44 protein-coding genes, 2 tRNA genes and 1 rRNA gene are annotated in these 48460 nt (G+C 53.9%); 6 read left to right on the top strand and 41 right to left on the bottom strand.

The genetic code is table 11. The features are described from left to right. Positions 1-172 precede the first annotated feature (172 nt). The 10 genes from DQG13_RS27580 to DQG13_RS27535 form a co-directional block, all read right to left on the bottom strand. The gene (locus tag DQG13_RS27580) at positions 173-331 is read right to left on the bottom strand and encodes a PTS ascorbate transporter subunit IIC (RefSeq protein ID WP_113023412.1); all 159 of its coding nucleotides are present in this window, start codon (positions 329-331) and stop codon (positions 173-175) included. A gap of 258 nt (positions 332-589) precedes the next feature. After that, entirely contained in the window at positions 590-742 is a 153-nt protein-coding gene (locus DQG13_RS31035) for a hypothetical protein (RefSeq protein ID WP_181593032.1), read from the bottom strand. Between the two features lie 319 nt (positions 743-1061). Further along, positions 1062-2408 (bottom strand): hypothetical protein, encoded by a 1347-nt coding sequence (locus DQG13_RS27575; protein WP_113023411.1) that lies wholly within the window; start codon positions 2406-2408, stop codon positions 1062-1064. Positions 2409-2412: 4 nt separating this feature from the next. Then, positions 2413-2865, bottom strand: coding sequence for a DUF5348 domain-containing protein (locus tag DQG13_RS27570; protein WP_113023410.1), 453 nt, complete (start codon positions 2863-2865; stop codon positions 2413-2415). A gap of 137 nt (positions 2866-3002) precedes the next feature. Then, positions 3003-3239, bottom strand: coding sequence for a hypothetical protein (locus tag DQG13_RS27565; protein WP_113023409.1), 237 nt, complete (start codon positions 3237-3239; stop codon positions 3003-3005). A 768-nt stretch (positions 3240-4007) separates the two neighbouring features. Continuing rightward, positions 4008-6677 carry a DUF927 domain-containing protein gene (locus DQG13_RS27555; protein ID WP_181593031.1) on the bottom strand — a complete coding sequence of 890 codons (2670 nt, stop codon included), beginning with the start codon at positions 6675-6677 and terminating at the stop codon, positions 4008-4010. A 15-nt stretch (positions 6678-6692) separates the two neighbouring features. Then, positions 6693-6896, bottom strand: a complete 204-nt coding sequence (locus DQG13_RS27550) for a hypothetical protein (RefSeq protein WP_113023406.1) — start codon at positions 6894-6896, stop codon at positions 6693-6695. 16 nt (positions 6897-6912) lie between these two features. Beyond that, on the bottom strand, positions 6913-7110 hold the full coding sequence (locus DQG13_RS27545; protein ID WP_113023405.1) for a hypothetical protein: 198 nt from the start codon (positions 7108-7110) through the stop codon (positions 6913-6915). A gap of 14 nt (positions 7111-7124) precedes the next feature. Next, positions 7125-7415 (bottom strand): helix-turn-helix domain-containing protein, encoded by a 291-nt coding sequence (locus DQG13_RS27540; RefSeq protein WP_113023404.1) that lies wholly within the window; start codon positions 7413-7415, stop codon positions 7125-7127. Between the two features lie 25 nt (positions 7416-7440). Further along, a complete protein-coding gene (locus DQG13_RS27535; RefSeq protein ID WP_181593033.1) occupies positions 7441-7635 on the bottom strand; it encodes a helix-turn-helix transcriptional regulator in 195 nt (64 codons plus the stop codon). Positions 7636-7808: 173 nt separating this feature from the next. On the opposite strand from DQG13_RS27535, the gene DQG13_RS27530 reads away from it, so the two are divergent. From DQG13_RS27530 to DQG13_RS27510, 5 genes are all read left to right on the top strand, one after another. Continuing rightward, positions 7809-8144 carry a helix-turn-helix domain-containing protein gene (locus DQG13_RS27530; RefSeq protein ID WP_113023402.1) on the top strand — a complete coding sequence of 112 codons (336 nt, stop codon included), beginning with the start codon at positions 7809-7811 and terminating at the stop codon, positions 8142-8144. Between the two features lie 16 nt (positions 8145-8160). Next, entirely contained in the window at positions 8161-8982 is an 822-nt protein-coding gene (locus tag DQG13_RS27525; RefSeq protein WP_113023401.1) for a restriction endonuclease, read from the top strand. Positions 8983-9065: 83 nt separating this feature from the next. Continuing rightward, on the top strand, positions 9066-9701 hold the full coding sequence (locus tag DQG13_RS27520; protein ID WP_113023400.1) for an ImmA/IrrE family metallo-endopeptidase: 636 nt from the start codon (positions 9066-9068) through the stop codon (positions 9699-9701). Between the two features lie 3 nt (positions 9702-9704). Continuing rightward, positions 9705-11003 (top strand): tyrosine-type recombinase/integrase, encoded by a 1299-nt coding sequence (locus tag DQG13_RS27515; RefSeq protein ID WP_113023399.1) that lies wholly within the window; start codon positions 9705-9707, stop codon positions 11001-11003. 198 nt (positions 11004-11201) lie between these two features. Continuing rightward, positions 11202-11275, top strand: a tRNA-Pro gene (locus DQG13_RS27510). A 167-nt stretch (positions 11276-11442) separates the two neighbouring features. Here DQG13_RS27510 and DQG13_RS27505 read toward each other — a convergent pair. After that, a complete protein-coding gene (locus DQG13_RS27505) occupies positions 11443-12318 on the bottom strand; it encodes an Rpn family recombination-promoting nuclease/putative transposase (RefSeq protein WP_113023398.1) in 876 nt (291 codons plus the stop codon). A gap of 206 nt (positions 12319-12524) precedes the next feature. Between DQG13_RS27505 and DQG13_RS27500 the strand changes: the two genes are divergently transcribed. Beyond that, on the top strand, positions 12525-13259 hold the full coding sequence (locus DQG13_RS27500) for an MBL fold metallo-hydrolase (RefSeq protein WP_113023397.1): 735 nt from the start codon (positions 12525-12527) through the stop codon (positions 13257-13259). Positions 13260-13316: 57 nt separating this feature from the next. Here DQG13_RS27500 and DQG13_RS27495 read toward each other — a convergent pair whose 3' ends face one another. From DQG13_RS27495 to rrf, 30 genes are all read right to left on the bottom strand, one after another. Continuing rightward, a complete protein-coding gene (locus DQG13_RS27495) occupies positions 13317-14417 on the bottom strand; it encodes an acyltransferase family protein (RefSeq protein WP_113023396.1) in 1101 nt (366 codons plus the stop codon). A gap of 347 nt (positions 14418-14764) precedes the next feature. Next, a complete protein-coding gene (locus DQG13_RS27490; protein ID WP_181593030.1) occupies positions 14765-15820 on the bottom strand; it encodes a LacI family DNA-binding transcriptional regulator in 1056 nt (351 codons plus the stop codon). 177 nt (positions 15821-15997) lie between these two features. Further along, complete coding sequence (locus DQG13_RS31650; RefSeq protein ID WP_258525896.1) at positions 15998-16285, bottom strand: hypothetical protein; 288 nt, start codon at positions 16283-16285, stop codon at positions 15998-16000. Continuing rightward, on the bottom strand, positions 16221-18068 hold the full coding sequence (locus DQG13_RS27485) for an FAD-dependent oxidoreductase (RefSeq protein ID WP_258525894.1): 1848 nt from the start codon (positions 18066-18068) through the stop codon (positions 16221-16223). The genes DQG13_RS31650 and DQG13_RS27485 overlap by 65 nt, the downstream gene beginning before the upstream one ends. Before the next feature lie 216 nt (positions 18069-18284). After that, positions 18285-19376, bottom strand: coding sequence for an efflux RND transporter periplasmic adaptor subunit (locus DQG13_RS27480; protein ID WP_258525893.1), 1092 nt, complete (start codon positions 19374-19376; stop codon positions 18285-18287). A 54-nt stretch (positions 19377-19430) separates the two neighbouring features. Beyond that, on the bottom strand, positions 19431-20789 hold the full coding sequence (locus DQG13_RS27475) for an ABC transporter permease (protein ID WP_113023394.1): 1359 nt from the start codon (positions 20787-20789) through the stop codon (positions 19431-19433). Beyond that, on the bottom strand, positions 20786-21490 hold the full coding sequence (locus tag DQG13_RS27470; RefSeq protein WP_113023393.1) for an ABC transporter ATP-binding protein: 705 nt from the start codon (positions 21488-21490) through the stop codon (positions 20786-20788). The genes DQG13_RS27475 and DQG13_RS27470 overlap by 4 nt, the downstream gene beginning before the upstream one ends. 276 nt (positions 21491-21766) lie before the next feature. Next, on the bottom strand, positions 21767-22798 hold the full coding sequence (locus DQG13_RS27465) for a FecCD family ABC transporter permease (protein ID WP_113023392.1): 1032 nt from the start codon (positions 22796-22798) through the stop codon (positions 21767-21769). Next, entirely contained in the window at positions 22795-23766 is a 972-nt protein-coding gene (locus DQG13_RS27460) for a FecCD family ABC transporter permease (protein WP_220094454.1), read from the bottom strand. The genes DQG13_RS27465 and DQG13_RS27460 overlap by 4 nt, the downstream gene beginning before the upstream one ends. An 89-nt stretch (positions 23767-23855) precedes the next feature. Then, complete coding sequence (locus DQG13_RS27455; protein ID WP_113023390.1) at positions 23856-25817, bottom strand: AraC family transcriptional regulator; 1962 nt, start codon at positions 25815-25817, stop codon at positions 23856-23858. Between the two features lie 265 nt (positions 25818-26082). Continuing rightward, the gene (locus DQG13_RS27450; RefSeq protein WP_113023389.1) at positions 26083-26868 is read right to left on the bottom strand and encodes an ABC transporter permease; all 786 of its coding nucleotides are present in this window, start codon (positions 26866-26868) and stop codon (positions 26083-26085) included. A gap of 5 nt (positions 26869-26873) precedes the next feature. Then, positions 26874-27704, bottom strand: coding sequence for an ABC transporter permease (locus tag DQG13_RS27445; protein ID WP_113023388.1), 831 nt, complete (start codon positions 27702-27704; stop codon positions 26874-26876). A 13-nt stretch (positions 27705-27717) separates the two neighbouring features. Further along, the gene (locus DQG13_RS27440) at positions 27718-28533 is read right to left on the bottom strand and encodes an ABC transporter ATP-binding protein (RefSeq protein ID WP_113023387.1); all 816 of its coding nucleotides are present in this window, start codon (positions 28531-28533) and stop codon (positions 27718-27720) included. A 380-nt stretch (positions 28534-28913) separates the two neighbouring features. Next, entirely contained in the window at positions 28914-29111 is a 198-nt protein-coding gene (locus DQG13_RS27435) for a hypothetical protein (RefSeq protein WP_146767219.1), read from the bottom strand. Positions 29112-29320: 209 nt separating this feature from the next. Beyond that, on the bottom strand, positions 29321-31009 hold the full coding sequence (locus DQG13_RS27430) for a glycoside hydrolase family 13 protein (protein ID WP_113023385.1): 1689 nt from the start codon (positions 31007-31009) through the stop codon (positions 29321-29323). 39 nt (positions 31010-31048) lie between these two features. Further along, entirely contained in the window at positions 31049-31885 is an 837-nt protein-coding gene (locus DQG13_RS27425; RefSeq protein ID WP_113023383.1) for a carbohydrate ABC transporter permease, read from the bottom strand. Beyond that, a complete protein-coding gene (locus DQG13_RS27420; protein ID WP_113023381.1) occupies positions 31886-32770 on the bottom strand; it encodes a carbohydrate ABC transporter permease in 885 nt (294 codons plus the stop codon). It abuts the gene before it with no gap. 85 nt (positions 32771-32855) lie between these two features. Then, positions 32856-34190, bottom strand: coding sequence for an ABC transporter substrate-binding protein (locus DQG13_RS27415; protein ID WP_113023379.1), 1335 nt, complete (start codon positions 34188-34190; stop codon positions 32856-32858). 417 nt (positions 34191-34607) lie between these two features. Continuing rightward, positions 34608-34757, bottom strand: coding sequence for a small acid-soluble spore protein P (locus DQG13_RS27410; protein ID WP_113023377.1), 150 nt, complete (start codon positions 34755-34757; stop codon positions 34608-34610). 54 nt (positions 34758-34811) lie between these two features. After that, a complete protein-coding gene (locus DQG13_RS31030) occupies positions 34812-34970 on the bottom strand; it encodes a hypothetical protein (protein ID WP_181593029.1) in 159 nt (52 codons plus the stop codon). 39 nt (positions 34971-35009) lie between these two features. Next, positions 35010-35366 (bottom strand): hypothetical protein, encoded by a 357-nt coding sequence (locus tag DQG13_RS27405; RefSeq protein WP_113023375.1) that lies wholly within the window; start codon positions 35364-35366, stop codon positions 35010-35012. Positions 35367-35418: 52 nt separating this feature from the next. Further along, the gene (locus DQG13_RS27400; protein ID WP_113023373.1) at positions 35419-40605 is read right to left on the bottom strand and encodes a YDG domain-containing protein; all 5187 of its coding nucleotides are present in this window, start codon (positions 40603-40605) and stop codon (positions 35419-35421) included. A 36-nt stretch (positions 40606-40641) separates the two neighbouring features. Then, the gene (locus DQG13_RS27395) at positions 40642-41277 is read right to left on the bottom strand and encodes a phage tail protein (protein ID WP_220094453.1); all 636 of its coding nucleotides are present in this window, start codon (positions 41275-41277) and stop codon (positions 40642-40644) included. Positions 41278-41473: 196 nt separating this feature from the next. Next, positions 41474-41563: transfer RNA gene (locus DQG13_RS27390), tRNA-Ser, on the bottom strand. Between the two features lie 82 nt (positions 41564-41645). Continuing rightward, complete coding sequence (gene serS / locus DQG13_RS27385; protein WP_113023371.1) at positions 41646-42926, bottom strand: serine--tRNA ligase; 1281 nt, start codon at positions 42924-42926, stop codon at positions 41646-41648. Between the two features lie 50 nt (positions 42927-42976). Then, positions 42977-43564 carry a pyridoxal 5'-phosphate synthase glutaminase subunit PdxT gene (gene pdxT / locus DQG13_RS27380; RefSeq protein ID WP_113023414.1) on the bottom strand — a complete coding sequence of 196 codons (588 nt, stop codon included), beginning with the start codon at positions 43562-43564 and terminating at the stop codon, positions 42977-42979. A gap of 150 nt (positions 43565-43714) precedes the next feature. Continuing rightward, positions 43715-44599 carry a pyridoxal 5'-phosphate synthase lyase subunit PdxS gene (gene pdxS, locus DQG13_RS27375; protein ID WP_220094452.1) on the bottom strand — a complete coding sequence of 295 codons (885 nt, stop codon included), beginning with the start codon at positions 44597-44599 and terminating at the stop codon, positions 43715-43717. A 147-nt stretch (positions 44600-44746) separates the two neighbouring features. Next, positions 44747-46027: a D-alanyl-D-alanine carboxypeptidase family protein gene (locus DQG13_RS27370; protein ID WP_258525892.1), complete on the bottom strand. Its 1281-nt coding sequence runs from the start codon at positions 46025-46027 to the stop codon at positions 44747-44749. Positions 46028-46228: 201 nt separating this feature from the next. After that, on the bottom strand, positions 46229-47686 hold the full coding sequence (guaB, locus tag DQG13_RS27365; protein WP_113023368.1) for an IMP dehydrogenase: 1458 nt from the start codon (positions 47684-47686) through the stop codon (positions 46229-46231). Between the two features lie 494 nt (positions 47687-48180). Beyond that, a 5S ribosomal RNA gene (rrf, locus tag DQG13_RS27360) occupies positions 48181-48297 on the bottom strand. Between the last annotated feature and the right edge of the window lie 163 nt (positions 48298-48460).

Genomic DNA, 48460 nt, shown 5'->3' with positions numbered 1-48460 from the left:
GCTCGACGAGTTTTAGGACCTTTTGGTCCTTTTCCATAGGGAACGAATTTGCAACATGTTGTACTAGTGGATGTAATAGTAACCGGAAATGTGGCCGCATGGGCCTGAAAAGGGATAGCCAAGGCGATCAGGACGGCTCCCAGGAGGAGCATGACCTTTTTCTTCACGGCAATCATCCTTTACCCTTGGAAACTGCCGACACAATCGCGTTCATGAGCATTCCGACAACCAGCACAGCAGCCGGGATCATGAGGAAGGGAGCCGCAGAAGCGACAAAGTTACGAAACATGGACCAAAAAAACGGCCAGTCCCATACATCGGATACATTCATCTTTGCTCTGCCCTCCAATCCTCAACATGCCTCACAAAATAGAAAATCCCGAAAAAGATCGCTATGCAAGAGGTATAGGCCGCAATCACCTTTACGACATCGGGAATGCCGATGATAACCCGCAGAGCTTCACCAACTATTGTCTCCAAGTCGTCACCGCCTTTGCTACGAATCGGAGAATCATGACCGTGGCCAGAGTCGAACCGACAACGGTTGCAAGTGCAGTAATGGATACAGACGGATCAACGATAATCAGCCCTATCGCCTCCCCCACAGCACTTGATAAACCCAATATAGCAGGAAGGTGGCAAGCAACAGCAGAGTGACAACAATAGAGGCAATGTCGCCTAACGTCATGGTGTACAACACCTGAATGGTGCCGCTGGCCGTTTCAATTTCGTACACAGCCATCCTCCTCCCAAAAGAAAAAATACGAACATATGTTCGTATTAAGAATATAATTGTTCCTATGATTTGTCAATAGTGTGACAGTAATTTTTAATTCAGCGTGTTTCTTAACTTCTCGGGATCATCAAAAATGTACCACGGTCCCTCCCAATAATATCCGCACCGCTCACATTCCCGACATACATACCAGCAACCCAAATCTTCATGTCATTCCCAATCTTCTTTTGATGTTAGTCCGGCAATTCCGTAATGCTGCTTGTCCGCCTCCAGATGAATAAAAAATTAGTAAACTATGTTTACATTAAGACGCTGCACGGTTCAGCTAGAACAAATCACTTTCTTCATCTTCTTCCAAATCTTCGTTTTCTTCTTCCATGCCACCGATTTGAGCAATCAGATCAGCCGTAACCTTTTGGATTAGTTCCCTTCCTTCCGATTGTTTTGACCGGACCTCAGCCTTTACTTCCATATCGGTGTAGTCATTAATCGCTCTATCAACCAATCGTTGCAACTCCTTTGGCTCTACTGCGTCAAGTTCCCAGCTTTCTCCTCCATGCTCTCTCACATAGGATTCGGCGCGTGGGTCGGTGAGTTTTGCGGGGTTGGGAGGCAGATGGAACGAACGAATATGTTTCATGAGCAAGCCGCAGCGTTTCACATGAACATAATGCATCTGGTAATCTTCATGGAAAATCCTCTCAATAGCTTCCGGTATTTGCAATCCACTTGGATCATGATCGCCATAATAAAGAATGGTTACATTCTTTATGGTTTTTTCTTTCTTCATTTTTCTGGAAATAGCCTTTGCTTGCTGGAATAAGGATGATGTAGAAGGATAGCCCCGGCATATAAAGAGCGGAACGTCTTGCTCGTCGGTAATTGGTTTGAAGACGGAACGTAACGCCTCCTTTTCAATCCATACTTCCAAATAATTCGGTTGACCGCTACGAGTATCCATTACATAGCCGTATGCATTCAGCTTCTCTTTAAGAAAGTCTGTTACCTTTTCCGCATAACGATACCGGACGGCAAACCTTGTATTATCCGCAAATTCATCCAGTTCCAAGACACAGGAACTCCGCATATTTCCCGTTAGTTCGATGATTCCCTTGTACTCCTTCTCGCTGTTTGCAATATGGTTCTTGGAAACCATCTGGTAATATAGCTGGCGGAGAGTAAGCTGCATTCGCTCCTCTTTATACTGATTCACAATCAGGATAATAAAAAGCTCTTTACGCAGCTTCTCCTGCAAATTTCTGCCGGAAGCGAATTGCTCTATTGCCTTATCGGTGAAGCTTATGAACGCCTCATAAAAACTGCTGTATCCAAAATGATACGGCAACGGTTCATACTTGATGTGCAAATCATTATAACGGCTATAGTCCCAAACACGTTCATGCATGATGGCCATATAAAGCGAATGATAGTCGTTCGTATCTGCTGGAATTGCGTTGAATACGTCCCACAATGGGGATTCCTCATTTTCCTGCCAATAGGCTTCACTTTTGTGCTGTTTGTACAATTCCCGCATGGCAGCAAAGAACGGGGCAAATTCATGTTCGCATGAATCCCATACCTTAACAATCATCCTCTTGAACTCTTCAGCAATTTCATTCTGCAAATCAACCAATACATTAGCCAGTCCGGCCTCCAACCTTATAGCACTCATTTGTTCACCCCCGCAATCTCATACGAACAAACAATCCGTTCATGGACAAGTTAGGATAGCCCACAATGTAGTAGTCTGAGCCGTTGTGCTCTACACGAGAATGAATCCATGACGGGTCGCGGCCTTCTTCCTCATGCAGAAATTCGATGGGACAGCCGCTGGTGAAATAACTCCCCCGCTCATACTCGTAACGGCCGGCACTGTTCTTGTACAGCTTGCCGCTGGCAACGACAGGAGCTTTCATGATTTCAATGGTACGCTGGGCTTTTTGCATACTTTCGGCAATGAAATAGAACATATAACGTTGAAACTGGTCATCCGGGTCCAGCCGTTCGTAGTGATCCAGCCAATTGTCCTCGGTATCCTCAATCAGGTTAACCACCCGCTTCATTTGGGGCAGGAGCTTCTCCAGTTCACTTTTGATCTGCTCCCTTATGCTTTTCGTTTGAGTTTTCATAGATACCCTCCCATGGGCTTATATTCACTTTGAATCTAAAACTATCCAAATAGAACCGAATACAATGAATGTTGCCAAAATAAAACATAAGGCTTTTCTCAAAAAATCCTGTTTCATCCAGCCTACGCTCCTATTTCCTAGCTCGAAAAGGTCTTGTCTGCGAGCATTAGCCCAAAGTAACCAAAGTGCCAAACTCCCATAGCCCCAAGAATCGCAAATAAAGCATCAAGAAGATTCGCTTCAAGAAAGAGCTTCACAGCCAGAATCATGAATACAAGGCAAAAAATCAAGCAAATAATGGAAAAGATAAAGCTGGCGACACCAAATACCAATTTACCGTTTGAACTTGTGTGTGTCTCCTTCCGGGGATTCATAGTCTCACCTCCTGGATACATAAGTTAGGTAGCGGCTTGCTTTTTTTAATGCCGCTTCAAAGCTAATCTCACGCTCTGTAATGACCTTCTGGGACACGGACTTCCCCTTGTGAGGGGATTCATCAGTATCCCTCCACGTCTCTCTCCACGCGGCCCACCGCCCGTCTATTAACATCAGGAACACGTGACTATTGGGCCTGTATTGGGCTTCGTAGTCTTCCCCGGAGATAAGCGGCATTAGCCCTTCTGATAAAGCAAGTTTGTCGCGCCGTTCTTCTGGTGTAATGCGATTTTGCGGCGCCGCATACCGGGGATTCCAGTCCACATCAGGGGAAAAATCCAGTTCCCGGCATGGCTCTGAAATTCTCGCCAAGTTGGGAGACGTCGAAGCTGACGTTTTAACATTTTTTGTAATTATGCCGATGGCGTAAAACCTCCTTTGGGTGTTGATTTTGGTTCTACGTCACTCATGGTGACGTAATTTTTTTTTGATAAAAACCAGTAACGGCGGGGATTTTTCGACCATTTTTCTGTTACGTCACTTTTTTGAAACACATACCTTATTTTTTCTCTTACTTAAAATCGTGGTTGCATTTTTCCTTTTATTGTTAAAATTTTTATTGTAGATTCTTTTTTTCTCTATAGAGAGAAATTACACATTTAGTGACGTAAGTGACGTAATATGCCTATAAATCCTTGCCACTACTGGATTTCCGTTACGTCACCATTACGTCACTCGACCAAAAATTACGTCACTAGCGGCAGTTTTTACGTCACTTCATTCTGTTCTTGCAACGAGTAGATCAGGCGGACAGATATGACCGTGTAACGTTCTCTGTTCAACATTACCCCAATCTTCAACCGTCTTTTTCCATCACTGGGTTTGACTTCGTAATCAATCCAATTTCGGTCTGCCCAATCGGCCAGAATCCGGCGAGAATTGAAGCCTCCATCTTTCATAGCACGCTCAAAAATGGTGGGAAATACACATATCCTTCCATTTCGGAACAAGCCATACCACTCGGTAGAGGGTGTTTCGTTGAACTTGGTAACATTCACATGGCACCAACTTCGGAAATACTCCATTGCCCGGAACCCTTCATCTGCCTCCGCCGCCGTCTCCTGCTGGGCTAGGATCAGTTCCGCCATGGCAATTGCTTCGTCATAGGCTTGCTCCTCTGGCACATCGAAAATCCACCGGCTGGCGTAGTAATCCGCAAGCATAACCGTGGTAACGGCGGACAGGTGGCTACCCATATGCCCCGCGTTGCGCTTTTCCCATTCAGCCAGCATCGTGGCGTAATCCTCCTTGAAGGCATTAGGGTCCTTGGCAAGCTCCTGCATGATCCGCCGAACAAAGGCCGGTCCTGCGCTACCATAGTTGGCGGCTAACCCCTGGTGTAACCTGCGGGCCAGAACTTCGTCTTCAATGGGAATGCCATAGATTTCAAGCGTCCGCGTCTTGATCCCCTGTGTGCTGGTATCCGTAGACAGCGGCTCCTCTCCGGTTGTCAGAGCGATTGTACGCCAATTCTGGAAGGCTTGCAGCCCCCCGCCCTTGCTGCCCCGTGCTTTGCCTTTGCCCAGCCCCAGCATATAAACCAACGACTCCACAAAGCCTTGCTTGTCCCCGACAACCTGCCTTTCATCAATCCCAAGCGGCAGATCGCAATAGAACGCCGCCAACCGCTCTAAGCCCACCTTGGTTGCATTGAATGAAGCCATGATGGTATCCGGCTCTCCCCATACGCTGAGGGCTGTTTTCAGGCAGGCTGTTTTCCCGCCGCGGCTGGGTCCCCAATTATGAACAACGAATACCCGTTGATTGACCAGCACCAGCAACGGCGCGGCGAAGGATGCGGCCAGCGTGAACCGGGCAATGGTATACTTGCGGACCGGCTCCACAAATGAACGCCATTCGGCAAGGGTCCCTTCCGTATGATAGCCGCCAGCTACCGCAGACGTGCCGCCAAGCTCTACGTCCAAGTGAATGCCTTCGCTGGCTCCCGGCAGGAACCGGTCTTGCCCTACCCATCCAAGATGGGAGACAGATTGCACGACCGGCAGCGTGTCCATGTTGGCCCCCTCGAAGTCCGCAAGATAACGGACAAGGTGCTTGGCGTTCTCGGAAGTCACCGGCAAGCTTTGATTCGCCAGAGCCACAATAGCAGACCGGTTGAACACCGTAGCCCTGGGAGCGCAGATGCTTTGCCACCGGCCGTCACGCCGGAAGCCGACTTCAATCTTCTCTTCATCCGAATCGATGTTCTTAAGGCGTTTGGTCAACAGTACCGGCACAGGGCATACCCGGACTGGCGGCTGGTCGTCACTCATCGGCTGCTGCCATATCCCGCTTTCCGTTATGCTCCAGCTATTGGGCTGCATCAAGCCTTTGACCGGGAGGTTAGGCAGCCGGATCGTGCCCTGCTTGTCATTTGTGTTCTCCTCCCTTCCAGCTTGGCGTGAATTTGATGCCTTGGCCGGGCCTTTCCCTGATGGATACAGCAACCCGATGGGCGTCTTCACGCCGCAGCCACCCGCTGGACAATCTTGGAAGCCAATACTATGCTGTATATAGTGGCAGGTGATGGGCTTGCCATGATGGAGCGCATGATCAATCTTGGCCGCAGTCTTGTCCGGGTCGTAGCCGGGATGTGGCTTGGACAACTCATGGATAAGGTCGGAGCCTCCGGGAGCGCGGGACAAGTTGGATATCATGGCATACCATTCCGGTTCCCTCAAACTGGCCGCTTCACGCTGGCAATGCTGGCAGAAGGCGCAACGGTTTAATATATCTGCGGCGCTACTGGCAGCTTTACCGGACTGCCTTTGACTGTCCTTTGATTGTGAGCGCGTATGGAACATATCCGGGAAAAGCTCCTTCAACCATTCCGGCTTTTTGTCAGCCGCAAGCTCCAACAACCAATTAGGCATATCCGCTATTTGGGAGCCGCCGTACCACTCGTAACGGTTGCCGTTAGGATGGACAGATGGAGGAGCCACGATATACCCGCCGTCACCCCGCAAGTCAATGCCTATCGTCTTTTTCATGCTGAAATTAGGTACTGTATAACCGGGATGTTTAAACAGGTAATGCGTACCACCGCTGCCGGTTTTCGTGTGCATCGTATCCGGCAATGGCCCGAAGCGCTCCATAATCACGCGGAGGGAAACATACCCGTCCGGCTCCCCCGGATTGTCTGGAGTATCTATGTCCAGTACAATGATGCCGGAGACGGAACCTGTCGCAATGCCGATATTGTTATAAGGCTTGTCCGTCCACCAACGTTTAATTTGCTCCTGTGTGGCCGCTTGCTTGCTGTAAGGCTCCCACCCCCCTTGTGCTTTGGACAGGGCAGGCACTTTGCTTTTGGCGCGCAGCGGGAAGACGGAAAATCCTCTCAGGCTGTATTCAATGGCTTGCTGCTGGAAGTCCAACCCTTGTTCCTCCAATCAAAATAATTTCGGGGGGATTTCATGAGCTTGGCAGAATGCGATATCCAGCAGAATTTTTTCCTCCGGACTAATGCGGTTAAACAGCGCCTTGATGCGCCGTTCTCCTTCCGGAGTGATTTGAACATCAGCATTTTCATCAAGGACAATATGCCTTTTCTGCATAAGATTATAAGAGCTAATTACATACTTGCTTTCATTCATTGACGCTGCCTCCCTTTTAATTTTGGTAAAATTCCGGCGTGCATTCGGGATCAGTCAGGATTCCGAAGCTTTCTTCCAGATTGGCAATGACCAGAGCAATGGGCATATGCTCAGAGCTACGACTCGCCAGCAACAAGCTTTTGGCGCATTTCAATCTTGAAATAGCCACTTCGATTTCAAATGCCGCTTGATTCAGTTTTTTAGTTTTGCTCATAAGGCGATTCTCCTTTAGCCTGAAACTTTCGAGTTCTCAACCACCTGCGCCTCAATCCAGCAATCAATGTCAGCCTGGCGGAAAAACAGTTGTCCGCGAATGCGGAAAAAGGGAATTTCCTTCTCAGCAATCATCCGCCGCAAAGTGCTTTCAGATACCTTCAGGTATTGGGCAGCTTCCTTGAGGTCGAAGACATTGGCATACAGCTTCTGCTTAATAATGGGGGTAAGCTTCTCAATCAGGGACTTTTCCAGCCCTGAACTAATATCACTTTTTAAAGCTTCAATGAGGTTGACCGTATTCATATGCACCCCTCCCTTATATACAAGATTAGTGTACTAAAAGACCTGAGAAAAGATAGTCAATATCTTTTTCAAGAATTCTTGAAATTTTTAATGCATCTTGCAAAGAGGGATTAGAATATCCGTTTTCCCAATTGCTCACTGTGGATTTAGAGTAACCAAGGATTTTTGCGAGTTCTTCCTGTGTAAGCTTCTTTTTCTTTCTTGATTCTATGAGTTGCATTTTCTTCAAATCTTTTCACCCCCAATTGTACATTAATCTTGTACTTCATGGCTCTATTATATGTACAAGATTAGTGTATGTCAATGATTAAATACAGGTTTCATGTACAATAAATCAAATTATCATGAACTGATGTAAAATTACAGTGTACCTTCATAAAAGGGGGAGTCTTTTTGTTTCAGCCTGATCGCCTTGTCAAGTGGAGAAAAAAGAGAAAATTAACTCAAGATGACTTAGCAGAGAAAATTTCTCTAACAAAAGCTGCTATTAGTAATTATGAAAATGGGCATAGCGCACCATCCCATGATACATTGACATTAATTGCAGATGTATTAGACATATCTACAGATTATTTGTTAGGCAGAACTGATGATCCCACTTCACCGAATCATCGTTTAGATAGCGGTCGTGCCTATTATGGTGGTGCAAGCAAATATTCGGAAGAAGAACAGTTTGTCGCTGACGCGGCTGTGGAGGCATATAGGAAGATGAAGGGACTAAACAAATGAGACGGAGGCAGCATGAATGGCAAGACGAAACAAGAGTAATAAAGAGGAAGTTGAAATTTCCGCCGGGGTTGGCTTAGGCTTATTTATTGGCTTTGGGGTTTATTATTTCACTCACTCTGCTCTGTTTGCTGTATTGTCAGGAAGCCTTGTTATTGGTTTAGTTCTGGCAACAATAATATTCTCAAATACGAGAAAACAAGAACGAATAAAACGATCCGGAATCTTGGAAATAGACAGAATGAATGGATACGATTTTGAAGAGCGCTTAAAAGATTTATTTGAGTCACAGGGATATCAAGTCTATTTAACTCCGAAGTCTGGCGATTATGGAGCCGATCTTACAATTACCAAAAATGGGGTTAAAACAGTTATTCAGGCAAAATGTTATAGTAATCCCGTTGGTTTGGAAGCAGTTCAGCAAGCATTTACAGCTATCAACTTCTACGATGCTGTTAATGCGTGGGTTGTGACAAATAATACTTATACCGCACAAGCCAGAAGGCTTGCAGAAGCAAACAATGTTCGTTTGATTGAACGGTATGAATTGATCCAAATGCTTGAGCGAAGAATAGAAAAATTGGACCCTCTACCTGAACCGGTTTCTAAATCATTTAAGGGCAAATCGGCTAGGGAACTGGTAGCAGCATCATCCGCCGCACCTTCAAAAAACATGCCTGCTTCTAACACGACTGGAGCATTGAATCCAAATAAAACATATGAATCGGGACCAGTCTGCCCTAAATGTGGAAAGGATACATATATTAGGAATACCACTGTAGGAAAGGCTTACGTTTGTTTAGATTATCCTTCCTGCACATTTTTAAAGCGATTAGATTAATCTCTAAAAGTCCTTCTTGAAGGGCTTTTCTTTTTATGCAAAAATAGAACATGTGTTCCTAATTGTTTTATGAGGTAACCACCATGCCCCTAGACTTGTACCATCCCACCCAGCTTGAAAGCTGGATCAGCGAAAAGTACCAGCAAGACGGCATTTTTAGTCCGCATGAAATGAATCTTGACCGGATAGCTGCTTTGTTCGGCATTGATGTCATGTATTATATGGGACCGTCGTTTGCAGACTGGAAGGACGGCCAGTATTCCGTTATCTTCCTGAACAAGCTGCTCACTGTAGACAAACAAAGGGAAGCCTTCTTCCACGAGCTATGCCACCCCTTGCGTCATGTCGGCCATCAGAAGCTCCTTCCTCCCGGCTTGGCGCAATTGCAGGAGGTACAGGCCGAAACATTCCAGCTTTACGCCTCTATGCCCTTTTACATGCTGGTTGAGTATGAAGAATGCCTGCGATCCGGCAACGGGCTTTATACATTGGCTACAGAATTTGCGCTCCCTGAATCATTAGTGAAACGCCGCCTTAAACAAATCATGAGCCGTATCCGAAGGGGCGAAGAGAATCAGCGCATTAATGATACTCTCCCGGCCATTCCTGAACCCCGTATCATCTCTCATTCCCCGGATACGCTCAAAATGCTGAATAAACTGCTATGGCTGTCAGCCCAAAGAGGCCGCAAGGTCAATTTGAACGGAAGGAGAGTTTAAAAGATGGCATATATTGAGGATCGGGGAAATGGAAAATACCGTTTGACCGTCTACAACGGATTCGATGCTGAAGGAAAGCGAAATCGGGAGAGAAAACCGATTACAGTTGATCCTGAATTGCTGAAGTCGCCGCGCAAACTTGCCAATTATCTGAACACGGAGCTTGCCAAATTTCAGATGGAAGTTGAAAACGGTGAATATGTGAAGCCGAACAGAATGACTTTCAAAGAATTTGTTGAGGTTTGGAAAGAGAACTATGCAGCAGGAAACTTAGGCGGTCGAACGCGAAAAAATTATTACGCTCAGATTGATGCCCAGCTTATACCTGAATTTGGACATAAGATTCTGAACGAGATTAAGACAATCCATATCGTCAAGTATATGACCAAGCTTAAGACGCCAGAAGGCCGCAAGGACAAGCGCAAGAAGCCACTGGCGACAAATACCCTTCTGAACATTTACAACCTCTTAAAATCGATTTTTGACCATGCTGTACAGTGGAAGTTCATCGCAGAGAAAAACAATCCCATGACAGGCGTGAAACGTCCTAAAGCCGACAGACAAGAAAAACGGGAAATGAAGCAACGGAAGATGGCCTACAGCACTGAGGAAGCCAAGAAGGTTATATTAGCGCTTTGTGAGGAACCGCGGCATTGGAGCCTTTATTTTATCGGCGTGATTCTTGGAGGCTTTCGCCGCGGCGAGATGCTGGCCGTTCAATGGACTAACGTTGATTTTATCAATGGAGGGCTGTGGATTGAAAAGCAAATTACCTTTGATGAAGAAGGGGAAGTTGTTGAAGATGAAGTAAAGACAGAGGAATCGGTTGGATTCGTTCCCATGCCGGGATTTTATATGAACGAACTTAAAACTTACCAAGCCGAATGGAATGAGGATAAAGCAAAGGCTGAAGAAAAAGGCTCTTGGGAGGAAGCGGAGAAGCAATATCTGTTTCATCCCGGCAATGGCAAAGCACTATATCCTGATGCCCCAACGCTTAAATGGAGCAGGCTGCGGTCAAAATTAAATTTACCGGCAATCCGGCTTCATGATCTGCGTCACACAACAGCCATGTTACTCCGTGAGGAGAACGTGGACATGAAAACCATTCAAGAACGGTTAAGACATGCCCGTCTCGAAACAACATCGAAATTTTACACCCACAAATCAGAAAAGATTAGCCGCGTGGCTGCTGATAAGTTGGAGAAGTTCAACCCCGCTTTGTTGGGGTCAGAACGGGGCGAAAATACTGAAAAGACGTTACAAAACATGGTTGAAGATGAACAACCAAACCGGGTATAATACAGATACTTGAAGGTAAAGAATAAAGATGACTTTATCTGACAAGGAAGGTTAATTATTTCCTAAACTGCAGGTCGGAGGTTCGAATCCTCTCGGGGACGCCAGATATAAATTTTGAAATTTTCATTTGACTTCCGCGGTTGGTTTGATATAATAGTGTTTGTCGCTGTCACGGGGATTGTCCCGGACGCAAGATGACGAGACGTGGCTCAGCTTGGTAGAGCGCTTGCTTCGGGAGCAAGAGGTCGCAGGTTCAAATCCTGTCGTCTCGATACTTTTTACAAAGTGAAGGTTTTCTTCCCCTCATGTGAGGCAGACACCGTTTCAAACCAAGAGACAACAATCTAACGGGTTGTAAATCCGGAAGAGAGTTGTCTCTTTTTATGATGCTTAGCTACAGAAACAGCAAGGGAGCTCCGCATCTGGAAGCTCCCTTCGCTTATTTCTTCAACGCACGTATTTCCTGCTCCGACAATCCGGTTGCTTTAGCTATGGTGGCGATATCCAAATTTAGTGCTAGCATATTCTTGGCCACTCCCCTGATTCCTGCTTTCATTCCTGCTTTCATTCCTTCTTGCATGCCCGCCTTCATCCCAGCCTGCTTCGCCCCTTCGAGCATCGATGCTTCGTCATGCAGATACTTCTGCCGGGCCTCGTACAAGCGGCGGGCCTCCGAATCCTGGCTCAAGTATTGCAGGGTATCCATGGCCTTCTCCAATCCCGGTTCATTCATCTTCAGCACCTCCCAATGAGTCGTATCCACGCCTTTGAGAAACAACAGCCAGTTCTCCAAACCGCCTTGCGTTGGAATTGCATCATCCAGCTTGGTCAGCTCAAGAAAATGCACTTCAATATCATCTATAAGTGGTATCAACGTCCGGTCTTCACGGAGATGGAATACATTATGGTATTCTTCATTCGGCAGGAAGGCATAGTTCAGAATATTGATGGTGACGCACTTCTTCAATTCCTGGTATTTCTCGCCCTCCTGAAGCTGACTGGCGTATCGCTTGCTCCAATAGAACAGCGTCCGGTTCTCAATATCGTACTTGTTGAAGAGCTGCATCTCAATGTCAATCAGCTTGCCCTCCGCAGTTTTTGCGTAAACGTCGAAGATAGACTGCTTGTCGAGTGGATCATCCTTGTCGGTATAGGGATTCATCAGAATAATCTCTGTTAGCGGCGACTCCCCGGCTTTGGTGAATATCCGGTTCAGGAACGCCAACAGCACATCCTTGTTGTTTTCGTTGCCAAAGATGCGTTTGAATACAAAGTCCACTCTCGGATCAAGCAATTCCACATCGATCAACTCCATTCCTTAGGCTCATTATACCAAAGTTTCCGACAATTCAGCTATTTCCGTGTGGCAAAATCTCCCCCATGCGGAGCTGACTGCTGAAAAGGAAAGCCGCAAGGACATTGGCCCTCGCGGCTTATTGCTTTTCCGCTTTCGCAGTGCTATTGTCAGCCTAACCCTTCTTTAGGCAGAAAGGGTATCGCAAAGTCAGAGGAGGCAAATCCATGAATGTGCGGATTATCGGACGATGGGGCGCGTATCCCGCGGCAGGGGAAGCCAGCGCCTGTTACCTGCTGGAGGCGGGGGGCCAACGTTTTCTGCTGGATTGCGGCAGCGGAGCCTTAAGCGCCCTGCAGCGCTATATCCCTCTAAGCAGTCTTTCCACGGTGGTCATTTCCCACCACCATCATGACCACATCGCCGATCTGGGATGCCTGCAATACGCCTGCCTGATTGACTCGGATCTGATGCGGCGGGATAAGCCCCTGCGCATCCTGCTGCCGCGGGAGAAGAACGGGGATTGGCCGTTGAAGGACATGAAGGGCACTTATTCGGAAGGCATTTCCCATACCACTATTCTGGCGGAGGAGAGCGGAATGCGGCTGAGCTTTTTCCGGACCGACCATGACGGCTACTGCCTGGGAACCCGGCTAGAAGCAGAGGGCAAGGTTCTGGTATATACTGCCGACACCCGCTATAATGAAGCGCTGATGCCCTGGCTTGAGGGCGCGGATCTGCTGATCGCCGAAAGCTCCTTCTATAACGGGCAGGAAGCGGCGCGTTACGGGCATATGACGGCAGCGGAAGCGGGCAGGCTTGCAGCGAAGGCCGGGGCCAAACGTCTGGTGCTGTCCCATCTTCCCCATTTTGGGGAGATCAGTGTCCTCCAGGAAGAGGCGGCAGCCGAATTTGGCGGGGAAATCATCCTGCCTGACTCCGGCATACAGCTCACTGTATAATTGCCCGGATTGTTCCAGCCCGGCTCTGCAGTTTTTACGCTGGCCGGAGATATCCCTTTATTTGGCCACAGTCAAATTTTGGCCCTGGGCCGGATTGCCCCCGCGCTTTCCGGAGACCCTTACGCCCAGCTTGCCTACAATAAACTCCCCGGCCGGATGGCGCGTCAGCAGATAGGTGGCGGCCATGGACAGCAAAAGAGCCGTTATGAACAAGTACAGGATATAAAGCGATAGATTGGAATGCTCCCGAAGGCCTTGCGGCAGAAATTTAAAGGCCTTATGAAGGACAGCAATAAAGAATACATGCAGCCAATAGATGCCGAAAGAATAAGAACTGACCGTTTCCAACCAACGGGGAACCCGCTTCGCCCTGGAGGCCAGCCCAAAAATGAAAAAGCAGAGCAGCACCGTGTACACCAGCACATCCACGCGTTTAGAGCCAAACGGGAAAATACCGGTCCGAGCCGACAAAAGCACCGCCACAGCCGCAACCACACTTCCAATACCAAGTTGAAGCCCATACGGGCTCAGCTTCCGCCTGTACCAATCCAGATTTTGCCCAACGTGATAGGCCAGGACATAATAGAAAATCCAGGCGGAGAAAGGCAGCCACCAGACGCTGACCGGGAATGCGGCCTTTTTCCAGAGGACAGCAACCGCCAATAAATAGCCTGCATTCACCAACAATGAATAAAGCAGCAGTTTCTTCAAGGGAACAGTCCTGATCACTTTATGAAATACAGTATGAAGCAGATAGAATTGGAAAATAATCACGATGAAATATCCATGAAATTGCCCCAGCACGATATGGTCCCAAATTTTTCCTGGCAATGTGGCAAAGGCGCCTTCGATGGCGCAGGCAAGCGCTGCGTAGAATACCCCCATGATGAAGTATGGAACGAGGATGTACTTGGTCCTTTTCAGCAGAAACCCTTGGGGGGTTCCCTTTGGATAAGCATGGGACAGCACCAAGGCAGAAATAAACACGAACATCGGGGTGCCAAACAGCAAAAGCTCCGTCACCGTTCTCCAGACATCTACTGCAAGTTTGCTTTCCGCTCCCAGAAAGGGATACCAGTTCAAGGATGAGGAGATGGAATGGCCCAACACAATACTTAAACAAGCAATGGCCCTGAGAAAAAAGACTTCTCTGATCATACAAACTTGCCTCCTCTAAACTGGATTCATAAACCTGCATTTTGTTGAGCTATATGTCTAATAATCGCTTTTTTGATACTTATTGTATCCACAAAGACGCCATTTTCAATACAATTTGATACAATATGTATCTAGAAAATGATTTTGTCAAGCTCCTTATGGCTTACTTTTCAAAATTTCCTTTTTCCATTCGACCGATTTTTTGGCTGTTCGCAAAGAGAATCGCAGTTTGTCGGTCTTCCTCTCTGCTTCTGCTGGCCTTAGAAGCTGACGTCCGCCACGTACAACAAAAGAAAGCCCTGCCGGCCTACCGTACAATACGGCAAACCAACGGGGCTTTTTAGCTGCTAGGGAACCTGTGGCGCCTGTGCCAGGCTGGACCGGGGAATAAAGGTGGCCGGCAGCCGGATTTCCTCCGCAACCGCTCCGGCTTCCGCTTCGCCGGAGCCAGAAGCTTCCTTATGTCCGGGCTCCTCGATCAGCCGGATCAGAAGCTCCATGGCTTGATGCGCCGCTTTTTGCCGGGGATAATCCAGAGTGGCAATGGGCGGATGGGTTTCGCTGACCATCAGGATATTCTCCGAGCTGACGATGGAGAGCCTGCCGGGCACCGTCCAGCCCCGCTCCCGGCAAGCGGAGCAGGCTCCGATGGCAGTTAAATCATTGGCGCAGACCAGGGCAGTGAACCCCGGCTCCGCAGCAAGCTTCAGCAGATGCTCCCGGGCCGATTCATAACGGCCTTCCACAGCTAGAGCCAGCCAGTCGCACCGGAGCGTCACAGCGGCGGCAGCCTCCGCCTCCCGCACGGCCGCCGCAAACGCCCCCATACGCGGATACAGCGGGCCCGACGGGCATCCATGTCCCATGTAGGCGATATGGCGGTGCCCCAGGCGGACAAGCTCAGCTGCCACCTGGCGGTAAGCGGCTGTCCAATCCAGGTCCACCGTGTGGATATGAGAGCAAGGCTGCCCGGGAGACATGACGGAGACCAGCGGGATTTCCTTCTTCCTGAAGGAAGCCAGGGTGGCCTCCGCCAGGCTCTGCCCCAGCAGAATAATCCCGTCCACCCGGCCGGCCAATTGGGCCAGCAGCTCCGGCTCCCGGTCCGGGTCGTAGCTCCGGTAGGCAATCATATAGCCCTTCCAGCGGGCAGCCTCCTCCAGATGCAGAAGAATCCCCGCCTCAAAGGGATTGCCGATAAAATTAGTCAGCACCGCCAACTGGCCGCTCCGGCGGGTCTTCAGGCTGCGGGCTGTCAGATTGGGCGTATAGCCCAGCTCCTCCATAGCGGCCAGAACCTTGCGGCGGGTTTCTTCCTTGACGAAGCTTTTATTGTTCAGCACATACGAGACGACGGCCACAGACACCCCTGCCAGCCGCGCCACATCATTGCGAGTTGCCATATCCCCTCTCCTTGCCGCTTCGTGCATTCTTCTCCTGCTTCCCGTTAAAGCATGATACAGGCCAGGATTGCTTTATCCTAAGTCTAGCTGTTTCCGGTGAAAATGCAACTCTGTGATGCCGGCAACAAGCCAATGCCCGGCGCTTCCATACGCCGGGCCAGGCTATGCTGCGACTGCTTACGAGTAGCAGCGGACTTCGTATATGGCGGCGGACGGATCGCCGTTGGTGGCGTGGACCACGATCCGGAGCTTGGAAACCCGGACCGGCGCGTCCAGGGTATGCTTCCGGTGGCGCTGATAGTTGCCGGTTACCCGGACAACCTCCCGGAAGCCGTCCCCTTCATCCGCCAGAATGCTGTAATCCTTGGCGCACTGGGGATCGCGGTAGAAGGGCGGATAATTATGATACTCCGTCAGCAGATGCCCCGGGAAGGTCAGCTCCACCTCCCGGATCCAGGCGGACATAACCCGGCGCAAGCCCGTCGATGCCCGCTTCCCATTCAATCCAGTGGGGACCGCCGGCAGGCACTGACAGCTGGGTGGAGGCAAGCACTGACAGCTGGGTGGAGGCAAGCACATCTCCCGTATTGCAGCGGTAATCCCACAGATTGTCCACCGGAACAACCTTGGCGCCCACCTTTTGCTCCGTATCCGAGGTGTTCAGAATACATACCGCCAGCTTGCGGACAGCTCCGCCTCCTGTGGCAATCCATTGGCCGCGGCGGACATCCAGACGGTCACGCAAAGCAGACGCCTGGTTCAAACTCAGCTTCTTGGGCTTCGTATCCGACCAGCTCTTCAGAAGACGGGTTCCGGCATCGCGGAAATCCGGTCCCATGCCGTACAGCTTCGCTTCGCTGCTGGCGCTGACGCGGGCCCGGCGGGCCAGATCGTCCGGGTCCTGGTTGCTGTTGTTGGGCAGATAGCAGCCGTCCCGCAGGAGAACCTGCTTCAGCTTGGCGCTGTGGGAAGCGGCGTACTTCTTCACAGGGAGCTTCTCCTGAAGCGCCAGCGCAGCCGCCGTGCCTACCGCTTGGCCCATCAGGGCGGTGGTGCCCATAACCCGCACTGTTCCAAGGGCGGCATGGGTGACGCTGACATTGCGTCCGGCCATCATCAGATTGTCCACGTCCTTGGACAAACAGATGCTAAGGGGAATGCCGTAGGGGCCGCAATAGCTCTTCACATTGTAATCGCCCTGATAGCCTGCGGCGGAATTGGGCTCGCTGGTGGGCGCAAGCAGTCCGCCCGGCGTATGCAAATCCAGGAACCAACCGCCGAAGGCTGCCTCATCATCAAACACCTTGCGGTTCATCACATCATGCTCGGTCATAAAATATTCGCCGATAATCCGGCGGGATTCCCGTTTGCCGGGCACCTGACCGATCCAGTCCAGGGCATAATTGGCCGCCAGCTCCCGGGTTTCCGGGTCCTTGTTCTTGATCCAGTCCCACACGCCCAAGGTATGGCGGGTAAGTTCATGCCGGATATTCTCGGCGTCATGAATGGTGTCCCAGGGTACGCCGATCTCCAGCCACCAGTAACCGCCGCGGATATCGTAAGGGGGACGGCCCTGCTTATAGAAAAAGTCCGGGCTGTCGTACTTCACCGCCCAGGCGGGAGCCTCGAAGGGCACCGGATATCCCATATCCTTGGCTTTAAAATGAATGGAGTTGCCCATGGTATCCTTGCTGGCCGAGACCGGGGCATGGGGCTCGTTGAACTCATCCCGGCCCTCGCTGCCCATCCGCCATTGGCAGCCGGCCAGATCAGCTACAACACCGTCGCCGGTGCAGTCGATAAAGGTGCCGGCGCTGACCACAATTTCCGTTTCCGCGTTGTTCACAATACCGGCTGCCGCCCGAAGCCGCCGCTTGCCGTCCATCTCTACCCGGGAAACGGGAGTATTCACGTGGAAGGTAAGATTTGGGGTGTTTACCGCCATATCATACATGACCATATCCCAAACGCTGTTGGTCCAGCCGTTTTCCAGGATCATCTCATGGTTGCGCGCCCGCTCTTCAATCAACAGCTCGGAAATAATCCCCGTCTCCCGGGCATAAGCATGGAAGCAGGCCGCGCCGTGGGGCGTCACCCGGATTTCCGACGAGCTGTTGCCTCCGAATACGGGACGGTCTTGAATCAGGCAGGTTTGGGCCCCATGCCGGGCTGCCGCCACTGCCGCACAAAAACCGGCCAGACCGCCTCCGATGACGGCAACATCATAATGCTGCTCAAGCGTTCTCATTTACAGTAGCCTCCCTTATTTACTCGAGTAAAATTTTCTTCAATGAGAGGGCCACACGATTGAGTAAACCGGTGGCCTCTTCATTTACACGAGTAAATAGTATCATGCTTTGGCTTTTTCCGCAATGCTAATCCCCCGCCGGACATTTCTTCTCCGAAGGGGGATTAGCATTACGGATTCCGCTGTGCAGCCACTACTTCACTTTTGGGGGATGAATTATGGCAGCGCTACAACATCTCCCGCTTGCAGCCCTTCCAGAATTTCGATTTTTTCCGGCGTCTCCATGCCGGTTTTGACCTGCTTCTTCTCCGTCTGCCCGCCGCCTTTGTCCAGAAGGACATAGGTATTGCCTTCCTCGCGGACAATCGCCATGGCCGGGATGACCAGCGCGTCCTCCTTGCGCTCCGTTTCAATCTCGCCGCTTAAGGACAAGCCCGCGATCAGGTACTCGCTTTTTTCCAGGGAAATGATGACTTCGAACTGGGCCAGCTGGTTCAAGGTACTTTCATCCGTGCCCGTCTTGGCGAATTTGGAGACCTTCTCCACCTTGCCCTTCAGGGTCATATCCTTCACCGCAGTCAGCTTAACCTCCACAGGCATGCCGGGTTTGATCCGGAACACATCCTGCTCCCCTACCAGCGCCAGCATCTGCAGCTGATCCAGCTGCACAATCTTGCCCACATACTGGTTCTCGGTCACCGCATGGGGCTTCTTGGCGGTGCTTTCATACAGGAAAATCCCCGACGCAGGAGATTGATAATCGGCATCCGCCAGCCGCTCCCGCTTCTCCTCCAGCGCCTTGCGCTGCATGTCCAGGTTGACCTCGGTCAGCTCCCGGTTCAGCCGGGCCGTCTCTCTCGACGTCAGCGCATCCACCCGCTCTGTCTCGCTGGTGCCGGTGCCGAGATTTGCCTCCTTCACCTCTCCGGCATAGCGGGCCAGCTCCGATTCCAGCTCTGTTTTGCGGATGGAGGCCTCTTCCTTGAGAATTTCCGTTTGCAGATCGGAGCCGTCCAGCTTAAACAGCACATCTCCTGCCTGCACCTGCTGCCCGTCTGCCGCCACCCACTCCGACACCCGCGAGCCGAATGGCGCGTATACCATGGTTTCCTGCTGGTACAGGGATTTTCCCTTTACCTCTACCTTGTTGATCAGCGTTTCCTTGGCCGCCGTAAAGACAATGGCCTGCTGCGAACCTGCCGGGTTGGCCTGGGGCGCAGGATGGGACTGTATGTATAAAACCGCGCTTATGCCAATCAGCACAAGCCCCAGAATCACCCACTTGATCTTCTTGCGTATGCTCTTCATCTGACGCTTTCTCCCTTCAATCTGGAAATAACTTGGTTCCCGCCCTCTATAGCGCTAGTCGCGCTTGATAGCCGTCAGCGCATCGGTTCTGGAGGCGCTCACCGCCGGGTACAGCCCGGACAGCACCCCGGTCATGATGGCGAAGGTCATGCCAATCAGGATCGTCGCCAGCGGAATGAAGATTACCGGCGTTTTGTCCTCGGATACCGACATAATCAGCATGTTGAGTCCCCAGACCACCCAATAGGAAAACAGGATGCCGAGCATTCCCCCCAACAGCCCTGTCAGCGCCGCCTCCACAATAAACATGTTGCGGATTTGCGCCAGATTGGCCCCCAGCACCTTCATGATGCCGATCTGCCGGCGGCGCTGGTAGGTGGACATGGTCATCGCCACAATAATCGAGATGGAGGCAATAATCAGGATAAAAACACCGATGCCCATAGCCACCATCTTGATAATGGCGAACTGCTCCGCCACCATCTCCCGCTGGTTCAGATTGGTCTGGGTATTGACCCGCAGCCGCTGAATCTGCTTCTCCACCGCTTCCACCACATCCTGGCTGTCCACCTTGACCGTTGCCGTCTCATAGCTGTCCGATGAATTGGCGGAACCTGAGGTATCGTACAGCTCCTCCCGCAGCATCTGCAGCGTCTCCATGGATACATAAATCTTCTTGTCATATTGGGCGGAATCCGCGCTGCTTCCCTGGGGCAGCTTCAGAATGCCGGCCACCCGGAGGGGCGAGCTTGTCCGCACCTTGCCCGCCTCCCCTGTGGAAACCTTGAGCTGCACCTGCCTCTGATACAGCTCCGAGGGGGTCTTTTGCAGCTTGCGGTACTGGTCCATCAGGTTGTCATCATAGGGGTTGCGGGAAATCTGCTTGATCAGATTGTCCAGAGTCTCCGGATCATTCAGCCCCAGAGTAGCTCCATAATTGAGCACAATGGCGCCGGAGGTATCCGTTGGCCCGCCCTGGGCAAAATTATGGCCGAACTTGCTTAAGGATTCCAGCTGGGTGCCGATCACCTGCACATAGGAGGTCCGGTTATCGTTGGTGACCATCTGCAAATGGCCCAGCTCCACAAACGGCGCCGCCGCGGAAACATGGGGGAACTGGCGGATCAGATCCAGCTTCTGCCGGGTCAGCTTGCCCTGCTCCAGCATTTCGGCGCTGATCTGGGAACCGCCCCCCGGTGCGGATACACCGGAATTGGCCCTGACTGTAATTTCATCCATTTTGAAAAACTGGTTCATTTCCTGTTCCGTATACTTCTGGGCGGAATCCCCCACGCTCATGGCGACCACAATGGCTGCGCAGCCGATGGAAATACCTGCCGCACACAGGCCGGTAACCACCTTCCGGCGCTTCACCTGATCCCAGGACAGCCGCAGAATATCCCTGATTCTCATGCTTCCTCACCTCCGGCCGCCGCCTTGGCCCCCTCCGTATCCTGAAGGCAGCCGTCCCGCAGAGTGAGAATGCGCTTGGTATGCCGCGCCACCTCATGCTCGTGGGTGACAATAATGAAGGTGGTGGAGAGAGTGTTGTTGAGCCTTTTCAGAATCGTGATGATTTCCTCCTCTGTCCGGGTATCCAAATTGCCTGTGGGCTCGTCCGCAAAAATAACCGACGGCTCCGTCACCAGCGAACGGGCGATACTCACCCGCTGCTGCTGGCCCCCCGACAGCTGCGAGGGAAACAGCTCCGCTTTCTCCGGAATGCCCACCTGCTCCAGGAGCGAGAGGGCTTTTTGCTTGCGGACGGAAGGGCGGATGGACTGAAAGATCAGCGGCAGCTCCACATTCTCCCGTACCGTCAAATTGGCAATAAGCTCGTATGCCTGAAAAATAAAGCCGATATGATATCTGCGGAATTCCGCCAGCTGGCTTTCGTTCATCTTCACGATGTTCTCGCCGGCTATGTAGATGTTCCCCTCTGTTGGCTTCATCAGTCCCGCCATCAGGTTCAAAAGGGTGGATTTGCCGGACCCGGAGCTGCCCAGCAGAGCCAGCATCTCCCCCTTTTGCACCCGAAAATGGATGTTCTGAAGCACCTGCGTCGTTTCACTCCCGCTTAAGAAGGAGTGAGACAAATGTTCCACTCGAAGCATAACCGCCATCCTTTCTTTCCAAAACCCGGTCTGCCGGGGACAAACCTCTGCGGCATGTATGTCGCATCCTGGGCTAAACCGGGCGTATTCCGAACAATCCCGAACAATCCGGACCACCGCCCTAAAAAACGGACATAAAAAGGGCATACATATTCATGTACGGTTGGGTGAATGAAAAGGTTTCTTAATATTTCCTGAACTCGCTTAGGGATACGGATACGAAAAAAAAGCTGACGCTTAAGCATCAGCTAACTGTGAAGATATTTGCACAACAACCTAATCCGATTTGGCCAACAGATACAAAAAGTAAGGTGTGCTGAGCAGGGTAATCACAATTCCCGTGGGCACATCCGTCCCCATGCTTACCGTGCGGGTAATGGTATCCGCCAGCAGCACCACCAAGGCTCCCGTCAGGGAGGACGCCGGCAGCAGTATCTTATGGTTGGGCCCTACCAGTCTCCGGGCCAGGTGGGGGCTAATCATGCCTACGAAGAAGAAATTTCCGCCCACCGCTACGCTTCCCGAGGACAAGGCCACCGCCGCCAGAGACAGGCCGATGAACTCCCGCTTCACTGCCACCCCCAGTCCGGCAGCCGTCTGGTTGCCCAGGCGGATGGCATTCAGCATCCTGGACTTAAACAGCGCATAGCCTGTAAGCGCCAGCACCCACGGGGCCAGAACGGCCAGATACCGCCAATCATCTCCCCACAGGCTTCCCGCCATCCAGCGTTGGACGAACTCCATCTGGTTTTCGTCCAGCTTCAATGTAATCAGGAGGGTATATGCGCTGTAGCCGCTGCCGATGGCCACCCCGGTAAGGATCAGCCGCGTCGGCGAAATATCCCGTCCCCGGCTGTTGGACAGCAGAAAAATCAGCGCCGCCGCCGTCAAACCGCCTGCGAAGGAAAGCAGCGGCAGCAGGAGCGCCGACGACACCCCATCCAGGGAAAACCCGGCGATGACCAGGATTACAAACAAGCCCGAGCCGGAGCTGATCCCCAGGGTTCCGGGGCTTGCCATGTCGTTTCTCAGAAGACTCTGCATAATGCAGCCGGAGGCCCCCATGCCGATGCCCACCAGAATGGACAGCACAATCCGGGGCAAGCGGAAGTCGAAGACAATCACCTGCTGCCGGGCGGTTCCGTTGCCCAGCAGCACCTGAAGCACCTCGCCCGGGGCCAATCCCATCTTGCCCGAATTGATGCTGATGACCGCCACCGCCCCCACCAGGATCACCAGCAGCACAATGATTCCGATGCCACGCACCGGGGCAAAGCCTCCGCTTTTTTTAGCTGTCAGGCTCCTCATACTGCTTCCCTCCGTTCTTTCCGGGCCAGGTAGAGGAAATACGGGACGCCTACCGCCGCAAAAATAATCCCCAGCGGTGTTTCATAGGGGCGGTTCACCATCCGTCCCAGAAGATCGGCAGCCACGACGAACAATGCCCCATACAAGGCGCAGGCGGGAATGATCCGGCGGTAATCCACACCCACCAGGTACCGTACAATATGGGGGATAATCAACCCGACAAATCCTACGGGCCCCACCACCACAACGGACAGACCGGTCAGCACCAGCACAACTGCCGTGGCCGCCCCTTTGACCAGCGTGGTGCGCTGGCCCAGACCGGCAGCCACCTCCTCCCCCAGGCTGAGCAGGGTGACGGAAGGGGCCAGCGCCAGGGCCGCAGCCGTTCCCGCCGCGAAGAAGGGGGCCACCAGAGCCAGCTCCGCCCACTTGGCCCCGGCCGTGCCGCCGGCAGACCAATAGGCCATGGCATGGCCCAGCCGGTAGCGGATAGTCAGATAGGAGCTGAAGGCGCCGAACATCATGGAGATGGAGACCCCCGCCAGAACCAGACGCTGGGGAGTCATGCCCCGTTTGCCCAGAGAGGCGACAAAATAGGTAATGCCTGTAGCCAAGGCAGCGCCCGCAAAGGCGAACAGCATCATCTGCAGATAGGTCTTGTCCGGCAGAAATACCAGGCATAAGGCAATGGCAAAGCCGGAGCCGGAGCTGATGCCCATCAGGCCGGAATCGGCCAGAGGATTGCGGGTGGTGCCCTGCATGACGGCGCCGCAGACGGCCAGGCTGGTGCCCACCATGGCGTTGGCTACGGTCCGCGGAAAGCGCAGGGTGTGAATGATTTGATGCTCGGTAATGCCGGAGTCAAACGCAAAGACCGCGCGCCAGGCCGTCGCAAGGCTCATTTCCGCTGCGCCGAAGGAGATGGAGGCTGCGGCAGACAGGAGCAAAAGAGCCGCTCCCGCCGCCATAAACAAGCTATACCCGACCGCACTGGCGCTCCGGCGGAGCGGCTCCTGCTGTTGCTGCTGATTCATGTTTTTCACCCATCCGGTAAAGACTACTGCACCAAGGCGGCCAGCTTGTCCTGAATATATGCCAGCTGCCCTGTCAGGCTGCCCACATCATCATAATAAAACAGCCCTTGATAGTTCCCTGGAATCTCCAGAACACGCCCTTGGGCAACGGCAGGAATGCTCTTCCAAATATCCGTTTTGGCATACTCGGATTCCTTTCCTTCCTGGCGGAACCAGAGGATATAATCCCCGAAATATTCATGGGCTACCTCATAGCTCAGCGTCGCCCGCCCTTTTTTGTTGCTGGCAATAAGCTCCTCCAGCTTTGCGGGCTTTTTCAGCCCCAAATACTTATAGACCAGCGTGCCGCCCCGTGACCCGGTTTCATAGGCTACACCGCTCCATTCTCCCGATGGTCCCCAGTCCTCCATGATGCTGAAGGTTTTGTCGGCAAACTGGTTGGAGGTCAGCTTGATTTTTGCCTCCTCCAGCTTTTTGTGGAAGTTCTCCACCACCGCCTTGGCCTCCGCCTCCCGGCCCAGCGCTTGTCCCAGAAACAGGAGCCGGTCCTCGGGGGAAAGGCTTTCTTCTATCACAATAACAGGAGCCACCTTGGAGAGCTTATCGAATTCCTCCGCTTTATAGGTGACGATGACCTCCGGCTCGAAGGTCATGATGTTCTCCGCTTCCCACGGCTTCAGTGCTTCGATTCCGTCCAGCTCCTGGTAGAAAGGCATGGTCTCCTGCTTCCAGCCGGAAAAGGCTACAGGCTTGATGCCCAATGCGCAGACGTCCCCCAGATACCAGTTAACAGCTACTTTTTGCGGATGGGCAGGCACTTCAATTTCCCCCTTCACCGTTTTTACGATCCGGGTGCCCGACTCAGGCGCTTTTGCAGCCTGCTCCGATGAAACAGGCGACGGCAAGGAGGAACCTGCCGCTCCCGTATCCGCCCCTGCTCCACCGCAGGCGGAGAGGATCAGCGTAAGCCCCAGCGCTGCCGTCAGGACCAGATTCGCTTTCGATTTGGTTCGCATGGTATGGTCTCCTTTATGCTGAAGTTTGAATTGTCCCTCAATTCTCCCATCAGTATAAAGACCTGTCCCGGCAAGGCCAATGCCGCCATCTCTCCATTTCATGGACATTTTCTCTCGGTATTCCCCCGGCGTCATGCCCGTCCTGCTCTTGAAGGTGCGGATCAGATTATGCTCGTCGTTGAAGCCGCAGGCCAAAGCAATGTCCCTCATGGAGCCGGGGCTGCCGGCAAGATGTCGCTTGGCCGCCTCCAGCCGTTTGCGGATCAGATAGTCCTGGGGGCTTTCCCCTGTTTGTTGCTTGAACATCCGGTGCAAATGACTGTAGCTGATATGCAGCATGTTGGCCAGCTCCTGGATGGAGAGGGGCTCATGGTAATGCTGCGATATGGAACGTCTCGCCATGGCCACAAGATCCGGCTGCAGCATGGCGCCTTGATTGGAGGCTAATTCCTCGTAGGCCTCGCAGACCAATTGAAGAAGGGATGCTTTGGCATACAGCCGCCGCCAGGGGGAGGCGGACCGCCAGCGCTCATGCATCCGCATCAATTGTCCGGCAAACAGCAGGGGATTCTCCGGACAGAGGCCATACTGGCGGCCAAAGGGATTGACCCCCTCCGGCATACGCTTCCATCCGCGCTTGCCGGTCAGGGGCAGTCTGGCCTTGTACAGCACGATGTAGCATTCCAGCGGATAGGCGGCGGGAACAACGGACAGCCTGGTGCCTTTCCCGCCGTGGAACAGCCCAAACCGGTTCATGTGGTAGGGCACCTCGTCCAGCCACACCTGCCCGCTTCCACCGGAGACATACAGAAGCATCCCTGCGGGCGTTTGGTAATCCCGGAACCCGCTGCCCGGATCGAACCGGTAGTGGCGGATGTCCGCTACGGACACAACAGCATGCTCCCACAGGAACAGTTCCTGCTCCAAGCCCGCATCTGAAGCGGATGCAGGATGTTCAGACAGCTCCATAGCCTTGTCCCCCTCTCTTTCAAACCCGATATGATATTGATTATCATTATCATTATAAAGAGAAGTTGGGGCGAGGACTATACCAAATTGAAGAATTCACCGTTTAAATGGAATACGGGCGCCATAGGGGGCTGAGGGAAGCCGGTGCAGCGGCCACCGTCAGCGACCCGCAATGCGCCGGGGCTGCAGGGAGCAGTCTGTGCCCTGCACTGCAACCCTTGGGCAGCATTTCGCGGGCTTCCCGGCGTATGCCTGTACTGTTCTTCTAGCTCCCCGTGCTCTGATAATGGCGGACGCCTACCTGCCAGACAGCCAGCGACACCGCCATAAAGGCCAGGCCGGCCGGCAAAGGAAGCCACCCCGTCCACGGCGGATACCCCCAGCCGCAGATAGCCGCAGCAGGATAGAAGCTCACGGGCAGCACCGGCGGCAGGAACAGGAACATGCCCTTCAGCATCCGCGGCATATAGGGCTCGGGGCAGCGGGTAACCTGGTAGCTGGCATTGGTGAGAATGTAAATCCAGTCCAGACCCTTAATGGTGAAAAAGGCCACACCGGAGGTCAGGACAAACACTCCGCAGTACATGATGGTCCCTCCGGCCAACGCCGAAAGCAGCAGCGCCGCGTTCCGCAGGGAAAGCGGCACGTCCATCCGCGCAAGCGCCCAAAGAATAGCGCAGATCCCGGTAACCGGGCGCATCAGGCGGTGCAGGTGGAACCGGGAGGCCGCCACCTGCATAAACAGCGACCGCGGCCGCAGAAGCACCCGGTCAAAATCCCCCGAGCGCAGCAGCGACCAGGGGAAGGAGTCAAACCCCCGGCATAAGCTCTCCGCCAGCCCGAAGGAGGATACCGCCAGGGCGTAGATCAGAATAATCCGCTCCACCGACCACTCCCCGATGCTGCCGAAGCGGGAAAACAGCAGCACCGTGGACAGGGGATCGGTCACCACCACAAAGCCCACCTGAATCAGCATCAGCCACCAGCCCTTGTATTCCATCCCGCTCAGGAGATGCAGGCGCAGCAGCTTGAAATAAACCTTGGCCTCCATCAGCCTCACCCTCCCTGGATAATCAGATGCTTAAGCCGGCTGTTCATGATCATCCGGCCAACAATCACAAAAACAGCGATCCAAAACAGCTGCAGCGTTATCCCCAGCCACGCCGCCTCCGGCGCCAGACTGCCCGTATACAGCTGCAAGGGAAGATCGGTAAAGCCGCCGAAGGGCTGCAGGCGGAGGAAGGTTTGCATGCTGTCCGGCCACAGCCGGAGCGGCAGATAGGTCCCCGACAATATGCCGCTCAACAGCATCAGCATATAGAAGGGACCATCCCCCCATGTCATATTCAGCCGGACGGCGGTAACCAGCATGGCATAGGCGGAGCACAGGAGAAAAGCCAGCACCACCGTCAGCAGGAAGAGGAGGAACCCCCCTGCGGAAGCAGGCCGGGACAGGGCATAGCCTGCCGGCATCAGAAGCCCAGCCACGATGGTCAGCAGCCCCCGCAGCCAATTGATCCCCAGCCTGCCGGCTGCGCTTTTCACCAGCCAATGAAGATAGAGATCCATGGGGCGGCACAGCTCCAGAGCCACATCCCCCTTGTTGATCTTGACTAGAATTTCACTGTCGATGCTCATGGCCTGGAAGAAAAAAATCCCCTGCGCCAGCCAGACATAAGAGATTGTCTGCTCCAACCCAAAGCCGTTATGGTTCCATGCTCCATCCCGGCTATAGGTGTAAAAAACCGTATATACCACACACTCGATAATAGCCCAAAACACACTGATCATGACCCCGGAGAGGGCAGCCACCCGGTACTGCAGCCCCTCCGCCATCCGGACGCGAAAAAGAGAGCGGCACGCTCTCCAGGTTTGCATCGCAAGCATCGAACATTCCCTCCTACACCAATGCCAAGTCATTGTACATGGCGGCAATCATCTCATCCGTGTTTACCTTCATAACCACCTCCGGCGCATACCTCTCCTGAAGGCCGGATAATCTCCCGTCATACAAGAGCCGTCCACGGCCAATCACCATTACCCGCTGGCATAATGCCTCCATATCGTCCATGTCATGGGTGGTGAGCACCATGGTGACGCCGTTGCGCTGGTTCTCCTCCTTCAGGAATCCCCGGATCGCCAGCTTGGATACGGCATCCAATCCGATGGTTGGCTCATCCAGGAACAGAATCCGCGGGCGGTGAAGCAGGGCCGCCGCCAGCTCGCAGCGCATCCGCTGCCCCAACGACAGCTGCCGTACCGGCGTCTGCAGCAGACTGTCCACCCCCAGCACGCCGGTCAGCTGGTTCAGCCGTGCCCGGTAATCCGCCGCGGCAATGCCGTACATATCCTTCAGCACATCGAAGGAATCCGCCACCGGCACATCCCAGAACAACTGGGAGCGCTGCCCGAACACCACGCCGATCTGCGACACATGGGCCACCCGCTCCTTCCAAGGAGTCCTGCCGATAATGCGGCAGCTCCCGCTGTCCGGCGTCAGAATCCCGCTCATAATCTTCACCGTGGTGGATTTTCCGGCGCCGTTGGGGCCGATGTACCCCACCAGCTCCCCCTCCCGAATCGAAAAGCTGATTCCCGCCAGCGCCTCCACCTTCTCCACATTCCGCATAAACGCTCCCCGAAGCAGCCCCCACTTGCCCTCCGGCCGCCGATACACCTTGAAGCCCTTGCGAATGTCCTCCATAATGATCTGCATGATCCGCCCTCCTTTGCTGCAATACCGTATCATGCTATGGGGCTTTTGGAAAAGGCCGGGAGAAGCCCTCACCATCCGCCCATCCGCCAACTCACCGGGGGAAACAGCGGAAACGCTCTTTTTTTCGCAGCTATCCTTGATTTTTCACCCCTTGTATGCCATACTATATTTATAATGAAAGTTGAGAGAACGCGAGTTCTCTTTCCTACTGTATTTTTCCGGTAATCGATGACGCGTTCATCGGTTTTTTTGTTTTTTCACCGCAAGAAAACCGCCTGTCTGTTCCCTTCCCGGGGATTCATCCCTCAACGGGCATCTCCCGAACTCCCTGCTTCTGCGCCACACGTCTCATTAATACGGACCCTGGTTCCGTTATTTCCCTAAAATCCCCCTTTTTTCTCCGGAGCGGACACAGAATCCGTTAAACCTGAAAAATCAGAGGTTGTCCATGCTTCCGGAGCAAAATAACGGATCGCCTGGCCGCGAAAATCCAAAAAGGGTCCCAATGCGCAAAATAACGGCCCCTCTGTCCGCAACCATTGGATTTTCGCCTGCACGAGCAGAAATTCCGCCTGCAACCACCGCTCCATGGGACATCGGTACCGACCTGCCGCGCATCCGCCCACAGCCCAACAAAAAAAGAGACGGCCTCAGCCGTCCCTTCACTTGTTTTTCGCCCTTAAGCTCCTCTAATTTCCCTCCAGCCTCATCCGCCGCCCCTTCCGGCTGCGCCACCCCCAGATCCCCGCCGAACGCCGAGTGAGGATGCCCCGGGGTTCCTCCAGGTTCACTCCTGGGTCTGCAGCAGATAGACCCGGCATTCATAAGGCCGGAGAGCCAGCTCCCGGGTATTGGAGGCCGCCGCGGAAACCGGCAGATTGGCCAGCAGAAGCCGGGCGTCCAGGCCCATCATGCTGATGCTGTCCGGCAGGGTACAGACCGCATCCGTCGGAAACAGATTGGCCGCCACCAGGAGCCGATTCCTCTGCAGAGTGCGGGTATAGGCATAAATTTGCCGATGCTCCGGAAGAATCAGGTCGTAAGCGCCATACACCGCCACCGGGTGCTCCTTGCGCAGACGGATCAGCTTCTTGTAGAAGTGGTAGATGGAATCCGGGTCGGCCATAGCCTCCCGCACATTGATCTCCCGGTAGTTGGGGTTGACCTTGAGCCATGGCGTTCCGGCGGTAAAACCCCCATGGGGACTGTCATCCCACTGCATGGGCGTGCGGGAATTGTCCCGGCCATTCTTCCAAATGCCCGCCATAATCTCCTCATGGCTGACCCCGTTTTCCCGCTGGATGCGGTAGAGGTTTTTGGCGGAGACATCGTTGTACTCCTCGATGGATTCAAAACGCACATTGGTCATCCCGATTTCCTGCCCTTGATACAGAAAGGGCGTGCCCTGCATCAGAAAAAACATCGCCGCCAGCGCCTTGGCCGATTCCTTCCGGTACCTCCCGTCATCCCCCCAGGTGGAGACAGAGCGGGGCAAATCATGGTTTTCCAAGAAGAGAGCGTTCCAGCCATGCCCCTCCAAAGCCTTTTGCCAGCCGGTCATCACTTCCTTGTACCGGATCAGGTCGAAGGAGCCGCGGGGTCCCTTTTCCCACAAATTGTTGGTCTCGAACTGGAAGATCATATTGAATTTCCCCGGCTCCTCGCCTACCCACTGCCGGGCGTCCCTGATCCGCACCCCTCCCGCCTCGCCTACCGTCATAATATCGTACCGGTCGAAGGTCTCCCGGGTCAGCTCCCGCAGGAACTCGTGAATCCCCTCCCGGTTCCGGTGGCCCTCAAAGGAGCTGACATACGGCAGCTTATCCGGGTTGGGCAGATCGGGAAGCCCGGGCACCTTCTTGATATGGGTGATGGCGTCGATCCGGAAGCCGTCGATTCCCTTGTCCAGCCACCAATTGATCATGGCATAAATCTCGCGGCGCATGGCGGGATTCTCCCAGTTCAAATCCGGTTGTTTTCGGGAGAAAATATGCATGTAATACTGGCCGGTCCCCTGGTCATATTCCCAGGCCGGACCGCTGAAGATGCTTTCCCAGTTATTCGGCTCGGCCCCGTTTTTGCCGTCCCGCCAGATATAATAATCCCTCCGGGGATTGCCGCGGCTGGAGCGTGACTCCACAAACCAGGGATGCTCGTCGGAGGTATGGTTGACCACCAGGTCCAGAATCAGGCGCATGCCCCGGCTGTGGGCTTCCGCCAGCAGCCGGTCAAAATCGGCCATGGTTCCGAATTCCTCCATAATCGCCTGGTAGTCGGAAATATCATAGCCGTTGTCGTCATTGGGGGAGCGGTACATGGGGCAGAGCCAAATCACATCCACCCCCAGCTCCTTCAGATAATCCAGCCGGGAGGTGACACCGGGCAGATCGCCGATGCCGTCGCCGTCGGAATCCATAAAGCTGCGGGGGTAAATCTCATAGGCTACCGCTTCTTTCCACCATTTCTGCTCTGTCATCGGATCGATGCTCCTCCGAAAGGTTAGTCGGCATAGCCGCTATTTGATGGCGCCTTGCATAACGCCTCTGATAATATACCGCTGCCCGAACAGATACGCGATCAAAATGGGCAGAATGGTCAGCAGAATGGCCGGAATCAGCAGCTCCCAGTTATTCATGTAGGTGCCGCTGAACACCTTCATTTTTACCGGCATGGTATAATACTGCGGCTTGGTCAGCACCAGGGAGGGCAGAAGATAGTCATTCCAGATCCACAGCACATTGAGAATGGCGATAGTCATGGAAGTGGGAGCCAGCATGGGCAGCACAATTTTGAAGAAGGTCTGCCGGGCGGTGCAGCCGTCTATGTAGGAGGCCTCCTCCAGCTCCAAGGGAATGGACTTGATGAACCCGTGGTACATGAACACCGACAGGGCGCTGCCAAAGCCGATATACAGCACAATGAGCAGCAGCGTCGGGAAGTTGTCGATAAGATGCAGCTTGGCCCCGTAAATATAAATCAGGGGGATCATGATGGACTGGAACGGGATAATCATGGAGGCGACCATGACGGAGAAGAACAGCTGGTTGAACCGGGTTTTGTTCCGTACCAGATAGTAGGCGGTCATGGCGGAAAAAACCAGGATCAGCACTGTGCTGACGCCAGTAATGACCAAGGTGTTCTTGAAGGATACGAGAAAATCCATCTTCTCCATCGCCTGCCGGAATTGCCGGAAGCTATAGGAGGTGGGCAGGGCGAAGGGATTCTCCAGGATCTGGCCGTTGTTCTTGAAGGAGTTGATGATCACCAGGAAAAACGGAAAGGTGAATAGCACAAAAACGACGGCCAATAGCAAATAAAGGAGCACGGAGGACGCCAGTTTGCGCATTTCCATTTAGGCCTCCACCTCCTGTTTTTTGCTGAAATAGACCTGCAGCCCCGTCACCAGCGAGACAATGATAAACAGCACGATGGCCTCCGCCTGGCCCAGGCCGTAATTGGATTCCTGGAAGGCTTTTTGCACCACGTGCATGGACACCATGCGGGTACTGTTGAAGGGGCCGCCCTCTGTCAGCGAGAAGTTCAGGTCGTATACCATAAATCCGTTTTTGAGAGTGAGAAAGAGGGTGACCACAAAGGACGGCACCATCAGCGGCAGGGTCATCCGGAACAGGCGCTGCCAGAAATTGGCCCCGTCGATGGTGGCGGCCTCCAGCACATCCTTGGGGATGTTGATCAGACCGGCAACGAAGATGATCATCATATAGCCCGCCGACTGCCAGATAGTAACCACCACAATGGCCCAAAAAGCCATTTTTTCATCCCCCAGCCATCCCAGCCGCAAAAACTCAATGCCCAGCTTGCCGCCCACAGTAGGAAGCGTCTGAATGAACACGAACTTCCAGATATAGCCGAGAATCAGACCGCCGATGAGGTTGGGGGTAAAGATGGCGGTCCGGAAGAAATTCTGCCCGCGGATTCCGGAGGTCACCAGATAAGCCAGGGCAAAGCCCAGGGCATTGACCATCACCACGGTAGCCGCCACATATTGAAGGGTCAGCACAAGGGATTGCCAGAACTTCCGGTCGTGCAAGGCGGCTTTATAGTTATCCAGCCCGGCGAAGGTCATGGGATTCACCGGGGAGGTCATATTCATCAGGGTGAGATAAAATCCGTAGGCAAACGGAATCAGGAGCGCGATGCAGAAGGCAATCATCGTCGGTCCAGTGAAAAACAGCTGGCTGCCCAAGCGCTTTCCGGCACTTTTTTCCTGGATCATCTTAGGTTCACATCCTTGTTGAAGGTAAAGGCCGGAAGACCGTCCGGAGCAAAAGCCGCAGGCTTCCGGCCTCTCTTAGGAAGCATTATTTTTTGGAGGCGTAATAGGCTTTGATCGCATTGGCCAGCTCTGCCTTGGTCTCCTTCTTGACAATGTACTTCTGGACATCCGGGCCGATAATATTCATCCAGTCCTCGGCGGTGACATAGTTGGTGCTGAAGGGCATGGTTTTGCCCTGCACCACGGCATCGGCGATGGCTTTGCCCAGCGGGTTGGTCACCTTGTTGGGATTATTCTTGAAGGCGGAGATAACCTGGGATTTGTTGACCAGAAAATCCTGCCCGGCTTGATCATAGACGATCCAGCTCAAGAACTTCTTGGCGGCATCCTGCTGGGCCGGAGTCGCCTTTTGGTTGATAATCAGCACGTTGGTGGGACCCGCGGCAATTTTATTGTTCAGCGGATTTTCGGGATTGTTGTCCACGGGAACAGGGATGAACCCAAAGTTCTCTCCGGCCACTGCCTTCAGAGAATCATAGGCCCAGTTGCCGTTGAACAGCATAGCCGCTTCCCCCTTGCCCACGGACAGATGGGAATCATCATACACCTTATCCAGCGGACGGTCCGCGTATTTGTTGTAATCCTTGGAAACCAGCAGATCCAGGGTATCGTAATAGCCGTTCCAGGCGGCGTTATTCACCAGATCGAAGGTGCCTGCCTTCAGCTGGCTGACAATATCGGCGGGATTCTGGGCCTGATTGAGGAACTGGGTGCTGTAGTGATTGCTGACGGACCATGCTTCCGTTTGGTAGGCCACCGGAGTTTTTACCCCGGACGCCTTGATTTTGTCCAGCAGCTCCTTCAGCTTATCGCGGGTATTGATGGTGAAGGGGTCGAAGGTGCCACCAACAGCCTTCTCTACCACCTTAGTGTTGTATACCAGTCCGAAGCCTTCGATGGAGAAGGGGAAGCCTACAATCTGGCCCTGCTCGTTTTTGAAGCCGTCCTTGGTTTCTTCATTCCACTTTTCAGAGGTCAGGTCAATGCCGAAATCCTTGTATTTGTTTTGGACGGCGCTGGGCTCCACCATGGCCAATGTTACCGTCTTGCCGGAGGCGGTAAGCTTGTCCAGCACACCCAGGGTTTCTCCAACCGCCTGGCTGTAAGCCTCCACCGTAATGTTGGGATTAGCTGCAGAGAAATCCTTGGCCGCCTGCTCCCACTGGGAGGCGATTTCCCCTTTGCCGTTGGTGATAATAATGGTGACCTTCTCTCCGCCAGCGGCGCCTTGGCCGGTAGTGGCGCCAGGCGATGCGGCATTGGACTCCTCCTTCTTTCCGCCGCAAGCCGCCATACTTCCGGCCACTACGAAGGCCAAAGCCGGGATAGCCGCTTTTCTCCACAAGTTTCTTCCCTTCATGTCAACCCCTCCATTCATGTGAATAACAGGCAATGGCTGTTATGTTCGGCAATAGTATGCGAATGGCGGAGGGTTTCAATTCGTGGACGGCAGGGTTTTCGCATGTGAAAAGGACCCCTTTCGGGGTCCCTTCAGACGGTGATTTATGGTATTTCGTTTCCTCTGCCAGATGCCTTTGTTACGTTACCAAATATCTCTTTAAGGTTTTGCCCTTACGAGTCTTTGGCACATCCCTCCGGTTTCTAATGAGGCTGACATACCTCCGATTGGTTCAAGATCCGTTGGAGCACTGAAGTGTTCAACGCAACCATCGCCTCTCTCTTCACCGTCGATATTAAGATGTCCCGGAACGGGGACTGCTATTCCTGCCCGGGCAAACTTTTTTTCAAATCCGCAGATCCGCCGCCGCCTCTAAACTTAGCTGCCCTCATGGGGAGCCTTGTGGGTATGGTTGCGGTTCTTCACCTTCTTGGAGCCCGACAGGGGCTCCTGGGGGCCGCCTGCCCCGTTGCCATGCCGCTGCTCTCCCGAGGATGGATTCACCGGGTTCGTCTTTTGCTTAACCATCTGCTTCACCCCCTCGTTGCCTGTATTGCAGGGTTCGGACCAAGATAGCCCGTTCTACTGGCGGGTTGTGGTGTCCCGGTTTAACGCATCCATATGCTTCCGGTCATTGATATCCTGCTTCAATTGCTGGGCATGGTGAGCATTGACACCTTCAATTTCCAGATGCTTCGCTACATTTTGCAGGTTTTTATCCGGAGACTTTTGCTTGGTCACCTTATTCCTCTCCTCTCGCCTTGTATCGTTCACGATTGATCAGGCATGGGTCTCCTGCTGCAGGGCCTGGGCGCACTCATGAAGATTGCGGACATGATCCTGGATTAAATCCTGGACCAGATTGCCCCGTTCATCGATGGTTCCGCCTTCGCCCTTCTCGGCATCCACCAGCTCCACCTTCACTTCGCGGGAATCCACATAGGTCACCAGAAAATCAAAGGTGTACCGGCTGTGCCCCGCATTGCCCACGGCCACCCGCAGAGCCTTGGGGTTGGCCTCATCGGCTTTTACCGTTACCGTGTCCGTGGTTTTCATCGTTGTCGGCAGCACCCGCCGCCATGCGTCAACCAAACGCGACTGCTCCAACTGAAGCTGATCCTTCTGCTTGTCACTCATCGGCTTTTGACACCTCCCCTTCATGCTTTAAGGTGCCGAGAGCAACCCGGGTTTATTCTTGCCCCTTCCAACGGATCAGAAGATTGTACAGAATCTGCGCCATTTCCGCCCGTGTGGCGGTTTCCGCTGGCCGCAATCTGCCTCCGCTGCCGCTGATCAGTCCGCTTTCCGCCATCAGCGCTATTGCTTCCTTCGCCCAAGGATCAATCTCGCCGTGATCAGCAAAACCGGACAGGGCTATCCCGGATTCACTTTTGCCATCGGGCAGCTGGTGGACGGCATTCAGCACATTCTTAAGCAGCGTGAACATTTCTTGCCGGGTGATTTCCCGCTCCGGGTCGAACCGCTGGGAATCCACTCCCTGGGCAATGCCCAAGAGCTTCGCCGCGGCCAAATATCCGGTGTAGTAGGTGTTGCCCGCATCGGAGAAATTATCCGCTGACGGGTCTGCGGGAGTGATCCCGTAGGCTCTCATCGCCATAACCAGGAAGCTGCCCCGGGTTAGTGGAGCATCGGGACTGAAGCTTCCGTCGCCTGTACCGAAGGTAATCTCCCTCGCCGCGATGAAGCCCACTGCCTTGCCATACCATGCTTGCTCCGCCACATCAGTGAAGTTCACCGGATTATAGCCTACCCCATACACAGTAAAGTGACTGGTGCGGAACCTGACTGTCCCTGTTCCGGGAATATACCGGCTCTCTGCCACTACTGCCGGCCCCCCGGCGTCGCTCAGGTAATAGATAACGATAGCGTCGGTATTTTCTCCAGCCTTCGGCGTATATGGAACGGTTACCGTCACGCCTCCCCCAAACGGGGATATAGTCCTGTCTCCACCGGTAACCGCAAGATCAAACACCGGCCGATCTCCCGCCAAACGCTGCGCTTCCGGGGACAGCCCGGAGGAATCTCCTTTGGACAAATGGAAGCTGACGTCGCCTGTTGCTTCCTTTGCAATGGTACTAAGGGTTTCCGTATCAACGGCTGCAGAAAAAATGGAGGTGGAAATCGTCAGGGAGGCAAGCCCTGAGGAGGCAACCTGCTCCATAGCCGTCTGGGGAATCCGTGCTTCAATATCCGCTGCACCTCCCCCGGCTTCGATACGGATGACAACCGCTGCCTTTACCCCGTTTCCTTGCGCCTTGGCGGATTCCAGCGCCCGGTTGACAGCATCGTTTATTTGCTCAGATGTAACCGGTGCAATGATCCCTCCGTTCAAGCCGGTTGCTGCTTGAATAGTCAATGTAACCGACACTATGCCTTCTTGCACATCCACGGAAACCGGTTCTTGAGGCGTACCTGCTCCAGCTCCTCCATTCCCGCTGTTGCCGCTGTTGCTGTTGTCGCCGCCGCCATCATCGGTACCGCCGTCTGAAGAGCCTCCGCTTTCCTCTGGCGGTGCCACAGGCGTAACCGTATTGGAGGCCTCCGATTCCAGCCCCGCTCCCGCAGCATTATACGCCCTTACCGTAAAGGTGTAGGCCACCCCATTGGCCAGCCCTGTGATGACGATGGGACTGCCCGTACTTTCAGCCGTTTTGCCGCCGGGACTGGAAACGGCAATGTAGGTTTCGATGGGGCTTCCCCCATTATCTGCCGGAGCCGTGAAGGTAATCGTCGCACTGACGTTTCCGGCCACAGCCGCAACCCCTGCAGGCTGCCCCGGAACCGTGCGGGGTGTTGCTTCTATCCGGGCGGATTGGAGGATGCGGTCCACTTCATCCACAGCAGTAACGTAGAAGGTGTAGGACAAGCCGTTGGTTAACCCCCCGGCCTGATACCCGTATACGCTTGCCGTTACCGGTCCGCCAGCTCCCAGATAGGTGTTCCCTGGGCCGCCATAAACATTGTACGTCACTGCTTCAGGCACAACCGGCCAGCTTAACAACACCGTCCGGTCCCCTGCCTCAACCGTTACCGGCAGTTCCCCTGCGGCTGAAATGATATACCGTTTTTCCATAACCGCGCTGTCGGTCATTCCCGGCTTCACCGCAATCGCCTTCACGGTAATGGTATCTCCCGGATTGCCGGTCACCGGCACAGGGCCCGTATATCTGATACTGCTTCTGTCAGGAGAACCGCCATCCAGGGTATAGTAGATCTCTGCCCCGCTAGTGGCTGCGGAAAGCGCAACCGGCGTACCGGAGAGAATACGCTCCGTACCCGGGCTGGCCTGGGGAGCCGCCACAGTTCCTGCGGGGAGGATAACTCCCTTGGCGGCAGCTGTGGAAGAGGCCAGCCGGTAATTCCCCGCATCGGCTCCAGTGAGCTTCAGGCCGGTAATAGTCACTGTTTTGCCGCTGCCCACGCTTGCATCCGTGAATACTGCCGCGGCCGAAGCATAGTCCACCTCCACTTCGTCCCCGGGCACTTTCCAGTCCAGGGAAATCGCCGTTATGACGGCTTCCACGCCGCCATCAAACACCTTATCGGCGATAACAGCGCTGCTGACAGCCGCCTCCCTGACCCGGATATCCGCTTTCAGCGTGGGCTGCACAAGCTCGTAGTATATGCTGTCTGCACCTGCCAGAGCAAACCCGGATGCCGCTACAGTCTTGCCGTCGTCCGCCTGCTTATCCGCAAACTGCCCACCGGCTCCATCCGTCAACAGAACCACATCATCCCCCGGCTCCACCGGGCCGGACAGCACTCCGCCCGTTACTGCCGCTTCGCGGCTGCCGTCATAATCCTTGCTGGACGCACTGGCCCCGCTGACCGTCAAAGTCCGGAGCTGGCGGATGGTGTAGGAATAATGGGCTGCCGGACTGCTACTGTAGCCCGTCTGCGTCCCGTATACGCTCAGCACCACAACCTCGCCCGGACTGCCCGTAATAGTTACAGTCCCTCCGCTGGCTATATGGCTAGGCATCGCATCGGGGTCAGCTGCAGCCGGTCCGGTTGCATAATAAATAACCGCTCCGGGGAAGCCTGCCGCCAGTAATGAAACGGCTGTTCCGCTTTTGACCTCTGTCCCCCCGGCAATTGATGCCGAAGGGGTATCTACCGTGCCAAGGACAGTGATATTGCCGGATGCAAGGAAGCTGCCGTCCTCCAGCCGGTAATTGCCGCTGTCCGCTCCTCCCAGCTTCAAGCCTGTCACCGTTACGGTTTTTCCGTTTCCTATGGCCTCATTGTCAAAAACAGCAACAGCCTGCGAATAATCCACCGTAACTTCCTCCACGCCGATCCTGCCTGTGAGAGAAGCGCCGGCAATGGTTGCGGAACGGGTTCCGTCATAACCCTTGTCGGCAATAACAACCTGGCTGACCGCCACCGGCTTGGGCAGAATGTCCGCCACGGCCTGAGCCGTGGAGGCAACGCTGTAATTGCCCTGGTCCGGTCCTGCAAGCGCAATATTGCTGACCGCAACAGCTTTATCCGGCCCTACTGCCGCACTATCCGCAAAGACTGCCGTGGCCTGGCTCACATCTACTGCAATGGAGTCCGCGCCCACTATGCCGCCTGCAATGGATATGGCGTCCACCCGGGCGGTCCGAGTACCGTCATACTCCTTATCCGTCACTGATATTTCCCCTAGAGTAAGCGGCTTCCTGGCAATATTGGCGGTTGCCGTCAAGGTCTGGTTCAGGATGTAATATTCCGCATCCGGCCCGGTCAAGGAATAGCCGCTGACTGTCACCGTCTTCGCATTTCCGGCAGCCTTGTCGGAGAACGCGGCGCTGGGCGTACCTGCCAGCGCCACCACGTCGCTGCCGATAATTCCGCTTAAGGCCGCACCGCTGAAGTCGGCAACCGCGCCTATGCTCCCGTCATACTCCTTATCGGCTAATGTAATACCCGTTAACGCAAGCTTCGTTTGAGCCTGGACAGTATAGCTGAAGTCGGCAAGCGCGCTATCCGTCTTGCCTGCTGCCACCGCTATCGCCCTGACATGCAGCACATCCCCGTATGAAAGCACGGGATAAGTGATGGCACCGCCATTCGCAACTGAGGCCGATGTTGCCGCTGTCGGCAGATCAGGCTCCGCATTAACCGCGGTTGTATAATACAATGTCGCGCCACTTTCTGAGGACAGCGTAATGACGGCGTTCTTTTTGATAAACCCGCCATTGGCGGCAACAGAAGCGGTTGGCGCTGCCGCAGCAGGCTGTGTATACACAAACTTGCTGTTGGGTCCGGTTGGGCTGGCGCCTCCGGGACCTTCCACCCGCACATCCACGGTCCCGCTCCCCGGAGGCGAAATAACCGTGATCATCGTATCGCTGACCACCTGCATACCTGTTCCCGGAGTGGCACCGAAGCTTACTCCTGTCGCACCGATGAAGCCTGTGCCGGTAAGGGTCACAGCTGTCCCTCCCGCAGCAGGTCCTTCAGTTGGGTTGACAGCAGTTATCCTCGGAGTGTCCGTAGCCACAGCCAGACCATAGGCGTTTACTCCGGTAATAATAGCGGACGGATTGGGCGTTTCCGTAAGACTGGCTTTAAATATGCCGGCCACAGAGGAATGCCAGTCGGAAAAATATAAATGGCCTCCTTGTTTATGTATTGCCAATGCTTTGGGTGAACCGGTTGCGGAGGTATAGATGATTTCTTCCCCTTGTCCGGTGGAAAGATCCGCTTTGGCCACATAGAAATCCGGATCATAGGCCACGGAATAATACAGCTTCCCATTGGCTTCATCCACGGCAAGCCCTGCGGCATGCACCCCATTGATAAATGTCTGGGGACTGGTACCGTCCAGACCGGAACGTATGATGGCGCCCAAATTATAATCGGCGATGTATAGATAACCTGCCGCCGCATCTACCGCTACTGCCCGGGGCGCCCCTGTTGAAGAATAAACAATCGTCCCGCCGGACGCGCCTCTGGCTGCTTTATAAACCGTTCCGGTATTGGGCTCTGCATAATAAAGGTCTCCGTTTGCCGGATTTACGGCCAGCCCCTGGGCGTGGACACCTGTAATAACAGGAGCTGCCCCGCTTCCGTCCAAGCTTGCCTTGAATATGGCGGCAACCGTGCTGTGAGGATCGGAAAAGTATATGACCCGGTTCGCTTCATCCACCGCAACAGCATAGGGGCTTCCCGTTTCCGATGTATAGATGACGCTTCCATGAGTCGGGTCCGACAGCGGCGCCACCATAAGCTGGTACGGAGCATAGGACTGGGTATAATAAAAATATTCGGCGGCATAGGCTTTTCCGGCCGTAACGCCTCCAAGAATAAGGAGCGAGGCTACTATCCATCCCGCTGCATGCTTCGATATTGATTTCCACAATCTCATGAAAGCCTCCCTTCCATTGACAACGCCTAAACCCGGTTAAGGGCGCGACGGGTAGATGCCCTCTACCGCAATAATATAATTGATGGCCAGAAAAGGCGCTCTAGTCGCAAGGGGAATGGAGTTGCCCGCTGTTCCCGAAACGTCGGTTTTTAAGCTGGTATCCGGAGACGCTGTGGTATAAATATTCACCTCTTGCCGGTCGGGAGTGACCGCTTTGGCCAGAACCTTGTCGCTGCCGGGAGTGCTGGAGGTTCCTTCGGTAGTGCTGGCCGCGTTCGGTACAATATGGTTGTGCATGGGAAGATTGCTCGAGTTCAGAGTCTGCGATTCCGAACCGCCTATTTCACCCAAGGAGTAATTGCTCAATCCCGGTCCCTGACCCGTTCCAATAGGAGAACGGCCGCGGAGATCCGGCAGCGCGAAGGTGGTAACTCCATTGCCGCCGTATGTAGTGCCCAACAGACTGAACAGAGCTGAATTGGTGCTGATGGAGAGCAATTGGCCATTGCAGAAGGCCCATCCCTTCGGGGCGAAATTTCCGGCAAACATCCGGATCTCTCCCATCATCTGATCATCCGCATAAGCCTTTGGCGTTTCCTTCAGCCCGGAAAATAGGGTGACTGCAACTACCGCCATACATACCAACGTTTTCTTGACCGCGTTCATCTTCATCCCGCTCCCTCTCTTCATTCCATTAATGTGATAAAGGCATAAGAACCTTTGAATAATTATATCACCTGCTTGTTGAGCCCTCATTTTTTTTGAGAATTATTTTTATAAAAGATTTTCACTCGTTAACCGTTACGCCGCCAAATGCAAAAAAAGGACCTTCCCGGAAGGGAAGATCCTGTGTTTTAATTCAAAAGTATGGCGGAGAGGGTGGGATTCGAACCCACGGTACCCTCGCAGGTACGACGGTTTTCAAGACCGCTGCCATAAACCACTCGACCACCTCTCCGTATGGATGTCGCCATCCATGAGGCCCGCTTTCAGCCGTGGCAAAAGTCATTGTACCATAGGCCAGACAGGCGGAGCAAGTGTTACTTCCTCTCAATCCGGGTCTTGCCGTTCATGTACGGAACCAGCGCCTCAGGAATCCGCACAGAGCCGTCCGCCTCCTGATAATTCTCCAGAATGGCCGCAACGGTGCGTCCCAGAGCCAGACCGGAGCCGTTCAGGGTATGCACAAATTCCGGCTTCGCCTTCGGGTCCCTGCGGAAGCGGATGCCGGCGCGGCGGGCCTGGAAGTCCTCGAAGTTGCTGCAGGAGGAAATCTCCCGGTAGCAGCCTGCAGAGGGCAGCCAAACCTCCAGATCATAGGTCTTGGCGGAGGAAAAGCCCATATCTCCCGAACACAAGGACATCACCCGGTACGGCAGCTTCAAGAGCTGGAGCACCTTCTCCGCATTCTGCGTCAGCGACTCCAATTCCTCGTAGGAGTTCTCCGGCAGGGTCAGCTTTACCAGCTCCACCTTGTTGAATTGATGCTGGCGGATCAGCCCCCGGGTATCCCGTCCGGACGCACCGGCTTCAGAACGGAAGCAGGCGCTGAAGGCCACGAATTTTTTCGGCAGCTCTTCCGCCGTCAGAATCTCTTCCCGGTGGTAATTGGTTACCGGCACTTCCGCCGTAGGAATCAGGAAGTAGTCGGTGCCGCCAAGCTGGAACACATCCTCGGCGAACTTCGGCAGCTGGCCGGTTCCGGTCATGCTGTCCCGGTTGACGATATACGGCGGCAGCATTTCCTCATAACCATGCTCTTCAGCATGGAGGTCCATCATAAAGTTGATCAGCGCCCGCTCCAGCCGCGCACCCAGCCCCTTATAGAAGGTAAACCGGGAGCCTGTCACCTTGGCGGCCCGCTCAAAATCGAGAATATCCAGGTCCTGGGCCAGCTCCCAATGGGCCTTGGGCGCATAGCCGAATTCCGGCGGCGTTCCCAGCTTCCGCAGCTCCACGTTCTCATCCTCGGAATGTCCCACCGGCACACTGGCATGGGGTACATTGGGGATGGACAAAAGCACCTGGTCCAGCTCCGCTTCCACTGCGCGGATTTCTTCATCCAGCTCTTTGATCCGGTCTCCCACCTGGCGCATCTCCAGAATAAGCCCCTCAGCGTCCTCTCCTGCACGCTTCTTGGCTGCTACCTCCTGGGACACGGTGTTGCGGCGGTTCTTCAAGCCTTCGGCTTCCAGAAGCTTCTCCCGGCGTCTGGCATCCAGGTCGGAGAAGCGGTTCAGATCATCGGTTTGTTTGCCGCGGTTTTGCAAGCCTGTACGTACGCGGTCCGGTTCATTACGCAATAATTTCGCATCCAGCAAAGTTAAAACGCCTCCCGCAAGGGATTGATAAACTGCTTCGTTTTTTTCTCTTATCTTCTATACTGCCTAACCATGTCCAAAAAATACGAGTGAAAGCCATAATCATCCGTCAATTCGGGATGGAAGGAGGCGGCCAGCAGATGCTCCTGCCGCGCGGCTACGATCTGTCCATTGTACACGGACAGCACATCCACCGCTTCACCCACGGATTCGATAAGAGGAGCCCGGATGAACACCGCTCTTACCGTATCCTCCATACCCTTGACCTCCAGATCCGTTTCAAAGCTCTCCCGCTGGCGCCCAAAGGCATTCCTGGCCGCCACCATATCCATCAGCCCCAGATGGGCCTCCGGCTGGCCGGGGGCTTGTCCGGTAATCCGGCTGGCGATAAGAATCAACCCGGCACAGGTGCCGAATACAGGCTTCTTCTCTTCGGAGAATTCCTTGATGGCCTCAATAAAGCCATAGGTGCGCATCAGCTTGCCGATGGTGGTGCTTTCGCCGCCGGGGATGATCAGACCGTCGATCTCCTTGAGCTGCTCTGTCCGCTTGATGACAACCCCTTCGCCGCCGGCCAATTCAATCATGCGCAAGTGCTCGGCCACTGCTCCTTGAAGAGCAAGCACGCCTATCTTCATGTCCATTCCTTCTTTCCCTCCTGCAAACAACGGGGGCAGGCAAGGCCTGTTGTCCGCCTCATCCTGCCCATGCTGCGGGCCGCCCCGCGAACCAGCTATACAGGATCACTTTCCTTTTACATAACGTATCGTCACTCTTGGGAAATTTTTTTACCAGCCGCGGTCCTGCATCCGTTGGGTAGCATCCAGCTTGGAGATTTCAATCCCCTTCATCGGTGTGCCCAGGTTCTTGGACAGCTCGGCGATCAACGCATAATCGGTATAGTGGGTAGTCGCTTCCACAATCGCCTTGGCAAATTTTTCAGGGTTGTCCGACTTGAAGATGCCGGAGCCCACAAACACCCCGTCTGCGCCCAGATGCATCATCAGAGCCGCATCCGCAGGAGTGGCAACGCCGCCTGCCGCGAAGTTGACCACCGGCAGCTTGCCGGTTTGATGCACTTGCAAGAGCAGCTCATAAGGCGCGCCCAGGTTCTTGGCTTCAGCCATCAGCTCGTCCAGGGACAGGCTTTGCACCTTGCGCAGTTGGGCGTTGATCATCCGCATATGGCGAACGGCCTCCACGATATTGCCGGTGCCCGGTTCACCCTTGGTGCGGATCATGGATGCACCCTCGCCGATCCGGCGGAGGGCTTCGCCCAGGTCGCGTGCGCCGCATACGAACGGAACAGTAAATTCCTTCTTATTAATATGGAAGACTTCGTCAGCCGGAGTGAGCACTTCGCTCTCATCGATATAGTCGGCTCCCAGAGCCTCCAGAATCTTCGCCTCCACAAAATGGCCGATACGGGCCTTAGCCATAACCGGAATGGTCACAGCCTTTACCACGCCTTCAAAAACAGTCGGATCAGCCATGCGGGCAACGCCGCCTGCCGCACGGATATCGGCGGGTACGCGCTCCAGCGCCATAACGGCGGAGGCTCCAGCCGCTTCGGCGATCTTCGCTTGCTCGGCGTTCATAACGTCCATAATGACGCCGCCTTTTTGCATTTCAGCCATGCCTCTTTTTACACGGGAAGTTCCTGTTTCCATCAATATAACCCTCCTAAACATTATGTCCCAATGCGCAGATGGCGCCGGAATTTACATGTGGTGTTACAAAAAGATTCTAACCATTGATTTTACAGCAACACCCGCCATTATACAACCGAGAAAGGGCTATTCCTCCAGGTTTTTCACCGATTAGAACAAATTCGTAAAGAAATGGCGGATGGACCGCAGAGTCAGCTTAAACCAGCCGGCCTTCTTCACATCATCCTTGGCCACCAGGTTCACATCATAGGTTTGATTGTTGTAGGTTACCGTCAGTTTGCCCAGAACCTCGCCCTTGCTCACCGGCGCCACCCGAACATCCTCCGCCGCAGGTTCTCCGACCTGTACAATCTCCTCGTCCTTCACGCCCTTCTTCACCAGAATGGACAAAGCCGACTCCGTCACCACCGGCACGTCCGTATGGATAGCCTTCTTGACCTCTACAGTTTTTAAGGCATCCACCTCTGCGTCCGCCTTGACGATTTCCTTCATTTCGTACGTATTAAAACCATAGTTCAGCAGCTTGGCCGTTTCCAAAAAACGCTTGGGCTCCGTCTTCGCGCCCATTACCACACTGATCAGCCGCATTCCATTGCGCTCTGCAGTTCCGGTAAAGCAGTATCCCGCCTCATTGGTATGGCCGGTCTTCAATCCATCCAGCCCTTGGAACACATATTGGCGGAAGTTGGGATTGTTCTGATTGCCCTCCAGCATCCAGTTCCAGTTGATCATGGGGGACTTGTCCGATTCCCGCAGCTTCTTGGAGGGGACTTTGGTAAATTCCAGCACTTCTTTATGCTCGTGCAAAATATGGTAAGCCAACGTGGCGGCATCTCTTGCAGACATCATCGTTTCGCCCTGCAGATTCTTGGGCGCATACTTGCCCATATCAATCCGGCTAAGGCCCGTGGAGTTAATAAAATTGGCATCCTTGGACAGTCCCAGCTTGCGGGCTGTTTCGTTCATCAATGCTGCAAATTGCTCCTCGCTTCCCGCCACCTTCTCCGCCAATGCCACACTGGCATCATTGCCGGAATAGATGGACATGGCTTCAAACATACTGCGGACGGAAAGGGTCTCATTCAACGCCAGCAGTTGTCCCGAACCGATGGTATCGGCGGCGTGCTGGGAGGTTGTCACCGTGTCTTCCCACTTCAGCTTGCCGCTCTGGATTTCTTCCAAGACCAGATATTCTGTCATCATCTTGGCCATACTGGCCGGAGGCAGCGCCACATCCGCATTGTTTTCATACAATACCTGACCGGTAGCCGCGTCCATCAGAATGGCGGAGGAAACCTCCAGCTTCAGATCAGGCGCAGCATCGGCTGCTTGCGCATGTCCTGGTTCATGAATGACGGCAAGATGCAAGGAAACGACAGCTGAAAGAATCATGACGCCAATTCTACTTTTCTTCGCAACGGCTTTCTTCACTACCCACACTCCCATAAAAAAATATTATTCACATTGCTTCATTGTACCATAAAATAGCCCCGGTTTTGTAACCCCTTTTCTTGAGCGCCAAATCTGCAAAACAATCCCCCGATGAAAGTGTTCAGCACACAGCATTTTCATAAAAAAACAGGACAAGCCGGGTTAGGCTCATCCTGTTTTCGCTTTACTTCCTTCGTATGCTTACAAGGAGTAATTCGGCGCTTCCTTGGTAATTTGCACGTCATGGGGATGAGATTCGCGGAGTCCGGCTCCGGAAATCCGGACAAACTGGGTATCCTCTCTCAGCTGCTCCAGATTGGCTGTTCCGCAATAACCCATGCCGGAACGCAAGCCTCCGATCAATTGATGGATGGTATCCGCCAAAGGTCCTTTGTAGGCCACGCGGCCTTCAATGCCTTCCGGAACCAGCTTGCTTTCGTTTTCCTGGAAGTAACGGTCCTTGCTGCCGTCCTTCATGGCTCCGATGGAACCCATGCCGCGGTATACCTTGAAGCGGCGGCCTTGATAAATCTCCGACTCTCCCGGGCTTTCTTCCGTACCGGCAAACAGGCTGCCGATCATAATCGCCGATGCGCCGGCGGCAATGGCCTTGGTCAGGTCGCCGGAATACTTGATCCCGCCGTCGGCAATAACCGGAATATTGTACGGGCGCGCAGCCATGGCGCAATCATAGATTGCGGTAACTTGCGGTACGCCGATACCGGCGATGACGCGGGTGGTACAGATGGAGCCCGGCCCAATGCCTACCTTTACAACAGATGCGCCGGCTTCAATCAAATCCTTGGTGGCTTCGGCAGTGGCAACGTTGCCGGCTACAATCACCAGATCCGGATAAGCCTTGCGGATATTGGCGACTGCGTTGAGAATGTTGCGTTGGTGGCCATGAGCCGAATCCACCACGATCAGATCCGCGCCGGATTGCACCAATGCGGTTACCCGTTCCATGGTGTCCTTGGAGATGCCTACCGCAGCCCCTACCACCAAACGGCCTTGCTCATCTTTGGCCGCGTTGGGGAACTGGATGGCCTTCTCAATATCCTTAATGGTGATAAGCCCCTTAAGCTCATAGTGCTCGTCTACCAAGGGCAGCTTCTCGATCTTATGCTTTTGCAGGATGCCTTCCGCTTGTTGAAGGGTGGTTCCTACAGGAGCCGTGACCAGATTGTCCCGGGTCATGACCTCCTTGATCTTGATGGAGTAATCATGGACAAACCGCAGATCCCGGTTGGTCAGAATTCCGACCAGCTTGTTCGCTTCATTGACAATCGGCACGCCAGAAATCCGAAATTTGCTCATCAGCTCTTCCGCATCATATACATGGTGATCCGGAGTAAGAGAGAACGGATTGGTGATGACGCCACTTTCAGAACGTTTCACCCGGTCTACCTCTTCTGCCTGCTGGCTAATGGTCATGTTCTTGTGAATAACGCCGATTCCACCCTCGCGGGCAATTGCAATTGCCAGCTGAGATTCTGTGACCGTATCCATCCCGGCACTCATGAGCGGTATGTTGAGCTTCAGCTTGGAACTGAGTCTGGTGGACACATCCACTTCCCTCGGCAGCACATCGGACTTCCGGGGCATCAACAACACATCATCAAACGTCAGTCCTTCTTTAGCAAACTTCGTTTCCCACACGCCAAATGGCCTCCTTAAGAGTACGTTTTCCCGATATTTTTGCTATTGTACCAAATGGTCAATTTTAATGTCAACCCCGTACATTTTTTGTCCCCAAACTAACCATTTATTTGTAAGCATTTAGGGATCATTGTGGAAATTTAGTCCAAATTATGTAATCGGTCGTCTAGCACGTTGCCGCGGAGCAGCGTCGGATCAACTGACATACAAACAAAAAGCCCCTTTAGCGTGAGCTAAGAGATCCATCTGTGGTTGGCAACGTCCTTCCGCACCCTACCCGCCGCCGCAGNATCCATCTGTGGTTGGCAACGTCCTTCCGCACCCTACCCGCCGCCGCAGGCGACAAGCGAAGCGCGGGTGGCCGGCGTCTGAACCTTCCGCTTGGGCCGGGCCAGCTTCTCTGCTCTTGCTTTGATGGGAAGGTTCGGACACACATACTGCGGACGTAAGAAACACAAAGAGACCCCTCAGCGTGAGCTAAGAGGTCTATCTGTGCTTGGCAACGTCCTACTCTCCCAGGACCCTGCGGTCCAAGTACCATCGGCGCTGGAGGGCTTAACGGTCGTGTTCGAGATGGGAACGCGTGGTTCCCCTCCGCCATCATCACCAAACGCTATTTAGGTCAAGGCTTGCGCCCTGAAAACCGGATGCGAAACGAGGTCACCGAAACCTCTTCTTGTCTTACGCCCTTATGAAGCTTTCACCGGTTTCCCGGGGTCCCCGCAAAGTACCTGAATACTCTACGAAGCGCTACTTCACTTTGTGGGGCATTTA

Origin of the sequence: Paenibacillus sp. YN15 (assembly GCF_003285005.1) — a bacterium.
Classification (GTDB): Bacteria; Bacillota; Bacilli; order Paenibacillales; family NBRC-103111; genus Paenibacillus_AR.
The sequence above is the reverse complement of the archived record's forward strand: the minus strand, read 5'-3'. Positions and strand labels throughout refer to the sequence as shown.

Excerpts from the sequence above, each read along its gene's own strand:
- DQG13_RS27475 (WP_113023394.1), bottom strand. The coding sequence starts at position 20,789 with ATGAGAATCAGGGATATTCTGCGGCTGTCCTGGGATCAGGTGAAGCGC.
- DQG13_RS27485 (WP_258525894.1), bottom strand. The coding sequence starts at position 18,068 with ATGAGAACGCTTGAGCAGCATTATGATGTTGCCGTCATCGGAGGCGGT.
- DQG13_RS27425 (WP_113023383.1), bottom strand. The coding sequence starts at position 31,885 with ATGGAAATGCGCAAACTGGCGTCCTCCGTGCTCCTTTATTTGCTATTG.
- DQG13_RS27550 (WP_113023406.1), bottom strand. The coding sequence starts at position 6,896 with ATGAATGAAAGCAAGTATGTAATTAGCTCTTATAATCTTATGCAGAAA.
- DQG13_RS27525 (WP_113023401.1), top strand. The coding sequence starts at position 8,161 with ATGGCAAGACGAAACAAGAGTAATAAAGAGGAAGTTGAAATTTCCGCC.
- DQG13_RS27545 (WP_113023405.1), bottom strand. The coding sequence starts at position 7,110 with ATGAGCAAAACTAAAAAACTGAATCAAGCGGCATTTGAAATCGAAGTG.
- DQG13_RS27450 (WP_113023389.1), bottom strand. The coding sequence starts at position 26,868 with ATGGAGGCCAAGGTTTATTTCAAGCTGCTGCGCCTGCATCTCCTGAGC.
- DQG13_RS27515 (WP_113023399.1), top strand. The coding sequence starts at position 9,705 with ATGGCATATATTGAGGATCGGGGAAATGGAAAATACCGTTTGACCGTC.
- DQG13_RS27405 (WP_113023375.1), bottom strand. The coding sequence starts at position 35,366 with ATGAGTGACAAGCAGAAGGATCAGCTTCAGTTGGAGCAGTCGCGTTTG.
- DQG13_RS27470 (WP_113023393.1), bottom strand. The coding sequence starts at position 21,490 with ATGCTTCGAGTGGAACATTTGTCTCACTCCTTCTTAAGCGGGAGTGAA.
- DQG13_RS27520 (WP_113023400.1), top strand. The coding sequence starts at position 9,066 with ATGCCCCTAGACTTGTACCATCCCACCCAGCTTGAAAGCTGGATCAGC.
- DQG13_RS27465 (WP_113023392.1), bottom strand. The coding sequence starts at position 22,798 with ATGAGGAGCCTGACAGCTAAAAAAAGCGGAGGCTTTGCCCCGGTGCGT.
- DQG13_RS27535 (WP_181593033.1), bottom strand. The coding sequence starts at position 7,635 with ATGCAACTCATAGAATCAAGAAAGAAAAAGAAGCTTACACAGGAAGAA.
- DQG13_RS27400 (WP_113023373.1), bottom strand. The coding sequence starts at position 40,605 with ATGAGATTGTGGAAATCAATATCGAAGCATGCAGCGGGATGGATAGTA.
- DQG13_RS27480 (WP_258525893.1), bottom strand. The coding sequence starts at position 19,376 with ATGAAGAGCATACGCAAGAAGATCAAGTGGGTGATTCTGGGGCTTGTG.
- DQG13_RS27455 (WP_113023390.1), bottom strand. The coding sequence starts at position 25,817 with ATGGAGCTGTCTGAACATCCTGCATCCGCTTCAGATGCGGGCTTGGAG.
- DQG13_RS27580 (WP_113023412.1), bottom strand. The coding sequence starts at position 331 with ATGAATGTATCCGATGTATGGGACTGGCCGTTTTTTTGGTCCATGTTT.
- DQG13_RS27415 (WP_113023379.1), bottom strand. The coding sequence starts at position 34,190 with ATGAAGGGAAGAAACTTGTGGAGAAAAGCGGCTATCCCGGCTTTGGCC.
- DQG13_RS27460 (WP_220094454.1), bottom strand. The coding sequence starts at position 23,766 with ATGGCGGCGGGAGCGGCTCTTTTGCTCCTGTCTGCCGCAGCCTCCATC.
- DQG13_RS27395 (WP_220094453.1), bottom strand. The coding sequence starts at position 41,277 with ATGAAGATGAACGCGGTCAAGAAAACGTTGGTATGTATGGCGGTAGTT.
- DQG13_RS27440 (WP_113023387.1), bottom strand. The coding sequence starts at position 28,533 with ATGCAGATCATTATGGAGGACATTCGCAAGGGCTTCAAGGTGTATCGG.
- DQG13_RS27410 (WP_113023377.1), bottom strand. The coding sequence starts at position 34,757 with ATGGTTAAGCAAAAGACGAACCCGGTGAATCCATCCTCGGGAGAGCAG.
- DQG13_RS27495 (WP_113023396.1), bottom strand. The coding sequence starts at position 14,417 with ATGATCAGAGAAGTCTTTTTTCTCAGGGCCATTGCTTGTTTAAGTATT.
- DQG13_RS27540 (WP_113023404.1), bottom strand. The coding sequence starts at position 7,415 with ATGAATACGGTCAACCTCATTGAAGCTTTAAAAAGTGATATTAGTTCA.
- DQG13_RS27490 (WP_181593030.1), bottom strand. The coding sequence starts at position 15,820 with ATGGCAACTCGCAATGATGTGGCGCGGCTGGCAGGGGTGTCTGTGGCC.
- DQG13_RS27505 (WP_113023398.1), bottom strand. The coding sequence starts at position 12,318 with ATGGAGTTGATCGATGTGGAATTGCTTGATCCGAGAGTGGACTTTGTA.
- DQG13_RS27420 (WP_113023381.1), bottom strand. The coding sequence starts at position 32,770 with ATGATCCAGGAAAAAAGTGCCGGAAAGCGCTTGGGCAGCCAGCTGTTT.
- DQG13_RS27575 (WP_113023411.1), bottom strand. The coding sequence starts at position 2,408 with ATGAGTGCTATAAGGTTGGAGGCCGGACTGGCTAATGTATTGGTTGAT.
- DQG13_RS27430 (WP_113023385.1), bottom strand. The coding sequence starts at position 31,009 with ATGACAGAGCAGAAATGGTGGAAAGAAGCGGTAGCCTATGAGATTTAC.
- DQG13_RS27500 (WP_113023397.1), top strand. The coding sequence starts at position 12,525 with ATGAATGTGCGGATTATCGGACGATGGGGCGCGTATCCCGCGGCAGGG.
- pdxT (WP_113023414.1), bottom strand. The coding sequence starts at position 43,564 with ATGAAGATAGGCGTGCTTGCTCTTCAAGGAGCAGTGGCCGAGCACTTG.
- DQG13_RS27565 (WP_113023409.1), bottom strand. The coding sequence starts at position 3,239 with ATGAATCCCCGGAAGGAGACACACACAAGTTCAAACGGTAAATTGGTA.
- DQG13_RS27445 (WP_113023388.1), bottom strand. The coding sequence starts at position 27,704 with ATGCTTGCGATGCAAACCTGGAGAGCGTGCCGCTCTCTTTTTCGCGTC.
- DQG13_RS31650 (WP_258525896.1), bottom strand. The coding sequence starts at position 16,285 with ATGTCCGCCTGGATCCGGGAGGTGGAGCTGACCTTCCCGGGGCATCTG.
- DQG13_RS27570 (WP_113023410.1), bottom strand. The coding sequence starts at position 2,865 with ATGAAAACTCAAACGAAAAGCATAAGGGAGCAGATCAAAAGTGAACTG.
- DQG13_RS31035 (WP_181593032.1), bottom strand. The coding sequence starts at position 742 with ATGGCTGTGTACGAAATTGAAACGGCCAGCGGCACCATTCAGGTGTTG.